Origin of the sequence: Clostridium sp. LS (assembly GCF_002760435.1) — a bacterium.
Taxonomy (GTDB): domain Bacteria; phylum Bacillota; class Clostridia; order Clostridiales; family Clostridiaceae; genus Clostridium.
The window spans coordinates 1-57,671 of record NZ_AUUU01000121.1 but is presented as its reverse complement, the minus strand read 5'-3'; the positions used below and the strand labels follow the sequence as shown (position 1 = coordinate 57,671).

The following is a 57,671-nucleotide window of genomic DNA, read 5'->3' as shown; positions in this document are numbered from 1 at the left end:
ATTTACTTCACATGATTTAGCAAAAAACTTTAAATTAGAAAGAAAATTATCTAAATAAAGTTTACCATTCATAATAAATGTATTTCTATTTAATGTTATTCTAGATATTTCATCTTTTATTTTTACATAATCTTTTTCTATATCCTTAAAGAATAATTCAAAGTACTTACAGTATGTATTTACCTTTAAAAAATTGATATTTCCTTCATTTATATTTTTATCAAAATAATTTCTTATATCTTCTTGATTTCTTGATATAAACACTCTGTTATTATCTATTATTTTCTTAATTTCTTTATCATCTTTGCAATATTGTATTAATTCTTCATTTACTTCAATTATTAATATTTCACTCTCATTATTAATTACTTTTAATAATTCCCTTATATGTTCTCCAAAACTTAATCCAAAGATTATAAAATTATCTCTTTCACTAATTTCCCCTAAACTCTTTATAAATTCATCTATTTCTCTCTTTTGATTATATTTGCTGCCTAAATATTTCTTCTTTCCGTCTACTTCAACCCTTAGAATTTTATAACCATCTTTTGAAATATCAATCTCTAAAGCCATTTTTGCAACTCCATTTATATTGATATTCTTATTTTTTCATGAATTTCTTCTAGGATAGGAAGTAGCTCATAATTTAATAAATCTCCAAGCAAAATATAATCCTCGTTTTCAAATGCTTCAATCATTTCTCTAAGTTGGGCATTTAAATCTTCTAACTCTATTTCCTCTTCTTGAACTTCTCTAGTCAAGTTAATTGCTTGACTTATATATTCAATTCCTTCAAATACAGGTATAATGTTTTTAATTCCTTCTATTTCATTACCTTCTTGGATTAAATTTACTGCATCTTCAATTCCTTTTTTTAATTTATCTAAATATTCATCTGTTGTTCTTAATACCTCTATTTTTTCCTTACTCACTGTTCTCTCTCCTATCATAAACATCTTTTACAAGTTTTACTTTATACAGATTCCTATTACTGTATAAACTTATAATTTTATGTAACTTTCTATATTTTTTTCACCTATCTATATATTATTTATCGTAAAAAATGCAGTATACTTGAATTATTAATTGCATTTACGTATCAATTTAAAATAACTTAAACTTTCTCATAAAAAAAGACAATGCCTTATCTAGCATTATCTTTCTTTTCTGCTTAAAATCATAATATTTTTAAACTCAAATAATTAAGCATTTTTTTCTTACTTCTGTCTACTTAATTCTGCTATTAATTCACATATAGGTTTTAGCGCATAATTTAATGTATCAATAAATCCACTATATAACTGGTAACTTTGATAATAAATCATTTCTATTTCACTTTTATACTCAGCATCATCTATATTATTGTTTTTCTCTAGTATATTAAAGGATACTGGTATTAATAAACTCTCTATTAACTCTATTTTCTCATAATTCTTCTCTATGTACTCGTCGCTTTTCTGTAATACCCCTAAAATATTACTAACTTTTTCATTATTTTTATCTTCATGAGCTTCCTTCAATTGCTCTAAATTAGTTAAACATGAATTGCACAAATTAATTATTTCTTTACTAATTGTTTTTGCAATTTTTAATTGCTCTAATGTGTTTTTCTTAATATCTATGTTGCAATTTATTTTTTTAATTGGATCTAATTTAACATTATTATAATGCTTTATTACTTCCTTTAGCGTCATTTCTTTAGTACCTTTTATTCTTGCCCCACCTTCAGTTGCATTAATAAAATCTATTTCTGGATTATCTTCAATTAATTTTTCAATATTTAATCTAAACCCATTTAATATGATGCTTGTCTTAATCTTCTCATTATTAATCCCATCAACATATATATCTTCTTTTAATAGTTTATTTTTACCTTTATCAATTTTGTTTTCAGCTATCATAGCATGCTCATTATTTCCTGTATAAGCCAAATCTTGACCAATAAAAATAATAGGATTACAGCCAGACAGAATGGCAAAATCCATCATAATTATTGCTACAGTTCCATCATCTACTATTTCAGGCATCCTATTTTCCATAATATTATTAATAAATTTAGATTTTGTGTAGAAAATTTTATCGCCATTGTGATTTGATACAACAAGCTTATTTGTACCTTCATAAAACAAAAGAGGCCCATTATAAATATCAACACTCTTCTTCATAATATTAAATGTATTATCTCTAGGATCTAAAGCTACTAGCAAATTAGGTTGTATTCCTAAATCCATAATTCCATTTAGGGTTCTTGTACTTGATAAAATTAGCATCTTTCCATCTGCATTTATTAATTCTTTAATGTTTTTATCCAAAGAAGGTCCTGCTGAAACTATTATTGCAGGTTTATTTTTATACATATTTTTATATTCATAAATCGGAGTACCATCAAACACATAACGCAAGTTATGCAGTAAAGAATCAAAATGCAGCTTACTATATAATAATGCTGTAAATTTATTACTAATTAAATTTTTAATCAAAAATTCAAATGCTTTTAAAAATTCTTTGTATTCTTCTTTATATATAACTGAATAATTTGAAAAGCAATCTAGCTCTATCATATTTATATTAGATTCAGAAATACCAAAACAGAACTCATCTATAAATCTACTTTGTTCACAGCATATAATCTTAATATTTTCATCATTCCTTACATACTCCAAATTTGATGCAAAATTCAATAAATTAATGTTAGGTTCAAATACTATAATTTTATTTTTCTTAAATTCACTTCTTAACGCCTTTATATGTTCACCATTTCCAAATCCATAAATAACAAAAACACTTTTATCAGCATTTTTTACTTTTTCTTTTAACTTATCTAAGAATTTATCTATTTCATTTTGCATATTATACTTACTTCCAATATATATACTCTTAGATTCTTTTTTCAGTTTAATAACTTTATATCCATCCTTAGTTTTCTCTACATCAAAATCCCAAACACATGTAAGCATAAATTCACCTCTATTAATTTTCGCAACTCAATATCCCTCTTACGCGTTCCAAATCTTCTTTTGTATCAACTGCAATAGTATCATAATCTGTTTCAATATACTTGACTTTATATCCTGCTTCAATAAATCTTAATATTTCTATATCCTCTACTGACTCAATATATCCTCTTTCTGAGTTACAGTAAAATTCTAATGCTTTTGGAGTAAATCCATATACGCATACCTGTTTATAATATTTGCAATCATTCCCTTTTGGATAAGGTATAGGTAATCTTGATAAAAAAATTCCGTACCCTTCTCTATTTACAACTACTTTAGGAACCGTATTATCTATTATTTCATAGCTCTTCTTAATTTCTGTCATCATATTAGTAACTAATATGTCATTATTATTATTATAGAATGGTTGAATTGCCATTCTTATAGATTCAGGGTTTATTGTTGGTTCATCACCTTGAATATTAATGTACACATCAGCTTTTATTTTTCTTGCTACTTCTCCAACTCTATCCGTTCCAGTTGGATGTATACTACTAGTCATAATTACATTTAAATTTAATTGCTTACACACGTTTTCTATACGTTCATCATCTGTAGCTACATATATGCTTGAAAATTCTTTCACCTTCCTTGCTTGGTTATACACCCACCATATCATTGGCTTTCCATGAATATCGGCAAGAGGCTTACCTTCAAATCTAGACGATTTATATCTTGCTGGTATTATTCCTATTATATTCATATAATCACATCTCCTAATTTTCTCAACAATTCATTATTGCATATTAAAAAACATCTTTTTTATAATGATTTTATTTAATTGAATAAGTCTAGTTCTAAATTTTTATTGATCGTATATGCTTTCAGTAATAAAGTACATCTCTATATTTTGTCTTAATTTCTGAATTTGCTCTAAAATTGCAATATTTCGCCTATTTATTTCATTGGCTTTAAAATTAAAATCCATATCTTTTTCAATATAATTTCCGTTTCCAGTATATCCATCTAACCCACAAATAAATACGTTATTTATATTAAGCTTTATCAATAAGTTTAACAACATAATTACTGAATTATCCTTAGCATCCTCATACTCTCCTAAAAGTTCATTGTAAGATACAACAGTGGCCTCTCTTTCTATAAAAATAATGTTTGAGGTAAAAATAAATTTATTCCTATCATCAAAAATATTATCGTTCTTTGTCTTTTCCTTATACTCCTCATATCTTTTTTGATTACTAAAAAAGCAGTAATCTGCAGATATAAATTGCGGAACATAATTTAATGAAATTACAATTTTATTTTTATCCTTTATTATCTTTTCAGCACCCTCTCTAGCACTTTTACCAGATGCAAGTATGTAGATATCCTTAGAAACTATATCTTTTTTAAATTCAATCAGGTCTGTATAATTACTTATATTTTTTGAATTAAATTCTATATAAAGTTTTTCTATGTATTCCTTGTCAAATTCTTCTTTTTTATTCTCTGGTAAATCTCTTAAAATTTCTAAAATATTTTTAACTGATAATGTATTTTTATTAACCAAGTATGTAGAATAATTTGGGTGACAATTACATTCACCAGATATATAATACGATATTGAATATCCCCAGTATTTATTGGCATATATTCTATTTATATATTTATCTATAATATCTAATATAGGACCTATCTGATATTCTTTACAATAATTTTTATTTAAATATTCAGTTATTAATTCAGTAGGTAAATTACCTGCTCCTCTTCCCATTCCAAAAATCGATGAATCTATTATTATTGATCTATTATTAAACATGCTAATAATTTCTAAGGCATTAGTATAAGCTAGCTGTAAATTGTTATGTGCATGAAAGCCTATATTGATATCTTTCCTTAAATTATGATTAAAAAGGTATGCAAATCTTTTTATATCATATGTATGCATAGCACCAAAACTATCTACTATATATAAAGCATATATATCTAGCTTATTACATTCTGAAATTAATTGTAGAATCTCCATATCTGTATAACTTAATGTCACCATTGGCTGAATAAATACTTTATACCCTTTAGTTATAAGAACATCTATATCATTAAATATGTTATTTAATTGATTTTTCTTAAAGGCTATTCTAACACCTCTAATTTTACTTTTACTAGTTACATTAGGTAAATTATTAAAATCATATTCACCGTAGTTGATCATCATGACATAGTCTTTACTTATACTGAATTCTTTTATTCTATTTTCTAAATCTTCGATGCTATTAACTATAGTTTTTTCTTTTCCCTTGGCCGACTCATTTAAATATCCACATTCAATAATATCAATATAAGCTTCATCTAATGCTCTTATTATTCTGTTCATGTTAAATGAATCAAAATCCCAGTCGTTTATATATCCACCATCTCTTAAAGTACAATCTAATATTTTTATATTTTCCATAATTATCACCTTTATCTTATATATAATAATTATAATCGATATTTAATCTTATTAAAATATAAATTTAGACCAAATCTACTATGCTATTTAGATATTTTTTCATAGCTTAGTCTATTAATAATTAAATTATAAAAAAAGAAGATAAAGCGTAGCTTATACACTTTATCTTCTTAATTATAACTTCAAACTTATTATTGTAATAATTGAAGTACTCCTTGAGGAGCTTGGTTAGCTTGAGCTAACATTGATTGAGCTGCTTGAGTAAGGATCTTAGACTTAGTATAGTTCATCATTTCCTTAGCCATATCAGTATCTCTTATTCTAGATTCTGCAGCTTGGATATTTTCAGAAGTATTATCTACAGATTTAATTGTATGTTCTAATCTGTTTTGAACAGCTCCAAGTGTAGCTCTGTGTCCTGAAACTGCTGTAATAGCTGCATCAATTGTTGTAATAGAAGATGAAGCTTGAGTTTGAGAAACTAAAGTTATACTATTTAAAGAACCTGGATTTGTCATAGCAACTAAGCTAACTTGAATAGTTTGTCCTTGCTTATCTCCTACTTGGATATTTAATGTAGTTACAGCGCTTAATACTTTTGTTCCATTAAAGTCAGTTTGAGAACCTATTCTTGAAATTTCAGATTTTAATTGAGTAACTTCTTTTTCAATTAAAGATCTGTCTCCAGCAGAATATGTGTCATTTGAAGCTTGTACTGCTAATGTTTTTAATCTTTGAAGCATTGCGTGAGTTTCAGTTAACGCACCTTCAGTAGTTTGTACTAATGAAATACCATCTTGAGCATTTCTTGATGCTTGATCTAAACCATTGATTTGAGATCTCATTTTTTCAGAGATTGCAAGACCTGCTGCGTCATCTCCAGCTCTGTTAATTCTGTAACCAGAACTTAACTTTTCAATTGATTTACCTTCATCTCCAGTAGAAATTTTCATTTGTCTGTGTGCGTTCATCGCATTAAGATTGTGTGATATTACCATAATAAATTCCTCCTTGATTTTACATCTGGACATCCATGTCCTAAATTTTTATTTTATAAGACCTTAAGAGTTAATAACTTTTAAGCCTTACATTTCTATTTTCGTTGCCCTTATAATTAACTTTAGTACTTTTTGAAAAATTTTTTTGCTTTTTTGTTATAAACTAGATTGTTTTGTTAAAAAAGGTTGGTTTAAATTGAGCACTTTCATATTTTACCCTTGCTTCTCTAGTTATTTTAATATAGTTAATCTTCTTTTTTATCTTTACTTTTTCTTCTGATATAGTTTTTTTTAGCAAATCTTCCATATTTAAAATATCTAGCTCTGTTGCAATTTGTTTAAATTCATCCTTTAAAAAACTTAAAGTTTCTATATTTCTTATTATATTTTGTCTTTTTTCAAATAAGTTACTATAATCATCCTCACATTTAATTTTATCAATTAATTCTAACGTAATACTCCTATAAAATTCTAAGGATTCTTTTAAATTCATAATTTTTCCTCAATTCTTCACTAATTATAACTAGCTTGAAAACCAAGATGACATTTGTTGTTGCTGCGCCTCTGCTTCTGACATAGCACTTTCCAATTTTGAATATTTTGAATATAAATCATCTTGCCTAGTATTTAAGTCATCATTCATATCACTTATTAACTGTTTTTTATCACTAATTTGCTTTGCCATTTCACTTGTATATGCATATACACCACTATATGCAGATTTTTTATTAAATACGGAATCAAATTTAATAAAGTTATCATTAATTAATGATTTTAACTTAGGCATTAAGCCAGAGTCCGTTGTAGTGTCATCTCCATAGCCCTTCATAAATAAATCTTTAATATCAGCAAAATTACTTTGAAGAGCCTCAGTTAATTTATCCTGATCTACTGTATAAGTTCCATTTAACTCTTTATAATCATCAACTGGGGTTATACCAATTCTCTCCAAGTCTAATCCTGTTGATTTCATAATAGTATTCATTACATCCTTCATGTTGTCTGAAAGTGTAGTCAAATCATCATCATTTCTAAGTAATCCAGTTTTAGCCTTTGTTTCCCACTTGTCAATTTGATCAGTACTCATAGCACTTTTTTGATCATCTGTTAATGGTTGATAATCCTTATCATATTCTTCCCATAGTTTTCCATTGATAGTTCCAAGTAAATCATTGTAATCATTCATAAAATTTACAATTTTATCTTTAAGTCCTGATACATCTTGTGAACCTGTTACAGTTATATCTGATGTAGTGTTCGCTTTAAATGTAAATGTAACTCCATCAATTGTTTTAGTGTTGCTTGATCCTGTAACAGTCATTGAACCGCCATAAGAATCTTTTACTGTTGCATTAAGATCATATCCTTTTGTAGGTGCTTGCGATGTACCATTTATTGTTAAAGTTTTATCTCCTGCATCTCTAGCTTCAAATACTAAGCCTGCGCTAACACTACTATACTTAAGTGTGATATTTGATGCTCCTGTCTGCTTGTTATAATTGCTTATTGTAGCATTAGTATCAACAGTTCCATCTAATTTAACATATAGCTTTGATGTAATATTATTTGTACCATCACTTGCTGTTATAGCAGTATTGGTTGCAACACTTAAACTATTCATAGTATTGGTTAGATTAGTATCTGTATATCCTGCTGTAGCCGAAGTTGACCAAGTGCCATTTGAAGCTCTAGTATAATCTTGCCCTATAGTACTCCATAAAGTTTTTATATTTGCATCAATAGTTGCCTTTTTGCTTGAATCTGTTTCAGTACTATAAGCAGTTTGTAGATTATTTATTGTAGTTTGAATGCTATTCTTAAAATTGGTTAAGTTAGTAGATTGATTAGCAGTTCCAACTTGTGCAGAAAAACTTATAGTTTGATCTGCTATTGTTGTGCTTGCAGTATAACTTGTTCCAGCAGCAACTTCAGCTGCTGCCATGCTGCTTAAATCTGAATTCGAAATTTTACCTGTAGCTTTAGTTGCTATTTGAGTTACACTTACTGTGTAATTTTGAATACTTGCGTTGCTGGATCCTACAGCTGATACATAAGCATCATTACTAGAAGTGAATTTAGATTGATTATAAGCGCTCATTGAATATAAGCTTGTTGAACTTAATGGGTCTAAATACTTATTATAAAAAGTATTTGCTTTCTTCATTATTGCTTGATATTGTTCAGTCTTCCATTCCAATAACTGTTCTTGTTGTTGTTCTGTTTGAACTTTCATCTTATAAGGTTTTAATGTCTCTGTTACAAGTGAATCAATATCTAATCCTGAACCACTTAATCCAGTTATTCTTGTTGTCATATTCATCACTCCTTGCTTTTTTAATATTTTTTTATTTACTATCTTGACTTTAATGATTGCTTATATGCATCCTGCCACATTGAATTTACATCTTCTATTAAAGGAATTATTTCATCTAAAACTTCTAAATTTTTAGTTAGATTTATGTCTACAAGTTTTCTCTTAATAAAATCATATACGCTAAATAAATCTTCTGTCCAATCGCCCTGAGTTCTATCTAAACTAATCATTAATTCTGTAAATATATCTTGTAACCTAATTAAAGTATTATGGGCTTTTTGTATATCTTTATCCGTTATAGCTTGTCTAGCTATTTTTGCAAATTTAACAGCTCCCTCTGTAAGCATTAATAATAATTGCTCCTTTGATGCATAGTTTACACTATTATTTTTATATACATTATAGCCATTTGGATACATAATACATCCTCCTATTTCTTTGCGTCCAAAATTCTGCCTTTAGAATTTATTTCACTTATTTTTTCCAATTTTTCCGCTTCAATTTCTATACTATGTTCACCATGTTTAATACCTTCAACAATAACATATTTTTTACTGTTTTCAGTATCATCATTTTTATCCTTATTTTTTTTATTTCTATCTTCAAATTTTTTTTCTTCCACTACATCTTTATTTTCGCTTATTTTTTTTGTTGAGTGTACTTTGTCATCTTTAATAGTTTCCTGCATTTTTCTTCTAATATCAGTATCAATTTTGTTTAGTTTAAATTCCACAATTACACCTCAATTGCTTTGTAGATATTTTAAGCTTTTTTATCTAATAATCCATCTTGCTTACATATAAATGCAATCATATTCAATATTTTCTCAGGTGGAAGCTCCATTACAACTTTTTTTGTGTCATCATCTACTATTTTTATCATCAATGTTCCTAAATCCTTATGAATCGAATATTCAGCATGTACTTTTTCATCCTCTAAAGATTTATTTAATTTATTTATGGCCTTATCTAAGTCTTCTTTTTTCAAATTTTTCGGATCTTGATTTAAGAATTCTTGATTTGTATTATCTTTTTCAATCACTGTGCTTTTCACTTGATCTTCATCATTAGGTATTGGATTTGAATATTTAGTTGTATCAATAGCATTATTATATACATCTGAATATTCCTGCCGTCTATTTATACCGTTAACATCCATGTTTTGCACTCCTCCTTGGAAAACTAAATTTTGATTTATTTTTTCTTTATACCCTTTAACAAATCCATATTAATATTCATAGCAACCTTATTTTCTTTTTCTACCTGTTCATAAAGTTCTTTTCTCAAAATATTCACACTCTTTGGCGCTTCTATTCCTATCTTTACACTGCCATCATCGATCTTACTTATAGTAATCTCTATATCATCACCAATCATGAGTGATTCGCCTTTTTTTCTTGTTATTATTAACATTTAAATCACTCCTTTATTAGAGGTTCTTTTACATTGTACTTGTCGCTATCTATAATAATTTGTTCTCCCATGCTATTGCTAGTATTTATGATAAGCGGGCCTTGTAAATTTGTAGTTATTTTTTTAGGATCTGAATTTAAAGTCACTGTTGTAATTATCATTACCTCTTCTGGTGATTTTATACTTAAGTGATTTATTGTTTCATCATTTAACTTAACTTCATATTTTTGATAAAATTCATAAGGCGAAACTACTATCATTCCAATTTCATCATCTTCTATAGAATGAAACAATTTAAAAGGCTTATACTCTTCCAAGTCTAGCAGAATAAATTTTTTTAAATCTGCAAATCCTAATATCCCTTTATTAAAAGTTAAAACTTCATTTTCTTTATATTCAATTTCACCATGAATTTTAGAAACAAATTTCATAGTCATTCTCCCTTCATTACTATATAATAAGATGCTTTACCTTAAGTAATCTAGTATTGTATTTGTAAGAACTTTTGCACTAGTTTGAAGAGATGCTGTATAAACAGTTTGCATTACAGAATACTCCATAGTTTTTTCTGTAAAATCTATATCTTCTGTACTTGACAATATGCTTGTCATATTGTATGTTTGATCTTCATTTATTTTTTGAGAAGATTCCATTCTATTTTGCATAGCGCCAACATTTGATCTAAGTTTTGATATATTTAATGATATATCAGTACAATATCCTAATAAATTTCCATTAATTTGCGACAATGCTGTTTGTGAATCAGTTGCTGCAATTGTTGTTCCATCTGAAAGAGTTATTGGTGACGTTGCACTTCCTGACGCTACATTAAGGCAATTTACAATATCAGCTAATTTATCTGATACATTTACACTTACCCCACTTTTATTAGTGAATTCTAAAATATCAGTCGCTGTTTTATTATAATCTACCACTATTCCATCAGATATTTCCGTCTGCAAAGATGTATCAATTTGTCTTATTGCTATTGGCTGCTTTTGTAAATCATTAATAGCATTTTGTGCTGCTGTATAATCTGCAGCTGGAGTTGTAGGCACAGTCTTTAACTGAGCAATCAAAGTATCAACACCAGTTTTACTATCTATATTCTTTACATCCCCAGCAGAAATTGACAAAGATGATATATTAGCTGTAAATGTATAGTTATAGCTAACAGGATTTCCGTCCTTATCAGCATAACAAATTTTTCCGCTTGCATCTTGCGTTACTGGTTTTGAAGTACTTTTAGTTCCACCAAATATAAAGTTTCCATCAAAAGATGTATTTAATACGCTAGTAAGCTCATTAACCTTTTCCTTAACTTCATCATTTATTGCTGATATTTCATCTGGGGAATAAGCCCCATCACCTGCTTTTACCATTAATGTATTTATTCTTTTCATTATGTTATTTGCTTCACCTAGTGCTGTATCAGTTGTATCCAGCCAGTTCGTCGTAGATTGTATATTAGTATCAAATTGATTATTAGCATCAATTTCCGAATTTAACTGCATGCTTCTTACAGCTACGTGAGGATTATCAGAACCCCTTTGTATTTCTTTACCAGAAGCTAATTGATTTTGAACATGACTCATATTATTTAAATTTCTTCTCATGTTATTTAAATAATTTGTAGCCAGCATTGAATTTGTAATTCTCATTTATACACCTCCTAAGACTTCAATCCATTTATTACTACATCAAGTAATTGATCTATGGTATTTATCATTTTTGCATTTGCTTGATAAGCATGTTGAAATTGTACTAGATCAGTCATTTCTTCATCAAGGGAAACTCCTGATACTGACTGTCTCTGAGTATTAAATGTATCCAATAAGGTCTTTGAATCAGATACATCTTGAGTTGCTTTTTTATTGTCTGAATATATATCACTTAATACTGTTCCGTAATAATCTCCTACTGTACTTCCATCTTTATTAGCTACTAAATCCTCATTATCGCTATTAAAGGTTAGACCCGTATCTTGGAAGAATTTTTGTCTAGTGCTTATATCGCCGCCAGCAATATCTAAATTTCCTATATCAATTTTTAACTTAGCTACATCTGCTATAGCAAGTGCTCTTGATCCATCAGCTTCACCACTATAATCATCTACGCTATATTTACCACAATTTAATTTTTCAGGGTGATCTTCTAAAACTGTATTAAAAATAATATTTTTTGCTGTTATTCCATCATCTGTAGTTGAAATTGTTCCATTTAAATTTTTGGTTACAAAAATATTTACAGCAGAAATTTTATTACCATTCTTATCAAGTATCCCTTGATCTCCTGCTATTCCTCTATCTCCAGTTTGAATTGCGTTAACCGCATAAGCAAAAGATGCTGCAAACTTATCTAGCTTACTCATATAATCTTGCATGCTATCTTCAACTTGCTGAGCTCCTGCTATTTCTCCTTTAGTAATGTTATTAAATATTTTTGCATCCATATCTGTGGCATTAGCTGTAGTTATAGGAGTTCCAGATGCATCTACTATAATTCCATCTTTATTTCCAACTAGCATTCTATCTTGTATAAGATTATTTTGAAGATCTTTCATTTTATTTACATCGGTATCAGAAATAGTTATAGTTTTCTGATTGTTTGTATCTCCTAAAACAGCATATTTTACTGTTAACTGTGTATAATCATATATTGGACTTCCATCTGGATTCGTTCCTGTTTGGGCAAAATCTGCACTTTCTACATAAGAAAATCTAGTATAATTAGTATCCGTTGGATCTGAATTAACTAAATTTCCAACAGTTGGATCCTCAGTTGCACTTAAATCCATAGTTTCCCTAGGACCTTTATCAATTTTAACACCGAATTTTGTACTTAATTGGTCAATTAATAAATCTCTTGAATCCATTAAATCATTTGGTGTCATTCCTACTGCACAAACTCCTGATATTTCCTTACCTAAATTATTAATTTGATCTAACATACTATTAATACTAGTTGTTTGGTCTCTTAGTTCTTTTTGTGCATCGGATTCTTTATTTTCAATTTGTGAGTATTTACTTCTAATTAGATCAGATAATTGTTCTGCTGCTTTAAAAGCTGTTGTTCTATTACTTTCCTTTGCTGCACCACCACTGGCACTTAAATTTTGGAAAGCATCATAAAACTTTGATAAATATGTTTGTATACCATTATCTGATGTTTCATTAAGTATATCTTCAACTTGGGTTAAATAATCATTTTTTACATTTGCTGTTCCATAGTTTGTGTTTTCAGTTCTAACTTGATAATCCAAGAAAGAATCTCTTATTCTCATTATTTGAGTTATTTCTGCTCCGGTTCCAACTTGTCCTACAGTACATGTATCAAATCTAGACATTCCTCCAAAGGGTCTTGTAGTATGTGCTACTGATCTTTGTCTTGAATATCCATCAGTACTTGCGTTAGCTATATTATGAGATGATGTGTTAATATTTGATTGTTGTACCGACAACCCTCTTTTTGCTATGGTAAAAGTATCAAATAGTCCTGCCATTTATTTATCCTACCTTTCATAAATTGCAACTTCCATGTTTACATATTTTACATCCCTATCTATTCAAAATACATTCTTATTAAAATGTATAAATTCAACTTATATTCTTACTGATTTCATATTTATTTCATTTATATAATTTACAAATAATCATTTATGTTGCCCTATCTTGATAAATTCCCATAAGAATTATATACCTTTGTTTCCCTGTTTGGATTCATAATACTTAACATTTTATTTGTAAATAACAATTGCTGCTTTAATAAAATATCATTTGTATCCTTTTGCTGTTTTACTCTTTCTAGTACTTGTTGCATATTTTCATACGCTCCGCTTAGCTTTTCATTATTAGCTGCATTTACAAATGCAGAAATGCTTTGTTCACCGATCAAATTTCTTCTTTCTAGTTCTTGTTTTGCAATTATCTTAGCACATCCATTAACCTTATCAACTAATCCTTCTAAACCAAATACATCCTTATTCATTATCATGTTATATTGAGTTATTAATAGTTCTAAAAGTTCTTTTAAGTATTTATCTTGGCTCTGCATTAATTTAATAAGTTCATTCACCATGTTTACTCTTTAGTCTCCTTCATTACGTTTAATAAACTTTTTGCTGTTAACCTAGCATCTACATTGTATGTCCCACTATCTACTTTACTTTTGATGTCTACTACTCTTTTTGCATCAGCTAAGCTGCTGCTTAAAGAATAATCTTTAAGACTCTTTCCTAAATCTGATATTTCAATTGTGTCTACATTAGAAGCCTTACTTGTTTTTTCTACAGATTTATTGCAATTTGAATTATATGCATTTATATATGCTAATCGATTTATTCTCTCTATACTCATAACACATTACTCCATTCCTTACTTCATTACTATAGTTATCGGACAATGTTCAAATAAGTTTATAGTTAATTTTTAAACATTGTAATTTACGAATAGAAAAAACTCCCTTTCGGGAGTTTCTTATTTTAATCTCTTTATTCTTTCAACACTACTTACTATATTAGTTATTCTTATACCAAAGTTTTCATCAACAACAACAACTTCTCCAAGTGCTATTTGCTTTCCATTAACTAATATTTCAACAGGTTCTTCTGCAAGTTTATCTAATTCTATTAAGGAACCAGTACCTAAATTTAAGATATCTTGAATGCTCTTTTTAGTTCTACCTAAAACAACAGATATATCTAGAGGAACATCTAGTATTAAATCTATATTTTTTATTGGTGGAACATTGCTTTGAGGTGCTAATGGCTCAAAGGCTGCAGCATGAACTTCTACTGGCTGCTGCATTCTTTGCGGTGGTGCCTCATATTGATATTGTGGCTGAGGACTATATTGTGGTTCCATAGTATATGCACTGTTAACTGGATCTTGACTTATTTCTTTATTCATAATCTGCTCCTTTGGTACAGCTTTAGCAGGTTGTGCCTCAGCTTTTGCCTCTGCTTTATCTTCCCCAGTCATTATTGCAACAATATTCTTAGCTGTCTTTATCGGGAATATTTGCATTATATTACTATCAACAATATCTCCAATAGTCATTCTAAAAGATACTTTTACTATTGGTTCATCCTCTGGTATTGCATCTGAAATTGGTATATCTCCATCAGTTACTAATTTTGATGTTGGTGGTGATATATCAACTTTTCTTCCAAACATTGTAGCCATTGAAGTGGCTGCTGAACCAATCATTTGATTCATTGCTTCTGATACTGCACTAATTTCTATTTCTGATAATTCGTGATTTTCAGAAACTTGTCCATCTCCACCCATCATTAGATTTGATATTACTAATCCATCACTAATTTTTATTATTAATATATTTCTTCCTATTATACCTGCAACATATTCAATATCTAGCACTATGTTAGGTGTTTCGAATCCAGCTTTTATTTCTCTTAAAGTTGTAACACTTACTACAGGTGTAGTTATGTTAACTTGTTGATTAATAAGTTGATATAAAGCTGTTGAAGCTGAACCCATAGATATATTTCCAATTTCACCAAGTAAATCTTTATCAATTTCTGTTATAGCTTCTGCTTCAGATTCACCTTCATCCGATAATGTATTTCCACTTTCAGCAGAAGATGTATCTTCCCCTGCTAATAATGCATTTATCTCTTCTTGTGACAAAAAGTTATTACTCATACCCATTCACTTCCTTATCTGTTACATCTAATATCATAACTCCCATGTTTTTACCTGATATACCTGGCTTAGCATAGTAACATTCTTCATTTCCTACATATACTTTAATTGGGGATGAACTTTTGTTATCAAGTCTAATTACATCACCGATGGTTAATTTTAAGAAATCATCTACAGTTATACTCGCATGTCCAAGTTCTGCTATAATATCAACATCAACTTTATTAATCCCTTTTTCTAGTTTTTCTCTTGATTCAGCCATTAAAGATTCATCATCATTTCTAAATGCATATTGTACTACTAATTTATCTAAGATTTTCTCTATGCTTAAGTACGGAATACACATATTAATAAAAGTACTACGCTTATTCATTTCAACTGAAAATGTAATTAGAGCCACTGGATCATTTGGTGACATTGTTTGGTTTACTGCTGGGTTCGTTTCGATTGCTTCAACCTCAGGCTCAACCTCAATAATAGAATCCCATGCTAATTTTAAATTATTTATCATTCCAGTTGTAATTTGACGCATTATATTTTTATCTATATCTGTAAATTCTTTTGTTTGAGTCTTTCTATCGCCTTTTCCACCAAGCAAAACGTCAATTACTTGAAGTGAAAATTGAGGATTAGTTTCAAATAGTATTGTACCTGCTAATGGTGGCATTTTAAAAATTGTCATTATAGTAGGGTTTTGCACAGAATGAATAAATTCCTCATATGTTATCTGCTCTACAGTTTCAATTTTAACTTTAACATTTTGTCTTGTTTGACCAGTTAAGTAATTGGAAATAATTCTGGCATAATTATCATGTATTAATTCAAGTGTTCTTATATGCTCTTTTGAGAATTTTTGAGGACTTCTAAAGTCATAAAGCTTAATTTTATGTTTTTCTTCCTCTTTACCAACTTCTTCTGATTCTAATTCACCTGTAGACAGGGCAGATAACAAGGCATCTATTTCGCTTTGCGATAAGACGTCTGCCATATATTCTCCCTCATTTCAATAAATTAATTTAATAGTTTGTCTATATCTATTATTGTAAGAAGCTTTTCATCGTAATTTAATATACCCTTTATATAAGGTTGTACTTTATTTGTATCTTTATCAACCTTTTGAATACTTTTTTCGTCAATATCTAAAACTTCTTCCACTTCATCTACTGATATTCCTATTTCTTCATCCTGAACTGTTAAAATTATAATATTATTTTGTTCTTTACCAGGAGTTACATCCAATAACAGATTTATATCCACAAGAGATTTAATGCTTCCACGTAAATTTATTAGTCCTTTAATATAACTTGGGGCTTTAGGAACCTTTGTAATTCCCATTGTATCATTGATACTTTGGACTCTTTCTGTCTCAACTGCAAAATGTTCTTCCCCCAATTTGAATACTACTATCTGCATTTCTTAACCTCCTTTTGGTTAACCTACAACTTTCTTTATAGCTTCTAAAACTCTATCTGCTTGGAATGGTTTTACTATAAAGTCTTTTGCTCCTGCTCTTATTGCATCCATAACCATTGATTGTTGTCCCATTGCTGAACACATGATTACTTTTGCATCTGGATCAAATGCCTTGATTTGTTTAACTGCTTCAATTCCATCCATATCAGGCATTGTTATATCCATAGTTACAACATCTGGTTTTTCTTTTTTATACATGTCTACAGCAACTATTCCATTGTTTGCTTCTCCTACTATTTCAAAATCATTTTTTTCTAAAATATCCTTTATCATCATTCTCATAAAAGCTGCATCATCTACAATTAAAACTTTAGCCATTACTTTTTTACCTCCAAAATTTAATTTATTCCTATAGATTTCAATATTTTTTCTAATGATCCCGGCATAGGGATATAATAAAAGTGTCCACCTATATTTTCTGCTGTGTCATCATCTAAAAATACAGTTTCAATATCTAATATATATTCATCATATTGATTAGATTCTATAAATGTTGTTGTTAGTATTGCACCTAGCATATCATATGAAGTGGCTGGTACTGATGGTGCTATAGCGAGATTAGTAAGCTGTGATATAGAATTCATATAAGATGCTGATATTATATTAGCTATCTCACATAATACTGAACTCCCCATCTCACTTTCAGGTGACTGCTTACTTCCCACTAATTTCATTATTACATTTTCTGCTGTTGGTCTTTCGAATACTAAAAGAATATTTCCAGCAATATCTCCAAGAACTCTAACAACTGTACCAGCAACTTCAATTTCGCCATTTTCTTCAACAATATCTTCTAATCTTACGACATTTACTGCTGGTACTGTCATATCTACTTTTTTCCCTATCATCATGGAAAGGGCAGTTGCTGCATTTCCTGCACCTATGTTAGAGACTTCTTTAAGTGCATCTAATTGTAAAGCGCTTAAATTAGAATACTCCACTTCTAACCCTCCTTCAAAAATTATATCCTAAGTGAACACGCTGTATTAATGTCTAAAATTTCTTATTTGTTTATTAATTAATCAAAATAAGAATCTGACATTCCCCTAGACTACATGTTCCCTTAAAAGATAAGTTCAACTAAATTCAAGTAATATGTGCCTTTACTTAACAAGTTTCACTTTATAATAATGCTCCTATATCTAGTATTAATGTTACTAAACCATTTCCAAGTATAGTAGCACCAATATATTGATCTAGATTCTTTAGTGTTTTACCTAAAGGTTTAATTACAATTTCTTGTTGTCCAAGTAATGAATCGACTAATAAACCTATAGTTTTATCACCTACATTTACTATTATAACAAATTTCTTATCAGTTTCGCTAGCCTCTATATCTAAAGTTTGATTTAATCTTATTAATGGTATTACATCTTCTCTATAAACAATAACTTCTTTTCCATTGCTCTTCTTAATATTTTCTTCTTTATAATCAATTACCCTATCTATAAATCCTAAAGAAATAGCAAGTGTTTCTTCTCCAACTTTTACAAGTAAAGCTTGTATTATTTGTAATGTAAGTGGAAGCTTAATTACAAATGTTGAACCTTTTCCTTCTTCACTTAATAAATCTACTGTTCCTCCAAGAGCTGCAATTTTTGTCTTAACGACATCCATTCCAACGCCTCTTCCAGAAATATCTGTTACAACTTCGTTAGTGCTAAAGCCTTGTGCAAAAATTAAATTCTTAATATCATTATCTGACATTCCTTCAGTATTTATTCCTCTTTGCTCAGCCTTCGCCTTAACTCTTTCAATATTTATTCCTGCACCATCATCTATAACTTTAATTAATGCTTTTGTACCTTCTTGGTATGCTACTAATTTAATTGTTCCAACTGGTGGTTTTCCTTGAGCAATTCTCTTTTCTACCGATTCTATACCATGATCGGCTGCATTTCTTAGTAAATGTATTAATGGCTCTCCAATTTCATCTATAACTGTTCTATCAAGTTCTGTATCAGCACCTTCTATAATAAAGTTAATTTCCTTATTTAATTCTACTGATATATCCCTTATCATTCTTGGGAATCTGTTAAATACAGTATCTAATGGAAGCATTCTTATCTTCATAACTAAATCTTGAAGATCAGATGTTGTTCTTCCTACTTGCTCTAAAGTTTCATTTAATTCTTGTGATTTATGAACATTTACAATTTGTTCTAACCTTGTTCTATATATTACAAGCTCAGAAACCATGTTCATTAAATTATCTATTCTTTCTAAATCAACTCTTACAGATTGGTGAGCTTTTTTAACTTCCTTCTTTTGAGTTGTTTTCTTTGCTGGAGCTTGTTTATCTTCAGTTACGGGTGCTGCTGTATTTTCAATTGGAGCTTTTTCTTCTTTCTTTGGTTCTGGCTGCTTAACTATTTCTATTTTTTGCTCTATTTCTTTTTGCTCTATCCCTTTTAAATCTTCTTCGATGTTTTCAAATTCTATTAATGCTGCCTCAACCTTTGCTACTTCTGAAATTCCATTTACAACAGATACTATTTCATCAACTGTATTTTTAGTTACTAAAACAAATTTTAATTCAAAATCGAATTCTTCATTTTCAATATCTTGAGTTGATGGTTCTGATTTTAGAATTTCACCATGCTCTTCAAGATCTTTAACAATTAAAAATGCTCTTGCGGATTTTAATAATGTATTTTCGCTTAATGTCACCTTAATTTCAATAGAATTGTATCCTTTTTCTTTTGCTTGTTTAATAACAGATGTATCATATTGATTTAAATCTAAGTTCAAATCATCACTTGCTAATATAGCTGCATTATTTTGTGATGTAGCCGCTACTTCACTTTCTGTAGTATTTTTATTACCATTGTTTTTTATATCTGCCAAGGCTTTCATAATACCATCTATATCCACTTTTTCGTCTGAACCTTCTTGAACATTATCAACCATTTTTTCTAAAGTATCAAGGCAGTCAAATAAAACTGTTACTACATCTTGAGTTACTTTTAATTTTCCTTCTCTAAATTCAGCTAATACGTCCTCCATTTTATGTGTAAGTTCTGCAAGATCCGTGAATCCCATTGTTGCTGCCATTCCTTTAATTGTATGAGCAACTCTAAATATTTCATTTACCTTATCTGTATCATCTGGATTTTGTTCTAAATCTAATAATGACTCATTCAATGTTTGTAAATTTTCTAATGATTCCTCTAAAAACATTGACATATATTGAGATGTATCCATCTTTATTCCTCCCTTATATTTTTTTATAAATAAAGGTCGATGCTTTTTCAAATCCATAGTCTCTATAATTATAAATGCTTTCTGTAGCTCCTACAAATAAAAGCCCACCTTTTTTTAATGAATTGCTAAATCTTTTATAAATATCTTGCTTTATATCATTATTAAAATAAATAACAACGTTTCTACATACAATTAAATCAAAATTACTATCATACCTATCTAAAATCAAATCATGTTTCTTAAATGTTACCATATTCTTAATTTTTGATTCTATATAATACTTATCGTCCTTAACTTTAAAATATTTACCTAAATCTGAATTATTTACGCCTTTCATTTCATTTTGCGTATATTCTCCAATTTTAGCTTTTGAAAGTATTGTATCATCTATATCAGTAGCAATTATATTATGTCGTCCATTTGGTGATAATTTATCCAGTATTATTCCTAAAGTATATGGCTCACAGCCTATAGAACATGCTGCACTCCATATTTTCAAACTCGAGTTGTTAGGTAATAATTCTTTTGCAATTTGTTTTTCTAAGTCAGAAAACAATTCAGGATTTCTAAAAAATTCTGTTACATTTATAGTAATAAAATCTAAAAACTTTTGTCTTTGTTCTGGATTACTTTTTATTACTTTTGTATATTCATCTAATGATTTTATTCCGACTCTTGTCATCAGGCTGTTTATTCTTCTATTAAGCTGTTCTGGCTTATATGCTGATAAATTTATTCCCAATTCTCTATGAACCCATCTATGAAATTCATTAAAATCCATGTTTCCTCCTACACACCTTTTACTATTCTTATTATGTTTCGAGCAATTTCATCAAGTGGTAATACTAAATCTACCTTACCTGTTTCAAAAGCTGCTTTTGGCATACCATAAATTGTGCATGTTGATTTATCTTCAGATATTGTTATACCGCCATAATCTTTTATATTTGCAGTTCCATCAGCTCCATCTTTTCCCATTCCAGTTAAGATTGCAGAAACTAAATTTCCTTTATATACTTTTATAGCAGAATTAAATAGTTTATCTACTGCTGGCCTTACCCCCCAAATTGGAGGTTCATTATTTAAATGTATGGCACTACTCGAACCAACTGTCATATGCTGCCCGCCTTTTGCTATGTATATAGTATCATTATTTATTTTCATACCATCAGAAGCTTCAACTACTTTCATATTGCAAGCTTTATCCAATCTTTCAGAAAATACTTTAGTAAAGCCTTCTGGCATATGTTGGACTACAAATACTGGAACACCTAAATTTGCTGGAAATTTAGTCAATACTTCCTGGAGCGCTTTAGGACCTCCTGTAGATGCGCCAATGACAACAGCATCAATTTTTTTACTTTTAGGAATAACAACTGAAACATTTATGTTTGTTTTATTTTCCTTTACTTCTTTTACTATAGTTTCATTGGTAAACTTATTGCTTGTCTCACGATGTACATTGCTGCTTTTTCTTTTTAAATTCACGCTGCTAGTTATACTTTTAATCTGTTCTATTAAGTTTTTTTGAACTTTCGCTATATCTAATGAAATAGCACCTGACGGCTTAGTTATAAATGAAATTGCACCATTATCCAAGCACTCTAAAGTTAATTCTGAGCCTTCAGTTGTTGCACTGCTTAGCATAATTATTGGATAGTTCTTACCTAATCTTTTAAGTTCTTTAAGCGTTGCAAGTCCATCTAAGTCCTTCATATGTACATCCAATGTGATAAGGTCTGGACTATATTTATCTACCTTTTCAATTAATTCTCGTCCATCTCTTAATTTTGCTATAACTTCAAAATTGCTTTCTGACTCTATCATATCTGATATTGCTTTTCTCATAAATGCTGAGTCGTCTACAACTATGATTTTTATTTTCTCCACCTAATCACACCTCTTCTCTAAATTTTATAATTTTATATTTCTACGATTCCAAGACCTACAACTTTAAGCACTACTTTTCCATCATTTGTATAAAATATCATCGTTCTCCCTTTATTACCACCTATTTCCTCAGCGACTATAGGAATAGTTTCTTCTTTTAATGCTTTCTTTACTGCATCACTATTTCTTTTGCCAATATCACTAATTATGCTTTTATCAGAAAAATTAAACATTGAAGCACCTCCAGCAATTTTGGCTATAAGATTTCTCTTTCTACACCCTTGTTTCTCCATTTTTTCAATTAGCATTGGAACAGCTAAATCTGCAAATTTCATGGGGTTTGCATTACTTTTAAACTGAGTACTATCTGGAAGCATTATATGAGCTAATCCTGCCACCTTAAGTGTCTTGTCATATAATGCAATCCCAATACATGAGCCTAATCCTATTGTCATTATGGATCCTGGATCTAGTACCAAATTCAAATCGGCTATTCCAACTTTTATTTCTGTACTTACCATTTTTACCCCCTAAAAGATGTTTTTTTCATCCTCTGAAGATAATATCTTTTCTAAATCTAATAAAATAACTATATTATCTTCTAATTTAATTAATCCTGAAATATACTTTTTATCAATTGTCGCTGTAATAGGAGGTGCTACTTCTAGCAAATCGCTATTCACATCTCTTACTTCATAAACATTTTCTACAATAATACCAAATTTATTTTCATCTCTTTTAACAACAATTATCTTTCTATTTTCGCTTTGCTTGTCTTCACCAAAATTAAATTTTTTTGATAGACTTATTATTGGAAGTATGCTTTGCTCATGGTTAATTACTCCTTTTACAAAGTCAGGTGCATCTGGAAGAACAGTTGGCTCTTGATAACCTAATATTCTTTCAACTTCCTTTATATCTGTGGCATAATGTTCCCCATTTAATCCGAATATTAATATCTTAATTTCTTTACTAGCCATTATCTTAAAACCTCCTATAATATAAATTTATCAATTGTTATTTCACCATCTTTATCTACATATGCTTCTACATTTTTTGAGGAAACTTCTAACATTATTTGTTTTTCTCCAAAACAGAATATTGTATTATTATATACTATATCAGCTGTAATACGGCCCTTTTTCGGAACTTTTAAAATGGTACCAACCCCTGCAGTACTTCCAACTGTCTTTGCTTTTATCTCACAGCCTGCACTTAATGTTCCGCCTCTACAAACAGAATTTTCACCAATAAATTCTATATTATTTAGCGCTATTATATTGGATGTATACTGTCCCTTTCCAGTTATAAATACACTTCCAGATGCCTCTATAGTTGAACCTTGTGCATAACCTAAATAAATATTTGTTGGAACTACAATCAATGCCTCTATTTCATCAATTTCTTCATTTAGTATTTCAGCAAATTCTACTAATTCTTTATAATTTTTAATTTTAAGTGGACCAAGCCCTAACAATTTATTTATTATAAACGAAGTTAATTCACTATGTTGAATTCCTAAGGACATATTATAATTTAAAATACTTCTTGATATTTGTGGCAATGACTTAAATTTATTTTCAATTAATATTTTAATTATTTCTCCATCTTGTCTTTGTCCTAATAAATTATTTTCTTTTACTTGCTGTACTGAAGATGCCAAATCTTCAATAATACTTTTTAAATTTACTAAATGATCAAAATACTGCCTTCTTTCAACATTTTCACATCCAGCAGTTACCGTAGAATTTAATATATTACCGCTAATGATAACTTCCCCGGAGGCTCTTAATACAGCTGACTCTACATTTTTTCCAACATGTAACTCATTTCCAGCTTTAACTTCCATAGCCTCTAATACAGCACCAACAACCTCTACATTTCCCACAAAGTCTATGTTTCCGCTCTTTAGATCAACTTGGTCAACTTTATACAGCTTGTTCACAGTAAACGTATTAGCTTTAAAAGCCGGCTTGCCTTCAGTAGTTGCTATAACTTCATTATTTTCAAGCTTACATCCGTCTCCAACCTTTACCACAGTTTTTTTGGCTGGTTTCTTTTTAATTAACATACCAAGAACATCTTGTCCATCATTTCCAAGCTTTCCTGGTATTATTCTAGCAATAACATCACCTACATTCACATTTGAAATTAAAAACCTATTTCTGTAGTCTACTCTCTCATCGGTTTCCTTATAATTTAATTCTAGAGATTCGGTAAATTCAAGCTTAATTTCATCTGGTATATCATCTTGGACTGGTAATCCTTTTGCTATTAATACATTGTTAGCATTATGCTCAACGCATAATGCTTCTAGTTCTTCCTCAATAATTCCATATCGAATACCTTTATTTTTTAATAATTCTCTTAATTCACTTGAAGTATATTTTGCTGGATACTTATCTTCAACTTTTTTCTTTACTAGTGTTAAATTTTTGTGATATTCCTGATCAGCTAGCTTATATACGTGTGCTGGGATAGTTTCTATATTAATATAAGCTTCCATTCTATCAGTTGTAATCGATATATTAACATTTCTCACTGGTTCATTTTCTTCAAATTTATATTCTATTTTATCTTCTGCTGTTACTGGTGTTATTTGATCGCACTCCTGCCCATTAATTATTAATGTAACTCCTGGACATGACTTTATAGTAATAACATCTCCCTTTTCTTTAGGTTCTGTTATTATTATCTTCCCATTTTCTACCTTAGCTCCAAAGGTTTCTTTTTGTTTTTCCTCTTCTTCTAAATTACCAACTATTTCTTTTTCAGTAATTTCTGTTGTACTAACTTCCCCTTCTAGTACTTCTATTTCTACTATTTTTCTAAAAAGTTTTCTTTCTTCCTTAGTCACCCTATATTTTAGAGCTTCTTTAGAAATATTCAATTTAGAAGATGCTTTTTCAAGACATTCATCTAAGGATGTTGCAGAAAATTTTAAATTCATAAATATCTCCTCCATAAAAAATACTTCTTACATTAAAGTATACCACAGCATTATCTAATTTTATATCCATATTTTATATTAATCTATATTATTTTACACTTTAATACAAATTACCTTATAAATCATTTTCTTCCAAATACTTTTTTATTTGATTATTGTACTCTTTCATTAACTTTCTAATAATCCTATTGTTAGGATCTAAATCCATGTTATCTACTTTTTTTATTGGTAAGACTTTTGGAGACGTTCCTGATATAAACATGCCACCAAGTTTATCTATATCGGAATATTTATACTCTATTTCTTCAATTTCAATTCCAATATTTTTAGCCAAACTTATAATTTCACCTCTAGTAACTCCTGGCAAAACTGCTTTTGTAGGTGAAGTCATAAGTATATTATCCTTAACCATAAATATATTTGACCTGCTGCCTTCTGTTATATATCCATTTTTATCGACTAATATTGCCTCATAAGCGCCTTTATCTTTTATCTCTCTATTTACATTTTCTCTAAAAGCATCATTAATTATTTTCGCATTTGGATTTTTTCTCTCTCCAAAATATAAAATAGTGCTTACACCATCTTTATACATATCTTCAGTTGGATAAGAATGCTCTATGAAAAATATCCGTAATACTTTTTCATTTATCCCATAAGTTATTTTTATATTTCCATTAAGTTTATTTTCACTCTTTATTAAATTATTTATTTTATTTACAGTTTCTTCGTAACTTAATGTAAATTCTTCATTTATTAATTGAAATGAATTTTTCATTCTTTTCAAATGTGCCTCTAAAAAAATTGGAATTCCATTAATAACTCTCAATACCTCATATATGACCTTATCTTCCATAATTCCCCTCCCTTTTTCCTTACTCAAATAAAATATATTATTTCCATTTTAATATTTCTATATTATGATTTTTTTTATAATTTATTAAATATGGCTTTCCAACTAAATCCAGTAAAGGCTTATCAGATAACGAGTCCGAAAACATATATGATTCTTTGAAATCCACTTCTATATGTTCACTTTCAATAACCTCCATTAATCTTCTTACTTTTTCTTCGCCTTTGCAATTTTTACCTTCCATTTTTCTTGTGAAAATTCCTTCTTTAAAAGTAAATCTAGTTCCTATTATCTTATCGACTTCCTTAATCGCATAAAACTCATTAATATAAAATTCAGGTGATGCTGATATTAAGTAAATATCATATCCTTCACTTTTAAGTTTTTTCATCATTTTGAGTGCATCTTCATATAATATACTTGTTAATTTGTCATTATAAAAATTTTTAACAAGTTCCGCTAAGTCTTGTTCCTTAATTCCATCTATAAATTTTAAAAACTTTTCTTTTACTTCTCTCTCATCATATATTTTTAAAGTATACATAAGTCCGCAATAAGCTGCCCTTGGTAGGAATCGAATATTCTTTCTATCATTTTTTATTACATATTTAAACAACTCCATTAAAGTCTCTTTCTTAGTAATAGTATAATCAATATCAAATATAGCAAGTTTCTTCAAAGCCAATACCCACCCTTTGCCTTAATATTTAGTTCTTAATACTCAATTTTAATTAAACCTAATCTGTTTAATTAAGTACTTAGAACTAAATATTATTTATTACCTTAAATAATATTTCAAACGAATGCTTAAATTATTCAAACTATTTTCACAGTATTTTACCTCTAAGTCAAAATATAATTCTATTTTTGGAATTATATTTAAGATAAACTTTTTTAAATCTTATTTATAGTTACAAATATATATACAACATCTACTAGGCTTAGCTGCATATCTACACTAGAAATTAGAAACATTTTTGTGAAGTCGGCATTTGAAAATAAGATGTTGATGGTTCTTAATAGTTGGTTGTTCCTATTTAGCTTGTCACATTGAAAAATGGGAACATGCTAAATAGGGTACAACCAGCTATTTAGAACCTTCCAGCGAAATTTTCATAGTCCGACGGAACAACAATGTTTCTAATTTCGGTTGATTGCTGGTAAGTCTAGAATCATGTTGATTATATATATTTATACCAATTATTTAATTTTACTTAAGAATGTTGAAATTCTGTCTATTCCATTTTCTATTATATCTATAGATGTTGCATATGATAATCTTATATAACCATCTAATCCAAAACCTGCACCTGGTATTACTGCAACTTTTTCCTCTTCTAACAATACTTTTGCAAAATCTACTGAATCATTTATTACTTGATCTTTAAATGTAGTATTTAAATAAGAAGATATATTTACCATGATATAGAAGGCACCGCTTGGTCTTATAATAGATACCTCAAAAAGTTTTTCTAATTTAGATATCATAAAATTCCTTCTATTTTCGAATTCTTTAATCATATTATTCAAATCTTCCACAGGTCCATTTAAAGCTTCTATAGCCGCATACTGTGCTATCGTATTTACGTTAGATGTCATATGACTTTGAATACTAGTCATAAGCTTAGTTATTTTCTCGCTGGCTGCAACGTATCCTAATCTCCATCCTGTCATTGCATATGTCTTTGATACACCGTTTATTACTACAGTTCTCTCATATGCATCATCATTTAAAGATGCTATGCTTATATGCTTTTCTCCATCATAAATCAATTTTTCATAAATTTCATCTGAAATAATTAATAAATCATGCTCCTTAGCAAAATTTGCTATATCTAATAGTTCATCTTCATGGTAAATAGTTCCTGTTGGATTATTAGGGCTATTTAACACTATTGCTTTTGTTCTGCTAGTTAAAGCTTTTTCTAAATCAGCAACTGTATATTTATAATTTTTTTCTTCAGATGTCTCCACAATCACTGGCACACCATCCGCTAATTTAACTAACTCCGGATAACTAACCCAATATGGAACTGGAATTAATACTTCATCTCCCGGATTCAAAGCAGCCATAAAAACATTGGCTAAGCATTGTTTTGCACCCGTAGAAATTGTTATTTGACTTGGCTTATATTCTAATCCATTATCATTTTTAAATTTATTACATATAGTTTGTTTTAATTCTAATAATCCACCTGCTGGTGTATATTTAGTTTTTCCTTCATTCATAGCTTTTATAGCTGCCTGTATTATATTTTCTGGTGTATTAAAATCTGGTTCTCCTGCCCCAAAACTTATTACATCAACACCTTGACTCTTTAATTCATTGGCCTTTGCAGTAATTGCCAAAGTAATTGATGGACTGATATTCCCCGCTTTTTTAGATAAATTCATTGCTTTATTCCCTCCAGTTCAGGCATTTTTAAAATAACTTAGTGAAAAGATGCACTAATCTTTTTCAATCAACCAAAGAGATAAAGGTTATTTCTACAAAAAAATAGAATTAATCAACTTATCAGTATAGCTTGACTAAAAATTATAGCATATTAGTATAGTTATTTTTAAAGATGCATTAATACAATTGTATATTCTTGTCACATAATAAAAATATATCATTAATATATTGAATTGTAAACAACATTGGTAAATGAATAATTTATGATGAATGATGAATAAATGATGTTAAAATCACTTCGTAATTTCCTATAATGGTATTTACTTTTTGAAAAGCCGAAGGCTTTCCTTCCTTAATTATTCACTATTCATCACTTTATTGTACTAAACAAAAGACCTTGGTAAAAATACCAAAGTCCTTTATTTATTATTCTTCGCCTACTAACTCGTTTTGATAGTAAGCTGATACTCTATCAAATTCTTCCTCATCTGGAACTACAAGTTCATCTTCTTCTAATCTAAAAAGATAAACTGAATCTTCTTCGGGATTTTGAGCTAAGTAATATACATTATCTTCATATTCAAATTCATCAATTATTGGACATGTTACTACATTTCCATTTTCATCTTCTAAATCTATAACGAAATTCTCTTCTTCATCATGGCATCCGCATCCACATTCATTTTCATGATCATGCCCGCATCCGCATTCATGTTCTTCGCCATGATTATGTCCACCACAGCCACAAGTTTCTTCTTCACTATTACATCCGCATTTGTCTAAATCTTTATCCATTTTTCAACCTCCTTTTGGTTCTTAATTAATTTTACCCTTAAAACAATAAAATTAAAACCCTAAAATTACATTTTCAATAAATTTATTTACTAACTAATACTTTTTCATAATATGTCAAAAGTATATTTTATACACTTCATTAAATTCTAATAAAAATGAATTGTTACCACTAAATCTTTAAAAATATTAAACAAAAAAAATTATTATGCTATAATACTATTAAAATATATTATAATGAGGAAAAACTAATATGAATATTAAAGTTTCTATCATTGTCCCTGTTTATAATTCCGAGAAATATTTAAAGAGATGTTTAGATTCTCTTGTTAATCAATCTTTAAATGACATTGAAATAATATTAATTAACGATTTTTCAACTGATAATAGCTTAAATATATTAAATTCATATAAACAAGCTTATCCAAATAAAATTATTCTTGAAAGTCTTACTGAAAATAAAGGGCCTGGCGGCGCTCGAAACTTAGGGATTAAAAAAGCAAAGGGTCAATACATAGGTTTTGTTGATAGTGATGATGATGTGTCATTCGACATGTTCGAAAAGCTTTACAAAATTGCTGTAAGAGCTGATTATGATTTAGTTGATTGTAATTTCTATGAAGAATCATTAAACAAAAATTGTAAAACCACGCCAAAAGAAGCTCTTGGAGATTTAAATGCAGAAAAGAGAAAACTAATGATTATAAATTCTGGTTATATATGGAGCAAAATAGTAAAACGTGATATTATAATTAATCATAATATCAGATTTAGAGAAAACGTAGCTTTCGAGGACTTGGAATTTACATCATTAATTATTTTGTATTGCAAAAAGATATGTGCTACTAATATGGTATTATACAATTATAGGTGTAACGATATTTCAATCACTAGAAAGTATAATATCAAAGTTCATATCTATGAAAAAATAGATTCATCAAAAGCATTGATAGAAAAATTCAAGGAATTAAATGCCTTTGATAATTATAGAGATGAACTTACCTATAGGATCTATCATGTATATTCAAATATGGTTCAACTAGCCATGTCTTTAGATGAAGCTAGGTTATTAGGAGTTCAGGTCTTTAAAGATTTACATGATTTTTTCTTAGAAATAGTAGATTATGATTATAGTAATAATAAATATATTCTCGAAATGAATGAAAAAGATAAATTTTTCGCAGAGCTCAATAACAGTAATTATCAAAAATTATTTTCTGAATACTTAACTTAGCAAATATAATTTTCTCGATACATATTTTACACTTAAAATAAAGAAGTTACATTTTAGAATCTTTCCAAAATGTAACTTCTTTTATTTATGCGCAAATTTAGTTATTATATATTTTATTTAAATACTATTGTTGATTAGCTAATCTCTTGTATCCTTCTAATCTTTCCATAGCATCTTTCTTAGTCTTTTCAAATAAAGCATCTGCTTGTTCTGGGAATGCTTTAGCTAATGAAGAGTATCTAACTTCTCCCATTAAGAATTCTTTGAAATCTTCTGTTGGTTCTTTTGAATCTAATACAAATGGATTCTTTCCAGCTTCTTTTAATTCTGGGTTGAATCTGTACATTTGCCAGTATCCACATGCAGTAGCTCTCTTAGCTTCTTCTTGGCTGTTACCCATACCAATTCTTAATCCATGGTTGATACATGGTGCATAAGCTATTATTAATGATGGTCCTTTATAAGCTTCTGCTTCTGCAAGAGCTTTCATAACTTGGTTCTTATCAGCACCCATGTTAATTTGAGCTACATATACATAACCATAGCTCATAGCCATCATTCCAAGGTCTTTCTTCTTAGTCTTCTTACCACTTGCAGCAAACTTAGCGATTGCAGCTGTTGGAGTAGATTTAGATGATTGACCACCTGTGTTTGAGTAAACTTCTGTATCTACTACTAGTATATTTACGTCTTCTCCTGAAGCTAATACATGGTCAACTCCACCGTATCCGATATCGTAAGCCCATCCGTCTCCTCCGAAGATCCATTGTGATCTCTTAACGAAGTAGTCTTTTTCAGCTAATATTTCTTTAGCAAGTTCAGTGTTAGATGCTTCTAAAGCAGCTGTTAATTTATCAGCTCTTTCTCTAGTTCCTTCACCTTCATCTATGTTGTCTAACCATTCTTGTAATTCAGCACTTGCTGGATCATTTGCAGCTATAGCAGCTTGAGCTTTTTCAGCTAATCTTTCTCTTATAGCCTTAACTCCTAAGAACATACCTAATCCATATTCAGCATTATCTTCGAATAATGAGTTAGCCCAAGCTGGACCATGTCCACATTTATTCTTAGTATATGGAGTTGAAGGAGCAGATCCTCCCCAGATTGATGTACATCCAGTTGCATTAGCAACCATCATTCTATCACCAACTAATTGAGTTATAGCTTTAACATATGGAGTTTCTCCACAACCTGCGCAAGCTCCTGAGAATTCAAGTAATGGTTGCTCAAATTGGCTACCCTTAACTGTCTTCTTGTTCATTGGGTTCTTCTTAGGTGAAACTTCATAGAATAAGTAATCAAAAACTTCTATTTGATCATGTTGAGATTCTTGAGGTTTCATAACTAATGCTTTTCCTGGTGCTGGACAAATTTGAGCACAGTTTCCACAACCTGAACAATCAAGTGGTGTTACACCCATAGTGTATAATAATGGCTCTTCAGTCTTTAATCCCTTAGCAGCTACAATCTTAGCAGCAGCTGGAGCAGCATTCTTTTCTGCTTCAGTTAATAAGAATGGTCTTATAGCAGCATGTGGACATACCATTGAACATTGGTTACATTGAATACATTTTTCTGAATCCCATTCAGGAACATTTACTGCAATTCCTCTCTTTTCGAAAGCAGCAGTACCATTTTCGAAAGTACCATCTTCCATACCTGCAAATGCTGAAACTGGAAGTTGATCTCCTTCTTGTCTGTTCATTGGGATAACTATATCTTTAACAAATTTAGAAGCATGTTTAATTTCTACTGGTGCTTCGTCTTGAGCTGTCTTCCAAGCTTCTGGAATGTTTATTGCAACAATTGATTCAACACCTCTATCGATAGCTGCGTTGTTCATGTTAACAACTTTTTCACCCTTCTTACCATAAGAAGTTACAACTGAATCTTTTAAGTGCTTAATAGCATCTTCAACTGGGATAATGTTAGCTAACTTGAAGAAAGCTGATTGCATTATCATGTTGATTCTTCCACCAAGGCCGATTTCTTGAGCAATACCTACAGCATTGATAGTGTAGAACTTAATGTTGTTGTTTGCTAAGAATCTCTTATATGCAGCTGGTAATTTTTCTTCTAAATCTTCTGGAGACCAGATAGTATTTAATAAGAAAGTAGAACCTGGCTTTAATCCTTCAAGTACATTGTATTTGTGGATATATGATTGGTTAGAACATGAAACAAAGTCTGCTTTGTTTATTAAGTATGGTGACTTAATTGCTTTCTTACCAAATCTTAAGTGAGATACTGTTATTCCTCCTGATTTCTTTGAATCATAGAAGAAGTAAGCTTGAGCATACATGTCTGTATTATCTCCAATGATTTTGATTGCACTCTTGTTTGCTCCAACAGTACCATCTGATCCAAGTCCCCAGAACTTACAAGATGTAGTTCCTTCTGGAGTTGCATCTATATCTTCAGTTACTTCTAATGAAGTATTTGTAACGTCATCAACGATTCCTAATGTGAAGCCATTCTTTGGTGCATCTTGTGCTAAGTTAGCATAAACTGCAGCAATATGTCCTGGATTTGGATCCTTTGAACCTAAACCAAATCTTCCACCAACAATAAGTGGTGCATCAGCTTGTCCATAGAATGCATTTCTTACATCTAAGTATAATGGTTCTCCAGTTGATCCTGGTTCTTTAGTTCTATCTAAAACAGCAATTTTCTTAACTGTCTTTGGAATAGCAGCTAGTAATCTTTCATTTGAGAATGGTCTGAATAATCTTACTTTAACAACACCAACTTTTTGTCCGTTAGCATTTAAGTAATCTATAGTTTCTTCACAAACGTCTGTAGCAGAACCCATAGCTATGATTACTCTATCAGCATCTGGTGCTCCATAGTAATCGAAACAGTGATATTCTCTACCAGTTAATTTAGTGATTTCAGCCATGTAACTTTCAACTGTTTCTGGTAATTCATTATAGAATTTATTAACAGATTCTCTTTCTTGGAAATAGATATCTGCATTTTGAGCAGTTCCTCTAGTTACAGGATGATTTGGATTTAATGCTCTTTCTCTGAAAGCTTTAACTGAATCCCAATCAAGTAAGTTAGCTAATTCATCATATTCTAAAACTTCAATTTTTTGTACTTCATGAGAAGTTCTGAATCCATCAAAGAAGTTTAAGAATGGAATTCTTGTTTTAATAGCAGTTAAATGTGCTACTGCTGCTAAATCCATAACTTCTTGAACTGATCCTTCTGCAAGCATTGCAAAACCTGTTTGTCTTGCTGCCATAACATCTTGGTGATCTCCAAATATGTTTAAAGCAGATGTAGCTAATGCTCTAGCTGATACATGGAATACTCCTGGTAACATTTCACCAGCAATTTTGTACATATTTGGTATCATTAATAATAAACCTTGTGAAGCTGTATAAGTAGTTGTTAAAGCTCCAGCTTGTAAAGATCCGTGAACTGCACCAGCTGCTCCAGCTTCTGATTGCATTTCCATAACCTTAACAGGTTGTCCAAATATATTCTTTCTTCCTTGTGCTACCCACTCATCTACATGTTCTGCCATTGGTGATGATGGTGTAATTGGGAATATTGCAGAAACTTCTGTAAATGCATAAGATATATGAGCTGCTGCAGTATTACCGTCCATAGTTTTCATTTTTCTCATCGCGTTGACCCCTCTTTCTAATATTAAAACTTAAATTTATAATTTAAATTTTTTTATATAAGTAAGTCTATAAGACCACCTAATAAACATATTAAATTAGCGCGTTAAAAAATTTACACCAAACTTATTAATCTTAAATAAACAACTGTAATCATCAATTATTTTACTAATTCTTTTCCTAACTGTTTAATAAGATTCGATTGATTTTTTGTTGGTGAATCTTTAACTGCTAAGTCTCCAATTACATTAAAACCATAAGATGTTATTTCATCTTTCCATATCTTCATAAAAGTATCTTCAATCCATCCATAGGTAGCAAATAAAATGCAGTTCTTATTTTTATTTTCTTTACCATAAGTTTTTAACTGTTCTAGAAATGGCTTCATTTCTAGCTGTTCAATTTTAGTGGCATCTACTGCAGGGCTTCCAAACGCAATAGAATCAGCTTCTAAGACATCTTCTATTGTGGCGTCTGCAACATGTTTTACATTTACTTCCGCACCTTGTTCTCTAGCACCTTCTGCCATAGCATTTGCAAGGGCTTCTATATTTCCTCCACAACTCCAATAAATGATTGAAACTTTTTTCATTGAAACAGCACCTCATCTTCTTGTTAAATAATTAACTTTTGTTTTCACTAAATTGAACCTACCCTTTTATTATATCTCACATATTTTTTTTTGCAAGTTTAGATTGTACAATTTGTTCTATTTTAACTAATAAATATAGATTTTATCAATTTACCTTTTTATACTTTCTAATATTATATCTACTATTGCTTCTACCCCACTGGCAGCCTTGCTATTTTCCATATTCTTAATGAGAGTTTTACCTTTTTTCTTTAACTCTAATATTTGATTATAAAGGGCTTCTCCATTAATTTCCTCTTCCTCCATCATTAATGCATACCCTTCTTTAGCGAAAGATTTTGAGTTTAAAATTTGATCCCCTCTACTTGCCTTTTTAGAAAGTGGTATTAATAGGGTTGGTTTCTTTAATGCTAAAAACTCAAATATTGAATTTGCTCCTGCCCTTGAAATAATATAGTCAGCAGCCTTCATTAAGTGTGGTAATTCTTCACTTACATATTCAAATTGCTTATATCCATCTTTACTCTTATACTTTTCATCTATATTTCCTTTTCCGCAAATATGAATAATATTAAAGTCTAATAATAATTTATCTAAGTTTTTTCTTATTTCATCATTTATGAGTTTTGAACCTAAACTCCCGCCCATAATAAATAATATTTCTTTATTATCTTTAAACCCACATATTTTTTTACCTTGAACTTTATCCCCATGAAGTATCTCTTCTCTTATTGGACTTCCTGTAAGCACACCCTTATTACCCTTTATATAATTTAAGCTTTCTCTAAAAGTTACACACAGCTTATCACAAAAAGGTGCTGATAACTTATTTGCAAGACCAGGTGTCATATCTGATTCATGAGCGATTACTGGTATCTTCTTTAAAGAGGCTGCAATAACAACAGGTACTGCAACAAATCCTCCTTTTGAAAAAATAACATCAGGTTTTTCTTTTGATAATATCCTTGTAGCTTGAGCTATTCCCTTTAAAATCTTAAATGGATCTGTAAAATTCTTCACGTCAAAATATCTTCGCAATTTTCCGCAAGAAATTCCAAAGAACGGTATATTATTTTTTGTTATTATCTCTTTTTCAATACCATCATTACTTCCTATGTACTTTATTTCAAATCCTTTTTGCTTTAGTTTAGGTACCAATGCCAAGTTTGGAGTAACATGACCTGCTGTTCCTCCACCTGTCATTATTATTTTATATTTCAACAAAAACACCCCTTTAAATCAGTTAAAAGTTAGAAGTTAATAGTTAAGAGTTACGGATGAAATCCCCACGGGATTTCTTTAAATTAATGATTTTAATTTTATATATAATTTCGTTGTAGATCCAAATCCTTCGTCTATCACTAAAATAAATATTTTTTAATAAACTCTGAAAGAGTTTATTCCTTCAACTGTAAACTGCGAACTGTAAACTGTTCTAGCTTCTGTAATTTTGAATTACAACTTGAATAGTAGTATTACCATTATATTCATTAATAGATGGATAAAATACTAAATCCATTTTAACACCATTATATGTTCCATCATATAATTTCTCTAATTCTTCTTTTCCATATTTATCTCTTATTTCTTCTTCGAATTCATTAATATCTCCAAAATATATGGCATCTAGAGTTCTGTTTAGCTTAGTTTTTAGTTTTAACTTTAACACATTTCTATTCTTTCCAAGTATTACCGCTTTTATTACATTAATATCTTTCTCAGCAAACAATGGTTTCGTATTTGCCTTGCCAAATGGCTCAAGTCTTTCTAAATCATTTATCAATTCATAATTTATTGTATCAAGCGGTAAAACACAATCTATTGTAACTTTCCTTAACAAATCCTCATCACTTAAAGTAGTATTTTCATTTAATTTTTTTCTAAACTCATCTATATTTTCTTCTTTCAAGGAAAAGCCTGCAGCCATAGGATGACCTCCAAACTTTTCAAGCAAATCTTTGCATTTTACAAGTTCTTCAAACATATTATATTCTTCAATAGATCTTCCAGAACCCTTTACCCCGTGTTCCGCTTTTGTAATTATTAGAGTAGGAACATTATACTTCTCTTTTATTCTTCCCGCTATTATTCCAGCTAAACTTTCATGTATATCTGGAATATAAATAACAAATACCTTATCATTTATCATTCCATTCTTTTCTATGATTTCTATGGCGGTTTCAACGCCCTTCATAGTCATGTCTTTTCGTTCTTCATTTAGCCTTACTAATTCCTTAGCAAGTTTAACTGCTTCCTCCTCATCACTTGAAATCAAAAGCTTTAATCCTTTTTTTGCTGAATCTAGCCTTCCTGATGCATTTATACATGGACCTATTATAAAACCTAAATGATAAACTGATAAAGTTTTTTCAATAAGTTCACATTCCCTTATTAATTCTTGCAATCCTAAATTAGTTGTATTATTTATTAATTCCAACCCTTTTTTAACAAAAATTCTGTTCTCATCAACTAAATCAACAACATCACACACTGTTGCTATAGCTAAAAATTCTATGTACTTATAACATTCTTTTTTATCTATATTAAATGTTTCAAAAAGCACTTCTACAAGTTTAAATACTACTCCAGCTCCACATAACTGTTTAAATATATAATTACATTCACCTTGTTTTGGATTTACTATAGCATCTGCTTCTGAACTTATGAATTCTCTAACTTTATTTTCATTATCAACAAATGGTATATCATGATGATCTGTTACTATCACAGTAATGCCCAAATCTTTTGCATACTTTATCTGTTCTATAGCCGATATTCCATTATCACAAGTTAAAATTGTGTCTACTCCATCTTCCTTGGCCTGTTTTATTATGTCTATATTAATTCCATATCCATCTTTAATTCTATCTGGAATTTCATAATCCACATTGGCACTACACCTTTTTAGAGCTGAATATAAAATATAAATACTTATTACACCATCAACATCGTAATCTCCAACAATCCTTATTTTATTTTGAGATTTTATTTTTTCACCAAGAATCTCCACAGCTTTTTCTAAATCTTTCATTTCCCTTGGATTATGCAGCTTATCAAAATCTGGATTTATATAGCTTCTTATCATTTCATCATTTGTAATATTTCTATTTACTATAAGTCTGCTCATAAGCTCGGTAAGTGCATATTTTTTTGATATATATTTATAATCGGCTTTAATATTCTTTATAAACCATCTTTCTGACATCTTTTCCCCCTTTAAATTTTGCAAAACAAAATTGATGAATAATTAATAGTGAATGATGAATAATTTAGGATGAAATCTTTTTTAGAAGATTTCTATAATTTTCATACATAAAAAATCCTCAAACGGATTTCTCTCCTTAATCATTCATCATTCATTATTCATCATCAATTAACTAAACATTTTATATAACATACCAGATGAAATTCCTTCTACTTTCTGCTGGTATCCAAGAACTTCTAATAGTTTATATGCAAAAGTCATTGCTGTTGCTGGCCCTCTGCTGGTTATAATATTTTTATCAACTACAACAGCCTCTTCTAAATATTCACAATTTGGTAATTCATCTTCATATCCTGGGTAAGATGTTATATTTATACCTTCCGTAATTCCTGCTCTTCCAAGAACTATTGGTCCTGCACAAATTGCTCCTATTAACTTACCTTCTTTATTTTGCTTTTTAACAAACTTTATTACTCTTTCATCATCTCTTAAATTAGTTGCCCCTGGTATTCCCCCAGGAATTACTACTAAATCATACTCCATATTTTCATCAAAAATTTTATCAGCTTGAACCACTAGGCCATGGCTTGATTCCACCATTTTTTCTCCAGTTATTGATACTAAATCGCAAGCTACATCTGCTCTTCGCATTATATCAGATACAGTTAATGCCTCAATTTCTTCAAAGCCTGTTGCTAATAGAACACATACTTTCTTCATACCATTTCCTCCTTACATTTAAACAAAGAGGATATTCTAAACAGCATTTAGAACATCCTCATTCTATAATATCTCAATTTATATTTACATTATACCACCAACACTTACAAGTGAAAAGTTATAAGTTATAAGTGAAAAGTTTGAGTGAAAAGTTATGAGTTTAAGTAGTAATTTTATTTGATTGGTTTATATTGTACTGAGTTGTTTTGATAATTGCATTTAGTATCTTTGATATTTCTTCACAATCACCTAGCAATGTGTAACTCACTTCATCAATATACCCAGTATCATACAAAAGTTGTAACCGATATTTTGTTTCATCTGTTTCCTTTATAGAAACATACATCTTTGCTAAAAAGTCTTTCTTTGACTGTCCTCTTAACGCTTCTCTAATATTTGCGCCTATACTCGTTCCTGATTTCAATAATTGTTTTGACATAATAAATTCTTTCTTTATTTCAGTTAATTGCTTATATAACTCCACAATATTCTTAGCAAATTTATAACTTTTATCGGCCACCACACTCTGTTTCATATATTCAACTCCTAATAAACTAACAATTTATTAAGATACTATCCCAAAATAAAATAATTATTCATACCAATAGCAATTCATAACTTATAACTTATAACTTATAACTTATAACTAGTTAAGTGTTACTTCTTTTATTTCATCATCAAGGACAATCACCATTATATTTGTACCTCTGCCTGCTCTGTTTTGAAGCTTAATTTCATCTACTTTAATTATTGATTTTTCCTTTGCCTTTGAAACTAATACCACTTCAGTGTTATCTGATGATAGAGTTATACTATTTTCATTATTGCTTGTATATTTACTATGATACTTTCCAAAGATCACTTCATCTTCTTCTCTTAAGCTTATTCCTGTAACTCCTGAAGCTATCTTACCCATAGCACTTACATTTTCAACCGGGAATTTTATTGCCATTCCTTTCTTAGTTATCATAATTAAGTGGCCAAATTTAGCCTTATTTACCTCAACAGATACAACCTCATCATCTTCGAATTTGAATTTGTAGAATACCTGCTTAAAGAAATCACCATCAAATTCTGTTAATGAAGTCTTTTTAACCATACCCTTTTTGGTAAATGTATATACTCCATACTCATCATCATAAGATTCAATCGATACTAAACTTATTATTTTTTCTCCTTTTTCCAGTTTTCCGAGGAATGCTTCCACTGGCATTTCTCCATTTAAAATATTTTTCATTAAGAAAACAGGAATTTTATAGACATAACCTTTATTGCTGAACATTAATAATTCTCTTAGTGAGTTAGTCTTTACTTTTAACGAATCTTCCTTAATTCTTTCATAAGCTTTAAGTTTATTCTTATCTGTTATACCAAGGCTTAGTTCAAAATACTCTATCTCATCACTGTCTTCTACGTATTCTATTTCATCTTCCTCAGAGAAATTAAATAATTGGGTCGGCAAAATATTTCTAGACGTATCTTCAAGATTTTTAACTTCAAGAGTAAACTCTAATCCTAATTTACTTTTAATTCTTAAAAATTTATTTTCTTCTTCTAAATTTCTTATGGAAACATCTATTAATTCATCTTCATCTCTAAGCTTTAAAGCTTGAAGCTTAGTGTATGCAGTTTGGAATTTATCTACTGAACTTAATTTAATTCCTCCATGCTTGGTTATAAATCTAAATGCTTTACTTGGATTAAAATTATCTACAGATATAGCTGAAATTATTTTCTCATTTTCTAGATTTAGTGTTTTAATAATTTCATCTAATCTATCTCCTTTTTCTTTCCACTTCAATTCTGGGATGTTTATACCTTTTGTTTGATACATAAAGCCTTTATCAGTAAATATTAGTAATGTATCTTTTGTGTTTGAACTTATAAGGTATTTTAATGAATCCCCTTCTCTATATTCAATATCTTCTGGGTTAGAGCTAGACCTGTTATAATTTTTAAGAGGTATTCTCTTAACAAATCCATCTTTCGATATTGTAATCATAACATCTTCAACTACTATTAATTCTTCAATATCAATCTTACTTTCGCTATCATCATGGATTATTTTAGTTCTTCTTTCATTTCCATATTTATCGCTTATTTCTTTTAATTCAGTTTTTACTACTTTTAAAAGCTCTTTTTCACTAGATAATATCTTTTCAAGCTTTTTAATAAGCTTTTCAAGCTGTGCATATTCCTTTTCAAATATTTCTATTTCAAGTCCTGTCAATCTATATAACATAAGTTCTAATATTGCCTGTGCTTGTGCTTCTGAGAACTCAAATTTACTTATTAAGTTATCTGAAGCATCTTTTTTTGACTTTGAACTCCTAATCGTTGCAATTACTTCATCTAATATGCTTATTGCTTTAATAAACCCTTCAACAATATGATGTCTTTTTTTAGCTACATCAAGTTCCTTTTGAGTTCTTCTAGTTATGATTTCTTTTTGATGTTCAACATAGTATTTAATTATGGCCTTTAAACTCATCGTTTCAGGCTTACCATTTGCAAGTGCTACCATGTTAAAACTTATGTTACATTGTAAATCAGTCTTTTTAAATAAATACTTTAGTACTTTATCTGCAACATCTTCATCTGCATTTTTCTTTAACTCAATTACAGCTCTTATTCCATTTCTATCTGATTCATCTCTTATATCTGTTATTGACTCCAGAGCTTTTGCATGCCTTTTGTCTCCAGTCATTTCAGATATTGTTTGAAGAATCTTAGATTTATTTCTCCTGTAAGGGAACTCAGTTATTACTATTCCTATTCGTCCATTTTCTAATTTTTCAATATTAGTTTTAGCTCTATATGCAACCTTACCTTCTCCAGTTTCATATGCAGATAAAATTGATTTTTCTCCAATTAGAATTCCACCTGTAGGCAGATCTGGCCCTTTTATGTATTCCATTAATTCTGAAGTGCTAATTTCATTGTTATCAATATAAGCCAAAACTCCATTTGTTACTTCTTCTAGATTATGCGGTGGTATATTTGTTGCTAAACCAACTGCTATACCAAATGCACCATTTACCAAAAGATTTGGATATCTGCTTGGCAAAACCTTAGGTTCCATTTCACTATCTGAGTAATTAGGAATCATTTCTACAGTATCTTTTTCAATATCACGAAGCATTTCCATAGCTATTGGTGATAACCTAGCTTCTGTATACCTCATAGCCGCGGCTCCATCTCCATCAATTGATCCCCAATTTCCATGTCCTTCTATTAACGGCTCTCTTGTTGAAAAGTCTTGAGCTAAAATTACCATAGATTCATATACTGATGAATCTCCATGAGGGTGAAATTTACCTAATATATCCCCAACGATTCTTGCTGATTTGTAGTAGGGTCTATCTGGAAAAGCCTTAAGCATATACGACCCATATAAGATTCTTCTGTGTACAGGCTTAAGTCCATCTCTAACATCCGGAAGTGCTCTATCTTTAGCAACTTCTATAGCATACGGTAGATAATTTTCCGGCATTGCTTCTTCAAGTGGAATGCCAATTATATTATTATCCCTTGGAATAAGGGTATCATTCTTTTTTGCCATAATATACTCCTTTTTAATTCACAACTTATAGATTTTGCGAAACAAAATCTATGAATGATTAATGATTAATGATTAATGAGATTTTGCTTTGCAAAATTTAAATTTATTAGGTACAAGGTACTGTTAAATATCAAAATTCCGTAAGGAATTTTTTCCTTAATCTTTCATCGTTCACTATTCATTATTCATCCAAAAGTGCTTCGCACTTTTAAAATTCTCCATATTTATACATATAATTCTTTCTCGGTTCTACAATGTCACCCATAAGCAATGAAACCATTTTTTCAGCTTTTGCTGCGTCATCTATTGTAACTTGAAGCAGTGTTCTTGTTTCAGGATTTAATGTTGTATCCCACAATTGGTCTGGATTCATTTCCCCTAAACCTTTATATCTTTGAATTAATGCACCTTTACCTATTTGTTTCTTTACACTTTCTAAATCATCATCACTATACGCATATTTTGCTGTAGTTTTTCCTTTTGTTTCTTTATACACCTTATATAAAGGCGGTTGAGCTAAGTATAAATGTCCATTAGCAATTAATGGCCTCATATATCTATAAATATAAGTCATCCATAGGGTTCTAATGTGATACCCATCTACATCAGCATCACTCATTATTATTATCTTGTCATACTTCAAATCTTCTTCTTTATAGTTATCTAAAGTTCCAGTACCAATTGCAGTATTAAAGATTTTTAATTCTTCTGATGCAAGTACATTTTCAAGCTTCTGTTTTTCAGTATTCATTATTTTTCCCTTTGAAGGCATTATAGTTTGGAATCTTCTATCTCTAGCCTGCTTTGCAGAGCCTCCTGCCGAATCTCCCTCAACAACTATAAATTCATTGACAGATTTATCTTTTAATGTACAAACTGCAACCTTACCTGCAAGCGGCGCAGTCCCCTTACCGATTTTCTTCTTTTCCGCTTCATTTATTTTTTTAATTTTATCTCTTCTTTTTGCTGCTTCTAATGCATTATTTATTATACTTATTGCCAAAGTTTTATTATCTTCAATCCACTCAGAAAATTTGGTAAAAACCAAATCATTCATCATTGTATAGGCTTCATTATTCCCAAGCTTAGTTTTAGTCTGACCTTCAAAGACTGGATTTGTGATCTTTATTCTTACAATAGCTGTCATACCTTCCCTTAAATCGTCACCTTCGAATTCTTTATCTTTCTCCTTAACTAATCCAAGCTTCTTAGCCCACTCTTTAAAAGCTCTTGTCATTCCTGTTTTAAAACCTGTTTCATGCGTTCCTGCTTCAGTTGTTGGAATATTATTTACATAACTTGCAATAGTTTCAGTTGTTGAATCAGTAAATTGAATACAAACTTCACCATACATTTGAATATTTGAAACTGTTCTTTCTCCATCAAATATTATCGGTGTCTCATGAATTGGTGTCTTACTTTCATTCAAATAATTTATAAAATCCAATAACCCATTCTCAGAATAATACTCTTTTGTAATTTCTTGTCCTTTTCTTTTATCTATAAATTCCAAAGTAATTCCTTTATTTTGGAATGCAAGTTCTTGCAGTCTGCTATCTATTATGTCAAATTTAAATTCAGTAGTTGAGAATATTTCATCATCTGGCTTGAATGTGATTTTAGTTCCAACCTTATCTGTTTTTCCAATAACCTTTAAGCTCTCAATAGCTGTTCCTGGCATATCTCTTTTTAATTCTTTATCATAAGCATATTCGAACCTTTGTCTATATATATTTCCATTTTGATATACTTCAACTTCTAACCACTTTGATAAAGCATTTACAACAGCAGCTCCAACACCATGAAGACCTCCAGAAGTTTTATAATTCTTATTATCAAACTTTCCTCCCGTATGAAGCTCCGTAAATACCATTTCTACTCCAGATTTCTTTTTAATTGGGTGTATTCCTGTAGGAATACCTCTTCCGTTATCAACCACTGTAACACTTTTATCTTCATTTAAAATAATAGTAACCTTATTTCCATATCCATTAGCTATTTCATCTATGGAGTTATCAATTATTTCCCATATACAATGATGTAAGCCTTTGCTGCCTGTAGAACCTATATACATACCTGGTCTTATTCTTACAGGCTCCAACTTTTCAAGGGATGTTAAATCCGTTACATCATAAGCATTAGTATTTTTCAATTCCATAAAATTCCTCCATTTGAACACCAGTTCTTATTTGTTCTTGATTCTTCTACTCTATAAGAATATACTTCCTTTATCGTTCAATGTCAAAAAAAACTTAAGTAGAGAACCAAAATCTTTGATTTTGTGTGAATCACTTACTCAGCGAACGAACGTGAGTCGAGTTTCCTTGTGTTAATGTTATTTTATTCAAAATATTAAATAATATTAATTTTTTGCATTAATAAAGAGTGTACTATCAAAAATAATAACACACTCTAAAAAACAATTTTATAAAATTTTATAAGTTCTATACATCACATATTTCTATTTTTCTAACATGCTTAGTATGACTCCACTCTTTATTATTCTTATTCAAAATACCTTGAATTGAAATTGGCACCCATGTTATTGTATATAAACCATATAACCAAAATCTATAAAATAAAGCAAATTGTTTCTTTCCTAACAACACTCCAGTTAATGCTAAGAATGCCAAGTTATACCCAAAACTAATTCCTAATGCAATAAGCCAATTTGTAGTGTTAGTTGCTAAATACGGAACCACAAAAATATTACTTGAATATAGAATCATCATCGCCATAAAAGATCTTGTAATTTTTCTATCTATTAACAACGTTAATGGTGTAAGCAGGAATTGAATAATACAAAACGCTTTAAATCCAAAATCACTAAATAAATAATTTATAATAAATATATTTACCCCACTAGTGTTCGATTGTATCAATGTTAATACTGTTGATATCCCAATTAACACAGTTACAAATGGTTGTAATACATATAATGCACAATCAAAAACATAAAATTTTCTGTCCATGATTGCTTTCTTTATTAACTTAAAGAAGTATCTTGAAGCAACATCTGTAAAACCTTGCATCCATCTTTTTCTTTGTGACCAAGACTGATTTAATTTTAGTGGTTTCTCATCATATATTATGGCATCGTGAGCCCAACCTACTTTTTCTCCATTTAATACAAGCTTGCAAGTAAACTCCAAATCTTCTGTTAAACAAGTGGCACCCCAGCCTAGTTTCTTCAATGTATTTGTTTCTATCGCAAATCCTGTTCCACCAATTTGACTAGTTAATCCTAAATTTGCCTTAGCCAATTGGTTCATTCTATTTTGAGTCCAAAAACCAATAGAATAACTTGCTGCAATCCAAGAATCTTCAGGGTTTTTACTATCTATATATCCCTGCACAACCTTATATCCTTCTAGCATTTTAGAATTCATTTCTTTTAAAAAGTCTTTATGTACAAGATTATCCGCATCAAATATTGCAACAGCATCATATTGCTTTTCCATAGCAAATAATTTTGCAAACATCCACTCTAATGCATAACCTTTACCTCTTTTGTCTTTTGAAAATCTTTCACAAACATTAACGCCATAACCTTTAGCTATTTTCGCTGTATCATCTGTACAATTATCTGCAATTACAAAAACATCATACATTTCCTTAGGATAATCCAGTTTTAGCATACTCTCTATAAGACTGCCAACTACAACTTCTTCATTATGTGCTGCTATTAACAATGCAAATTTATTTTTAGGAGTATAGTTTTTAGTTTCTTTTCTCCTAAATAAACCTACAATCGATAAAAGTAAGTAGTAACATATTATTGCAAAAACAAAAATTTGAAAAAAAGCTGTTATGGTTAAAATGTATTCTCCCATTACGTTCACTCCTAATATTTAATGAGACTTATTCCCATTCATTATTTTATTTATTTCTTATCATACTATACCTATCTAATAATATTTCAAGAGAAATAAAAAATCAACCCTATTTTTCTTAAGATAAAATTAATATTTTCCAATTAATTATAATACCTTTTTAGGTATTCTGTAACTAATATATCCTATTAATCCCCCTCCAATCAATCCTCCTATATGAGCAAAATTATCGATATTCTTTATACTTAAACCTATAAATAAATTTATAGAAATCACTTGCATTATGCTAAACAAGAATCTTTTTTGTATCCTGTTCCTTTCTATGATAGCAAAGGCTAATAAAGCACCCATAAGACCAAATATTGCACCTGATGCTCCTACAGATATGCTGTTAGGACTCATATAATAACTTAGCAACGATGCAGTTAAGCAGGAACAAGCATAAATGATCAGGTATTTTACAGTTCCAAAAATTTGTTGAATTTGTGGTCCTATTATATATAAGGAATACATATTACATGCTATATGTATTAATCCAGAATGTAAAAATGCACAGGTGAACAATCTCCAAATTTGCCCTTGATTAATTAAAATATTTACCTTAGCACCAAAATCTATTAATATGCCAGTATTAATATCATAAATATCAAAAGACAAAAAAGCTGTTAGTAAGAATATAATTACATTTATTCCAATTAAAATATAAGTTAAAACTTGGTACTGAAAAAAATTTTTTTTAACATTAATCACTTTTTCTTTATTCCCTCGTATACTGATACTGCCTTCGAGGATATTCCTTAAAGGTATGCAGGCTCTATCACATGTTATAGTATTATAATTTTCTTTATTTATAACTAATCTATGCGCCATTGGAAAATCATTTATATATGTATATTCTTCTTTATTAGATAAAATTATCATATTTAATGAAAATGCTTTATTTAAAGTTTTTATATATCGTATTACTTCTGTATAATCAATAATTTCATTCTCTTCATCACTAATTAGGACACAGTATATTCCATCCTGTAACTCTTTTATTGCAAGAAATATTTCTTTTTTATGAAAATTACTATAATATTGCTTCATATAAAAATTTTCTTTATTTAATAAAACTTTATAAAATTGCTCTTTAAAGTCCTTCATTTTTCCTACCCATTCTTTATGAATTATAAGTTATAAGATATAAGTGATAAGTTAAGGAGGAAAAGCCTTCGGCTTTTCTTAAATAATTTTTTTAGAAATCCCTTTAGGGATTTCATCCTTAAACTTTTCACTTCTCACTTATAACTTATAACTAATTTTTTATTCTTCTATCATATCCAAAAGTTCATTAAATCTCTTTATAGTAGCTTCTATAGGTGCATTTGTTGTCATGTCTACGCCTGCATTTTTCAAAATATTTATTGGATAGTCACTGCCCCCAGCTTTTAAGAAGCCTTTATATTTTTCTACAGCGCCTTGTTTTCCTTCTAGAATTGATTTTGCAAATGCTGATGCTGCTGCATAACCTGTAGCATATTGGTAAACATAAAAATCTGAATAGAAATGAGGAATTCGTGACCATTCAACATCTATTTCCTTATCTATTACAATTTCATCTCCAAAATATTTTACATTTAAATCATGCCATGCCTTATTATAATCTTCAGCAGTTAACGGAATTCCCTGTTCTAAAGTTTCATGAGTATAAAGTTCAAATTCTGCAAACATTAGCTGCCTAAATACTGTAGTTCTAATTTGCTCTAATTCCTGATTAATTAAATAAAGTTTTTTCTTTCTATCAGTTTCTTTTTCAATTAAGTAATGAATAAGTAACGATTCATTTGTTGTTGATGCAACTTCGGCACAGAATAAAGTGTAATTAGCATAATAATATGGCTGCTCTTTTCTTGAATAATATGAATGAATTGAGTGCCCCATTTCATGAGCTAAAGTTGATACATCTCCTAACTCATTATTATAATTTAATAGCACATAAGGCATAGTGTCATATCCTCCCCAAGAATATGCCCCGCCTCTTTTACCCTTGTTTTCATATATATCTATCCAGCCGTCATTTATCCCACTTTTAAATATATTTAAATATTCTTCTCCTAGAGGTTTTAATGCATCCAACACTATATTTACACCATCATTAAATTCTATTTTTTCTTTTGGTATTTCAATAACAGGAACATATAAATCATACATATGAAGTTCATTTAAGCCTAATAACTTTTTCTTAATTTGCACATATCTATGAAGACAACTTAAATTATCATTTATTACTTTTACTGCGTTTCTATAAACTTCTAACGGAATATTATTAGGTTTCAATGAAGCTTCTAAGGCACTATTATATTTTCTTACTTTGCTGCCAAAATTAAAAGTTTTTATTGATGCAGTTAGGGAAGTTGCTAAAGTATTCTTTAGTTTTTCATATTCTCCGAATAGTCTTTCAAATGCAGCTTTTCTTACATTTTCATTTTTGCTTCTTATAAATGAAGAATAATTTCCTTCTGTTAATTCAACTTCATTTCCATCTTCATCTTCTATTTTTCCAAAAGTCATATCTGCGTTTGTCAAAATACTGTGAATTGCTGAAGGCGCATCCAAGCAGTCAGAAGCTGCTGCTAATAACTCCTCCATTTCTTTTGATAATATATGTGGCTTTTCTTTTAATATATCTTCTATTAAAAATTTAAATGGTTTTAATTCATCAATTCTGTTTATCTCTTCTTGAATAAATTTATCATCTAAACTTAAAATTTCTGGTACAAAGAAAGCTGTGTAGCTTGAAAACTCCGCCATATAAATATCTATTTTGCTCATCAAACTTTGATAAGTAGAATTTGCAGTATCCTCATCATATTTTAAGTGAGCATAAATATATAATATTTCAGCTTTCCTAGAAATTTTTTCATTTACCTTAAAATATTCTAATATTTTTTCTCCATTCGTAAGTTTTCCTGAGAAATCCTTTAATCGAATTGCTTCCTTTTTCAACTCTTCAAAATCTTTTTCCCAGTCCTCTATACTATTATATATTTTGTCTACCTTCCATTTGTACTTATCTTCTATTTCTTCTCTTTTTCTTAATTCACTCATCTCTTAACACACCCTTCTTTCGGTTAACAGTTAACAATTTATGCCCTTTAGGGTACCCTGTGGGCAATTAACAGTTATGGATGAAATTGCTTCGCAATTTCTTTATTTTTATATACACTCTTTACCTTTTTGAAATTCAAGAAGAGTTTTTTCCACAACTGTTAACTTTCCATTGTTAACTGTTAACTGAATCTTATTCTTGATATTCAGATTCTTTACCTTGTATTGCCTCAAATACTATATTCATTTCTCTTTCTATTATTGATACAGCTTCCTGTATCTTTTCCTTCATTACATCATAATCTTCTTCATATTTAAATTTTATTATATATGTAGGATTATATTCCTCTAAATCTTCCTCTATCTCGTAGTCCTTCTCGCTAAATGCTTCAGTATTAAATAAATCATATATAGCTGAGTATTCCCATTCTTCTACATTTTTATTTGTATCAAAATACATATATACAGTTTCATCCAATACATATAATTTTCTTACATATAGAGCACCTTCATTTACTTCAAAACTTCCTAACTCTTTTTTTATAAATCCTGTTTCCTTGTCTTTTTCTATTAATACTAAACTTGAAAAATCCATAGCTTCACCATCCTGTAATTTTCTTCTCAATAAGTTTAATCATTGAGATTTTAATTCATAACAAATATTTATTACTTCTGTCACATAAAATTATATCAAAAAAGGCATTTTATAACCATACAAATAAAACTTGGTAAATAAATATCCATAAACATCTTTTTAAAGAGAATTTAATCAAATAATAATATTTCTGCCTTTACTTTGTCTATGAATTTTAATTCTACTTTATGTAAATATATGGTAATATCATCTTGTGATTATTTTTATATAAATATTCTGGCATATTATATAATCTTTCCAAAAAACTCTTTAATAATTCTATCAATAAAGGAGACATAATATAATGTTAAGTAATTCACTACTTGAAAGAGAAACTTTTGAAAGAGAAGCATTTACTTATAAAAGAAAACGACGTCTTGAAAGGCATGTCAAAGCAAGAACTAAAAAAAGAAACGAGTTACTTTCAATAATATCTTTAGGACTTATAATTTTAGTTACATTTCATATAGTCTACAGCATGTATATATCAAGTAATTCAAAAGATTTAGGCTTTTCTGTAGAGCATAATTTCACTACTGGTTTTTCATCCAATAATAAACTTCTTAGAGTTCAAAAAATGTCTTTGATTTACTTTGATGGTGAAACTGCCATAGTAGAAGCTTCAGGCCTAGCTAAAAACCCACCCCATAAAACAACCACCGTTAAAGGCAGCTTTAAGAAAAACCAAGATAACAGCTGGTATCTTGAAAAATATTTATCAATGAATTAAAGTGGCTGCGATACTATTTAGTTGAAAGTTATAAGTAAAAGGTTAAGGTAGAAATCCTCCTTAGAGGATTTCTTAAACTATTAATTTATCTCCAATAGTCTTAATTTCTACACCTTGGTTACAGCCTTTAATGATGCTCTAAAAGATATTCTACCTTTTCCTCCAGTCCTACCTCTCATTATTATTGTATCATTTCCTACGGTATCCTTGTGTAACAAAGTACATAGTTTGAACCTTTTTTACTTTAGATATCATAATATATTTTTTCCCCCTTAATTGATAATTCAAACTAAATATAAACAATATGAATTTTGTAAATTAATATAGATTCATATCATTTTCGCTGTAGTATCAATAAAAATTATAAATTATTGACCTGTTCGAAACAATAATATATACTAATCTATAATTGATATATCCAAAGATTAGGAGTGTTACCATGACAAATATTTTTTATGTAGGATGTGATTCTACCCATACAAATGATTTTATTTTTGATATCCCTCAAGGCCATGATTGCTGGCTTCTAATTCTCACTCAAACTCCTGCTCTTTTTTGGGTTAACGACGAACTCAAGGAATATCCATCTCATAGTGCAGTATTATATGAGCCACATCAAAAAATATATTATCGCGCCTGTACTGAAAAATACATAAATGATTGGATACGTTTTGATTCTACTGAATCTTATGTGAATGATACAACACTTCCACATGGCATTCCTTTTTCTTTAGATAATCCAGAATATTGCCACAAACTATTTCAATTGTTGGTTACTGAAAACTCATTTAATAAGGATTATAAAGAATCATCAATTGATTATTTATTACGAACTTTGTTCAATAAACTTTTAGAGTCTTGTTCACATACTAGCATTACTCCTCAGTATTATAATCTTTTAGAGCTTCGTGCAGCAGTTCACAATAATCCTGGCAATAATTGGACTGTTCATACCATGGCAGATTTCCTTCATTTAAGCCAAGGCTATCTACAGACAATCTACAAAAATACTTTTGGTATATCTTGTATGGATGACGTAATCAATAATCGAATCAAACTTGCTAAGGAATACCTGATTCATTGTAATCATACAATTACTGAAGTAGCAGTTTTATGCGGATATAATAATGTTGAGCACTTCTGCAGGCAATTCAAACAAGTTACAGGACACACTCCAAGAGAATTCCGAAATCATGCTGCAAGTTCATTTTCTGAATAGGTACATATATTATTTAGCTAAAGGAAATTTTTTCATAGGAGAAGGCTTCCAATTTGATTGTTGGAAATTTGACAAATAGTATTGTTTATAAGTTAGGCTTTGCTAGACTAAATTGTTGATATACAAACTAAAACCAGGTAGTTAATTGTGACTACCTGGTTTCCTCTTTGAATTCAAAGTATTTAGTGTTATTTATATAGATTATATAATTCTTCAGTATTAGAATATATCAATTATATCTTAGTATATATCATTGTTTCAAACAGTTAGGCATCTTATAATTTTATTATAAAAACCATTGAGAATTAAATAATATTCTATAAATAAGCTCTCATTATATCAGAGTGCTTGTAAAAGGAGTGAAAGCAATGATAATGAAAAAGCAAGGACTAAATCCTTATCTCCCATCGTGGGAGTATATCCCTGATGGTGAACCTCATGTTTTCAATAATAGAGTTTATGTTTATGGCTCTCATGACCGTTTTAACGGGCATGTATTTTGTTTGAATGATTATGTATGCTATTCAGCACCCATTGATAATATTGGTGACTGGCGTTATGAAGGTGTGATTTACAAAAAATCAGATGATCCTCTTAATCCTGACAACAGAATGTGCCTTTATGCACCTGATGTAACTGTTGGACCAGATGGAAGATATTATTTGTACTATGCTCTTGACAAAGTTTCACTTATATCAGTTGCAGTATGCGATACCCCTGCTGGTAAGTACGAATTCTATGGCTATGTGCATTATTCTGATGGAACACGTTTGGGTGAAAGAGAAGGTGACCCTTATCAGTTTGATCCTGGAGTACTTACAGAAGGAAATACCACTTATCTTTATACTGGCTTTTGTGCATTTGGCGATAAATCACGAAAAGGTGCCACTGTAACAATCATCGGTCCCGATATGCTAACTATTCTGGAAGAACCAGTATTGGTAGTACCTAGCCAACCTTACAGTAATGGCAGTGGATTTGAAGGTCATGAGTTTTTTGAGGCATCTTCCATAAGGAAGAAAGGAGATACCTATTATTTTATATATTCCTCAATTGTTATGCATGAACTTTGTTATGCTACCAGTAAAAATCCAACAAAAGGTTTTACGTACCAAGGAGTTATTGTGAGTAATAATGATATTCATATTGATTCTTACAAGCCAGCAGAAAAACCTATGAATTATTGCACTAATAATCATGGCAGCATTGTTGAAATTAATGGCAATTGGTATATTTTTTATCATAGGCATACTAATGGATCCTGGTTCAGTCGCCAGGGTTGTATTGAACAGATTGAATTTTTAGATGACGGTACCATTCCTCAGGTAGAGATGACATCCTGTGGTTCAAACGGTGGACCTCTGGTCGGAAGAGGAGAATATCAGGCATATCTGGCATGCAATCTTTTCATTGATGAAGAATCATTACAAAAAAATTTCACTGGAACGTGGATAATCGATCCATTTCCTAAGATAACACAGGACGGAAAGGACGGAGATGAAGAAATCGGCTATATTTCTAATATGAAAGATTCTGCTACAGCCGGTTTTAAATATTTTGATTGTAAGGGAATTAAGAAAGTCAAAATTAAAGTACGTGGATATTGTAACGGTGCCTTTGAAGTAAAAACAGCCTGGAATTGTGCAGCACTTGGAAGAATACCTGTTGATTTTACGAATATATGGACGGAATATTCTGCTAATATAGAAATTCCAGATGGAATTCAGGCATTATATTTTACATATACGGGTGATGGAACTGCAAGTCTAGCCTCTTTCACATTGGAATAGCGAATATCTAAGATTAATTAGTGTTAATACTCTCCTAATCCAAAATTCAAAATGCCTCTGAAGGTTTTTATTCAAAGTCTTCAGAGGCATTAACTATTATATTTATACAAATAAGTCTTATGTGTATCATTTTTTACGAAATATCATAAAATTTACTCTTAATCATTTCATCAATTTACCATACGTCACTTTGCAAGGTAAGTCTATTACTCGCTTTCAACGTCAAAAAATTCTATAATTTCTTGTACAAGAACAAAGGACTGCCCCCTTTAATTTACAATTGACAATATACTATTTTCTATTTTCTAAAAATTCACTTAGTTTGTTAACTGTTGCCATATCTTCTCTTTCTAGATCAGTTGGTTGTAATTTTATGCCTAACTTTTCTTCTATTTTAAGTAATATTTCAATTATTGCCAAAGAATCTAAAAGCCCTGCTTCAAAAAGATCTAAATCTAAATCTTCTGCAATTTCATCGTTTCCTATAACTTCAATAAATATTTCTAATATTTTCTCTTTCATAATATACCCTACTCCTTTTATTTAATTAATTATCCTAAAAATAAGAATGCTTCATTAATACTTTTGCACCTAAACACTAATATAAAACTTGTCTAATTAAAGCCATGTTTTCAATAATCTATATAGGTTGCACTACTTAATATGTTAACCTCTTTTACTGTATTTAGCAACAAATATGTATCAATCAAATAAGTAAAACTAAACTTTTACTTTAGTAACTAATACATATACGCAGAATATTATTTTCAACCTATTCATACTTCTTCCAATAGTTTTTTTCTATCAATTTTCCCGTTTACATTCGTTGGAAATTGAGTAACTATCTTTATATTTCTAGGAACCATATATGAAGGAATCAATTCTCCCAATTCTTTTTTTATCATTATTCCATTTTTTAATCCACTTAGTCCGTTATCCTCTTTCAACTCAACAAATGCTGTTAAATATGCAATTTTTCCATCCTTGTTTACTGGAACTACCGCTGCATTCTTAACATTATTAACCTTTACTAAGTTATTCTCTATATCCTCTATTTCAATTCTATAACCATTAAGCTTTATTTGAAAATCTTTTCTTCCACAGTAATACAGATTACCATCAATATAATATCCTAAATCTCCAGTTCTATATGCCCTTGTCTTTACTTCATTATAATCATCATAAAAAAATGCTTTCTCTGTCATTTCTTCATTATTATAATATCCTTTGCTTACACTTGGGCCGACAATTATAATCTCACCTTTTTCTCCATCTTTTAAAGTATTACCTTCATCGTCAACAATTTTTATAATTGACGTCTTCATAGGATATCCAATAGGCAGACTTCCTTCCTCTTGTAACAATTCCTTATTCATATCATTAGCACTAACTGCTACCGTAGCTTCTGTAGGCCCATAGCCATTAATTATTCTTGTTCCAGGAAACCTATTTAAAAGCTCTTCGCATAATGGTTTTGGAAGTACTTCACCTACAAAAACCATTGCTTTTAAATTAGGTAACATTTTTGAATTAAAATTTTCTTCTACAATGCACATTCCTGCAAATGATGGTGTTGACACCCAGATATTAATACCTGATTCACTCATATCATTAAACATGTTTTTTAAGTTTGAAAGAGTATCCTTTGAATATCCATGTAGTGTTTTTCCATAACATAATCCTGGGTAAATTGATGTAACTGACAAATCAAAGGAATACGCAGCTTGATTCATAAATACTTCTTCTTTTTCATCTAAATTTAAATATTCTGCTATCCATTCAACAAAATTATCTAGATTGTTACTGCTTATCTGCACTCCTTTTGGCTTCCCTGTACTTCCTGAAGTAAATAGAATATATGCATTTTCATCTTCTTTCACCCAATTAGCTCTGCTAACTTCAATGCCTTTGAATTCTTGTTCTATTTCATTAATATCTTTTTCTGTTAATACACGTACATTTTCAAAATTATTCTCTGCACTAAAGTCTACAAGTATTTTAGGATGAACTTCACTTATGATAGCCTCTACTCTTTCCTTCGGATAACTAATATCAATTGGTATGTATGCTCTTCCTGACTTTAAAGCAGCCATCATAACTGCCATCATTAAATTTTCTTTATTTCCATATATAATAATAGGTGTTCTATCACTACCCAATTCTTTTAGCAAAAAGGCGCCAATACACTCTGATATATTATCTAATTCTTCATATGTCATAAAATTTCCATCGCATTTTAGCGCTATTCTTTCGCTTTGTGAATATTTTTTTATTCCTTCTAAAATCTTCATTATTATATCTCCCTTGATACTAAAAATGGTTAATACTCTATTTTATTCTATAACAGAGCTTCATGTAATTCAATCTGAATAAATATTAAACTTTTCATTCCTCTTGCAAATGATTTGCAATAAAGTGTATAATAAAATAATGTTTTAAGGAGTTGATAATTTGATTACCATAAATAATCTATCATTTTCATATACAAAAGGAACCGACCTGCTAAAGAATATTAATCTTAATATTCCTAAAGGAGTTTATCTATCTATTCTTGGTGAGAATGGAAGTTGTAAAAGTACATTAGTAAAACTTATTCTCGGACTTTTGAAGCCTGATAACGGCTCAATAAATATAAATTCTAATAAAATTTCTTACGTTTCCCAAAGGCTGGATAATTTCAATTCTGATTTTCCAATAACAGTTAAAGAAGTATTGTCCTGCCATGCTAAGATAGTTGGAGCAAAGTCTTCAAAATGTGTTCACGATTCTTTAAAAAAAGTTAATATGTTGGAATTTAGCAATAACCTAATCGGGAATCTTTCAGGTGGACAACAACAAAGAATTTTTATTGCAAGAGCATTAATTGGAGATCCAGACTTAATAATATTAGATGAACCTTCAACTGGAATAGATGAAAAAAGTCAAAATGAGATTTATCCATTGCTCCAAAGTTTAAATAAGGATCTGGGAAAAACTATTATTTCTGTTGAACATAATACAAATGTTGCATTAAAATATTCAACACATATTTTAAAAATAGAAAATTGTACTATGAAATTATATACAAAAGAAAACTTTAAAAAGCGCTTAGAAGCTGACGATTCGTTTTCTAACATAATTTAAGATTTAAACTTTGATTTAGGAAGGTAGTAACTTATGTTCGAATTAGGTTTTATGCAAAATGCATTTATTGCAGGATTTATTGTCTCTATTCTTTGTCCCTTTATAGGGCTTTTTATTGTGCTTAGACGTTATTCAATGATTGGTGATACATTATCTCACTCTTCTTTTGCTGGAGTTGCTATAGGCTTGTTAATTGGTACAAATCCAATTTTAACTGCATTTCTCTTTACTAGTGTCTGCGCACTTATAATTGAACTTTTACGAACTTATTATAAAAAATACGCTGAACTTGTAATGTCTATTGTTTTGACATTAAGCTTAGGTATAGCAATTATTTTAATAAGCAGTGGTAAAGCATCTGCAAAAGTAGATTCGTTTTTATTTGGAAGTATCCTAACTGTTACAGGCTCTGATATCTTATTAATATCTATAGTAGGCGGAATTTGCCTTATAGCTCTTATATTTCTTTATAACAAATTAATATATGTGACTTTTGATGAGAATGCTGCAAAAACAGCAGGTATTAATATTAAGTTAGTGAATTATGTCTTTACATTGCTTGTGGGAGCTACAATTACTATTTCAATTCAAGTAATGGGGATTCTTGTTGTTTCTTCAATAATAGTAGTTCCTGTAGCCACAGCTATGCAATTAAAAAAAGGGTTTGCTAAAACCCTGATTTTTGCTATGATATTTGGATTTTTGGATGTAATGATAGGACTTGTACTCTCATACTATATAAATAGTGCTCCAGGAGGTACAATAGCATTAACATCCGTTATAATTCTTATTCTCACTTTAATCTTCAATAGATTCTTCAATTACGAAACCTAGAAAACCAGTTATAACTTATACTAACATCAGGTATTTCTTTTATTCATATAGAACAAAAATCGCTGTACCACGTTTTATTAGTGATGAATAATGAATGGTGAATAATTAATGATTAAGGTTGAAATTGCTTCGTAATTTCTT

Annotated in this window: 52 protein-coding genes (1 of these 52 running past the window's edge); 6 read left to right on the top strand and 46 right to left on the bottom strand. The window is 29.7% G+C overall.

From position 1 onward, the window contains the following. The 32 genes from COL3_RS22595 to COL3_RS22440 all read right to left on the bottom strand — a co-directional run. Positions 1–573, bottom strand: the beginning of a protein-coding gene (locus COL3_RS22595) for a 6-hydroxymethylpterin diphosphokinase MptE-like protein (RefSeq protein ID WP_008428362.1). 1,158 nt of this gene lie to the left of the window's left edge; the window shows 573 of its 1,731 coding nt (coding positions 1–573); its start codon is at positions 571–573; its stop codon lies beyond the left edge, outside the window. A gap of 14 nt (positions 574–587) precedes the next feature. After that, complete coding sequence (locus tag COL3_RS22590; RefSeq protein WP_008428364.1) at positions 588–932, bottom strand: hypothetical protein; 345 nt, start codon at positions 930–932, stop codon at positions 588–590. 285 nt (positions 933–1,217) lie between these two features. Next, positions 1,218–2,957, bottom strand: a complete 1,740-nt coding sequence (locus tag COL3_RS22585) for a 6-hydroxymethylpterin diphosphokinase MptE-like protein (RefSeq protein ID WP_008428365.1) — start codon at positions 2,955–2,957, stop codon at positions 1,218–1,220. Positions 2,958–2,970: 13 nt separating this feature from the next. Next, a complete protein-coding gene (gene kdsB / locus COL3_RS22580) occupies positions 2,971–3,699 on the bottom strand; it encodes a 3-deoxy-manno-octulosonate cytidylyltransferase (RefSeq protein WP_008428367.1) in 729 nt (242 codons plus the stop codon). A 102-nt stretch (positions 3,700–3,801) separates the two neighbouring features. Then, the gene (locus tag COL3_RS22575) at positions 3,802–5,388 is read right to left on the bottom strand and encodes an aldolase catalytic domain-containing protein (RefSeq protein WP_008428370.1); all 1,587 of its coding nucleotides are present in this window, start codon (positions 5,386–5,388) and stop codon (positions 3,802–3,804) included. Positions 5,389–5,579: 191 nt separating this feature from the next. Further along, positions 5,580–6,386 (bottom strand): flagellin, encoded by an 807-nt coding sequence (locus COL3_RS22570; RefSeq protein ID WP_008428372.1) that lies wholly within the window; start codon positions 6,384–6,386, stop codon positions 5,580–5,582. Between the two features lie 163 nt (positions 6,387–6,549). After that, the gene (locus COL3_RS22565) at positions 6,550–6,879 is read right to left on the bottom strand and encodes a hypothetical protein (protein ID WP_008428375.1); all 330 of its coding nucleotides are present in this window, start codon (positions 6,877–6,879) and stop codon (positions 6,550–6,552) included. A 30-nt stretch (positions 6,880–6,909) separates the two neighbouring features. Beyond that, positions 6,910–8,700, bottom strand: coding sequence for a flagellar filament capping protein FliD (fliD, locus tag COL3_RS22560; protein WP_008428377.1), 1,791 nt, complete (start codon positions 8,698–8,700; stop codon positions 6,910–6,912). A 38-nt stretch (positions 8,701–8,738) separates the two neighbouring features. After that, positions 8,739–9,119: a flagellar export chaperone FliS gene (gene fliS, locus COL3_RS22555; RefSeq protein WP_008428379.1), complete on the bottom strand. Its 381-nt coding sequence runs from the start codon at positions 9,117–9,119 to the stop codon at positions 8,739–8,741. A gap of 11 nt (positions 9,120–9,130) precedes the next feature. Next, positions 9,131–9,433 (bottom strand): hypothetical protein, encoded by a 303-nt coding sequence (locus COL3_RS22550; protein WP_008428380.1) that lies wholly within the window; start codon positions 9,431–9,433, stop codon positions 9,131–9,133. A 29-nt stretch (positions 9,434–9,462) separates the two neighbouring features. After that, positions 9,463–9,858 (bottom strand): flagellar protein FlaG, encoded by a 396-nt coding sequence (locus tag COL3_RS22545; RefSeq protein WP_008428382.1) that lies wholly within the window; start codon positions 9,856–9,858, stop codon positions 9,463–9,465. 35 nt (positions 9,859–9,893) lie between these two features. Further along, positions 9,894–10,112, bottom strand: coding sequence for a carbon storage regulator CsrA (gene csrA / locus COL3_RS22540; protein ID WP_008428383.1), 219 nt, complete (start codon positions 10,110–10,112; stop codon positions 9,894–9,896). Between the two features lie 5 nt (positions 10,113–10,117). Then, the gene (gene fliW / locus COL3_RS22535) at positions 10,118–10,543 is read right to left on the bottom strand and encodes a flagellar assembly protein FliW (protein WP_008428385.1); all 426 of its coding nucleotides are present in this window, start codon (positions 10,541–10,543) and stop codon (positions 10,118–10,120) included. Between the two features lie 36 nt (positions 10,544–10,579). Continuing rightward, positions 10,580–11,773, bottom strand: coding sequence for a flagellar hook-associated protein FlgL (flgL, locus tag COL3_RS22530; protein WP_008428388.1), 1,194 nt, complete (start codon positions 11,771–11,773; stop codon positions 10,580–10,582). A gap of 11 nt (positions 11,774–11,784) precedes the next feature. Beyond that, positions 11,785–13,614 (bottom strand): flagellar hook-associated protein FlgK, encoded by a 1,830-nt coding sequence (gene flgK, locus COL3_RS22525; RefSeq protein WP_008428390.1) that lies wholly within the window; start codon positions 13,612–13,614, stop codon positions 11,785–11,787. Positions 13,615–13,778: 164 nt separating this feature from the next. Beyond that, positions 13,779–14,189 carry a flagellar protein FlgN gene (locus COL3_RS22520; RefSeq protein ID WP_008428391.1) on the bottom strand — a complete coding sequence of 137 codons (411 nt, stop codon included), beginning with the start codon at positions 14,187–14,189 and terminating at the stop codon, positions 13,779–13,781. A 2-nt stretch (positions 14,190–14,191) separates the two neighbouring features. Further along, positions 14,192–14,467 (bottom strand): flagellar biosynthesis anti-sigma factor FlgM, encoded by a 276-nt coding sequence (locus COL3_RS22515; protein WP_008428392.1) that lies wholly within the window; start codon positions 14,465–14,467, stop codon positions 14,192–14,194. A 120-nt stretch (positions 14,468–14,587) separates the two neighbouring features. Beyond that, entirely contained in the window at positions 14,588–15,775 is a 1,188-nt protein-coding gene (gene fliY, locus COL3_RS22510) for a flagellar motor switch phosphatase FliY (RefSeq protein WP_035284341.1), read from the bottom strand. Beyond that, entirely contained in the window at positions 15,768–16,763 is a 996-nt protein-coding gene (gene fliM, locus COL3_RS22505; RefSeq protein WP_008428394.1) for a flagellar motor switch protein FliM, read from the bottom strand. Before fliM ends, fliY begins: the two co-directional genes overlap by 8 nt. Positions 16,764–16,786: 23 nt before the next feature. Continuing rightward, complete coding sequence (locus COL3_RS22500; RefSeq protein WP_008428395.1) at positions 16,787–17,188, bottom strand: chemotaxis protein CheW; 402 nt, start codon at positions 17,186–17,188, stop codon at positions 16,787–16,789. A gap of 18 nt (positions 17,189–17,206) precedes the next feature. Beyond that, a complete protein-coding gene (locus tag COL3_RS22495; protein WP_008428396.1) occupies positions 17,207–17,566 on the bottom strand; it encodes a response regulator in 360 nt (119 codons plus the stop codon). Positions 17,567–17,586: 20 nt separating this feature from the next. Beyond that, entirely contained in the window at positions 17,587–18,189 is a 603-nt protein-coding gene (locus tag COL3_RS22490) for a chemotaxis protein CheC (RefSeq protein WP_008428397.1), read from the bottom strand. A 181-nt stretch (positions 18,190–18,370) separates the two neighbouring features. Beyond that, the gene (locus COL3_RS22485) at positions 18,371–20,452 is read right to left on the bottom strand and encodes a chemotaxis protein CheA (RefSeq protein WP_008428398.1); all 2,082 of its coding nucleotides are present in this window, start codon (positions 20,450–20,452) and stop codon (positions 18,371–18,373) included. A 13-nt stretch (positions 20,453–20,465) separates the two neighbouring features. After that, complete coding sequence (locus COL3_RS22480; protein WP_008428399.1) at positions 20,466–21,233, bottom strand: protein-glutamate O-methyltransferase CheR; 768 nt, start codon at positions 21,231–21,233, stop codon at positions 20,466–20,468. An 8-nt stretch (positions 21,234–21,241) separates the two neighbouring features. After that, on the bottom strand, positions 21,242–22,342 hold the full coding sequence (locus COL3_RS22475; protein WP_008428401.1) for a chemotaxis response regulator protein-glutamate methylesterase: 1,101 nt from the start codon (positions 22,340–22,342) through the stop codon (positions 21,242–21,244). A gap of 32 nt (positions 22,343–22,374) precedes the next feature. Further along, complete coding sequence (locus COL3_RS22470; RefSeq protein WP_008428403.1) at positions 22,375–22,863, bottom strand: chemotaxis protein; 489 nt, start codon at positions 22,861–22,863, stop codon at positions 22,375–22,377. A 9-nt stretch (positions 22,864–22,872) separates the two neighbouring features. Next, positions 22,873–23,322, bottom strand: a complete 450-nt coding sequence (locus COL3_RS22465) for a chemotaxis protein CheW (protein ID WP_008428405.1) — start codon at positions 23,320–23,322, stop codon at positions 22,873–22,875. A 14-nt stretch (positions 23,323–23,336) separates the two neighbouring features. Next, entirely contained in the window at positions 23,337–25,292 is a 1,956-nt protein-coding gene (locus COL3_RS22460) for a FapA family protein (protein ID WP_008428406.1), read from the bottom strand. Between the two features lie 115 nt (positions 25,293–25,407). Continuing rightward, a complete protein-coding gene (locus COL3_RS22455; protein WP_008428408.1) occupies positions 25,408–26,148 on the bottom strand; it encodes an aminotransferase class IV in 741 nt (246 codons plus the stop codon). A gap of 37 nt (positions 26,149–26,185) precedes the next feature. Then, positions 26,186–26,824 (bottom strand): HAD-IB family hydrolase, encoded by a 639-nt coding sequence (locus COL3_RS22450; RefSeq protein WP_008428410.1) that lies wholly within the window; start codon positions 26,822–26,824, stop codon positions 26,186–26,188. A 521-nt stretch (positions 26,825–27,345) separates the two neighbouring features. Continuing rightward, positions 27,346–28,539 carry a pyridoxal phosphate-dependent aminotransferase gene (locus COL3_RS22445; RefSeq protein ID WP_008428412.1) on the bottom strand — a complete coding sequence of 398 codons (1,194 nt, stop codon included), beginning with the start codon at positions 28,537–28,539 and terminating at the stop codon, positions 27,346–27,348. Positions 28,540–28,966: 427 nt separating this feature from the next. Then, positions 28,967–29,335 carry a DUF1292 domain-containing protein gene (locus COL3_RS22440; RefSeq protein ID WP_008428413.1) on the bottom strand — a complete coding sequence of 123 codons (369 nt, stop codon included), beginning with the start codon at positions 29,333–29,335 and terminating at the stop codon, positions 28,967–28,969. A 250-nt stretch (positions 29,336–29,585) separates the two neighbouring features. Between COL3_RS22440 and COL3_RS22435 the strand changes: the two genes are divergently transcribed. Beyond that, positions 29,586–30,566 carry a glycosyltransferase gene (locus COL3_RS22435; RefSeq protein ID WP_008428415.1) on the top strand — a complete coding sequence of 327 codons (981 nt, stop codon included), beginning with the start codon at positions 29,586–29,588 and terminating at the stop codon, positions 30,564–30,566. 124 nt (positions 30,567–30,690) lie between these two features. On the opposite strand, the gene nifJ is transcribed toward COL3_RS22435, so the two are convergent. From nifJ to COL3_RS22375, 12 genes are all read right to left on the bottom strand, one after another. After that, positions 30,691–34,200, bottom strand: coding sequence for a pyruvate:ferredoxin (flavodoxin) oxidoreductase (gene nifJ, locus COL3_RS22430; RefSeq protein WP_008428418.1), 3,510 nt, complete (start codon positions 34,198–34,200; stop codon positions 30,691–30,693). 158 nt (positions 34,201–34,358) lie between these two features. Continuing rightward, a complete protein-coding gene (locus COL3_RS22425; protein ID WP_008428420.1) occupies positions 34,359–34,790 on the bottom strand; it encodes a flavodoxin domain-containing protein in 432 nt (143 codons plus the stop codon). A 150-nt stretch (positions 34,791–34,940) separates the two neighbouring features. Next, the gene (locus COL3_RS22420) at positions 34,941–36,014 is read right to left on the bottom strand and encodes an undecaprenyldiphospho-muramoylpentapeptide beta-N-acetylglucosaminyltransferase (protein WP_008428422.1); all 1,074 of its coding nucleotides are present in this window, start codon (positions 36,012–36,014) and stop codon (positions 34,941–34,943) included. 211 nt (positions 36,015–36,225) lie between these two features. Then, positions 36,226–37,995: a single-stranded-DNA-specific exonuclease RecJ gene (recJ, locus tag COL3_RS22415; protein ID WP_008428424.1), complete on the bottom strand. Its 1,770-nt coding sequence runs from the start codon at positions 37,993–37,995 to the stop codon at positions 36,226–36,228. A 168-nt stretch (positions 37,996–38,163) separates the two neighbouring features. Next, positions 38,164–38,715, bottom strand: coding sequence for a DJ-1 family glyoxalase III (locus COL3_RS22410; protein ID WP_008428425.1), 552 nt, complete (start codon positions 38,713–38,715; stop codon positions 38,164–38,166). Between the two features lie 160 nt (positions 38,716–38,875). Further along, on the bottom strand, positions 38,876–39,250 hold the full coding sequence (locus tag COL3_RS22405; RefSeq protein WP_008428427.1) for a four helix bundle protein: 375 nt from the start codon (positions 39,248–39,250) through the stop codon (positions 38,876–38,878). Positions 39,251–39,361: 111 nt separating this feature from the next. Beyond that, complete coding sequence (locus COL3_RS22400; RefSeq protein WP_008428430.1) at positions 39,362–42,277, bottom strand: DNA topoisomerase IV subunit A; 2,916 nt, start codon at positions 42,275–42,277, stop codon at positions 39,362–39,364. A gap of 208 nt (positions 42,278–42,485) precedes the next feature. Beyond that, positions 42,486–44,435, bottom strand: a complete 1,950-nt coding sequence (locus COL3_RS22395) for a DNA topoisomerase IV subunit B (RefSeq protein ID WP_008428432.1) — start codon at positions 44,433–44,435, stop codon at positions 42,486–42,488. A gap of 286 nt (positions 44,436–44,721) precedes the next feature. After that, a complete protein-coding gene (locus COL3_RS22390) occupies positions 44,722–46,110 on the bottom strand; it encodes a glycosyltransferase family 2 protein (protein ID WP_008428434.1) in 1,389 nt (462 codons plus the stop codon). Between the two features lie 147 nt (positions 46,111–46,257). Beyond that, positions 46,258–47,256: a rhomboid family intramembrane serine protease gene (locus COL3_RS22385; protein WP_008428436.1), complete on the bottom strand. Its 999-nt coding sequence runs from the start codon at positions 47,254–47,256 to the stop codon at positions 46,258–46,260. A 159-nt stretch (positions 47,257–47,415) separates the two neighbouring features. After that, entirely contained in the window at positions 47,416–49,200 is a 1,785-nt protein-coding gene (gene pepF, locus COL3_RS22380; RefSeq protein WP_008428438.1) for an oligoendopeptidase F, read from the bottom strand. A gap of 193 nt (positions 49,201–49,393) precedes the next feature. Further along, positions 49,394–49,795 (bottom strand): DUF6762 family protein, encoded by a 402-nt coding sequence (locus tag COL3_RS22375; protein WP_008428439.1) that lies wholly within the window; start codon positions 49,793–49,795, stop codon positions 49,394–49,396. A 343-nt stretch (positions 49,796–50,138) separates the two neighbouring features. Here COL3_RS22375 and COL3_RS22370 point away from each other — a divergent pair, with 343 nt between their 5' ends. The 3 genes from COL3_RS22370 (at position 50,139) to COL3_RS22360 (ending at position 53,573) form a co-directional block, all read left to right on the top strand. Continuing rightward, entirely contained in the window at positions 50,139–50,564 is a 426-nt protein-coding gene (locus COL3_RS22370) for a hypothetical protein (RefSeq protein WP_008428441.1), read from the top strand. Positions 50,565–50,973: 409 nt separating this feature from the next. After that, positions 50,974–51,783: an AraC family transcriptional regulator gene (locus COL3_RS22365; protein ID WP_242982170.1), complete on the top strand. Its 810-nt coding sequence runs from the start codon at positions 50,974–50,976 to the stop codon at positions 51,781–51,783. 374 nt (positions 51,784–52,157) lie between these two features. Next, complete coding sequence (locus COL3_RS22360) at positions 52,158–53,573, top strand: family 43 glycosylhydrolase (RefSeq protein ID WP_035284357.1); 1,416 nt, start codon at positions 52,158–52,160, stop codon at positions 53,571–53,573. A 291-nt stretch (positions 53,574–53,864) separates the two neighbouring features. Here COL3_RS22360 and dltC read toward each other — a convergent pair whose 3' ends face one another. Continuing rightward, complete coding sequence (dltC, locus tag COL3_RS22355; protein ID WP_008428447.1) at positions 53,865–54,095, bottom strand: D-alanine--poly(phosphoribitol) ligase subunit DltC; 231 nt, start codon at positions 54,093–54,095, stop codon at positions 53,865–53,867. Between the two features lie 254 nt (positions 54,096–54,349). After that, entirely contained in the window at positions 54,350–55,864 is a 1,515-nt protein-coding gene (dltA, locus tag COL3_RS22350) for a D-alanine--poly(phosphoribitol) ligase subunit DltA (protein ID WP_008428449.1), read from the bottom strand. Positions 55,865–56,024: 160 nt separating this feature from the next. On the opposite strand from dltA, the gene COL3_RS22345 reads away from it, so the two are divergent. Both COL3_RS22345 and COL3_RS22340 read left to right on the top strand, forming a co-directional pair. Then, the gene (locus COL3_RS22345; protein ID WP_008428452.1) at positions 56,025–56,696 is read left to right on the top strand and encodes a metal ABC transporter ATP-binding protein; all 672 of its coding nucleotides are present in this window, start codon (positions 56,025–56,027) and stop codon (positions 56,694–56,696) included. Positions 56,697–56,729: 33 nt separating this feature from the next. Continuing rightward, positions 56,730–57,530 carry a metal ABC transporter permease gene (locus COL3_RS22340; protein ID WP_008428455.1) on the top strand — a complete coding sequence of 267 codons (801 nt, stop codon included), beginning with the start codon at positions 56,730–56,732 and terminating at the stop codon, positions 57,528–57,530. Positions 57,531–57,671 lie beyond the last annotated feature (141 nt).

Coding starts and splice junctions, on each gene's coding strand:
- COL3_RS22405 (WP_008428427.1), bottom strand. CDS start 39,250: ATGAAACAGAGTGTGGTGGCCGATAAAAGTTATAAATTTGCTAAGAAT.
- kdsB (WP_008428367.1), bottom strand. CDS start 3,699: ATGAATATAATAGGAATAATACCAGCAAGATATAAATCGTCTAGATTT.
- COL3_RS22370 (WP_008428441.1), top strand. CDS start 50,139: ATGTTAAGTAATTCACTACTTGAAAGAGAAACTTTTGAAAGAGAAGCA.
- COL3_RS22465 (WP_008428405.1), bottom strand. CDS start 23,322: ATGGCTAGTAAAGAAATTAAGATATTAATATTCGGATTAAATGGGGAA.
- COL3_RS22470 (WP_008428403.1), bottom strand. CDS start 22,863: ATGGTAAGTACAGAAATAAAAGTTGGAATAGCCGATTTGAATTTGGTA.
- flgK (WP_008428390.1), bottom strand. CDS start 13,614: ATGGCAGGACTATTTGATACTTTTACCATAGCAAAAAGAGGGTTGTCG.
- COL3_RS22585 (WP_008428365.1), bottom strand. CDS start 2,957: ATGCTTACATGTGTTTGGGATTTTGATGTAGAGAAAACTAAGGATGGA.
- fliW (WP_008428385.1), bottom strand. CDS start 10,543: ATGAAATTTGTTTCTAAAATTCATGGTGAAATTGAATATAAAGAAAAT.
- COL3_RS22410 (WP_008428425.1), bottom strand. CDS start 38,715: ATGAAGAAAGTATGTGTTCTATTAGCAACAGGCTTTGAAGAAATTGAG.
- COL3_RS22480 (WP_008428399.1), bottom strand. CDS start 21,233: ATGGATTTTAATGAATTTCATAGATGGGTTCATAGAGAATTGGGAATA.
- csrA (WP_008428383.1), bottom strand. CDS start 10,112: ATGTTAATAATAACAAGAAAAAAAGGCGAATCACTCATGATTGGTGAT.
- fliY (WP_035284341.1), bottom strand. CDS start 15,775: ATGAGTAATAACTTTTTGTCACAAGAAGAGATAAATGCATTATTAGCA.
- fliM (WP_008428394.1), bottom strand. CDS start 16,763: ATGGCAGACGTCTTATCGCAAAGCGAAATAGATGCCTTGTTATCTGCC.
- flgL (WP_008428388.1), bottom strand. CDS start 11,773: ATGAGAATTACAAATTCAATGCTGGCTACAAATTATTTAAATAACATG.
- COL3_RS22575 (WP_008428370.1), bottom strand. CDS start 5,388: ATGGAAAATATAAAAATATTAGATTGTACTTTAAGAGATGGTGGATAT.
- COL3_RS22445 (WP_008428412.1), bottom strand. CDS start 28,539: ATGAATTTATCTAAAAAAGCGGGGAATATCAGTCCATCAATTACTTTG.
- COL3_RS22520 (WP_008428391.1), bottom strand. CDS start 14,189: ATGGTGAATGAACTTATTAAATTAATGCAGAGCCAAGATAAATACTTA.
- COL3_RS22455 (WP_008428408.1), bottom strand. CDS start 26,148: ATGGAAGATAAGGTCATATATGAGGTATTGAGAGTTATTAATGGAATT.
- COL3_RS22340 (WP_008428455.1), top strand. CDS start 56,730: ATGTTCGAATTAGGTTTTATGCAAAATGCATTTATTGCAGGATTTATT.
- COL3_RS22395 (WP_008428432.1), bottom strand. CDS start 44,435: ATGGAATTGAAAAATACTAATGCTTATGATGTAACGGATTTAACATCC.
- COL3_RS22500 (WP_008428395.1), bottom strand. CDS start 17,188: ATGCAGATAGTAGTATTCAAATTGGGGGAAGAACATTTTGCAGTTGAG.
- COL3_RS22485 (WP_008428398.1), bottom strand. CDS start 20,452: ATGGATACATCTCAATATATGTCAATGTTTTTAGAGGAATCATTAGAA.
- COL3_RS22425 (WP_008428420.1), bottom strand. CDS start 34,790: ATGAAAAAAGTTTCAATCATTTATTGGAGTTGTGGAGGAAATATAGAA.
- COL3_RS22385 (WP_008428436.1), bottom strand. CDS start 47,256: ATGAAGGACTTTAAAGAGCAATTTTATAAAGTTTTATTAAATAAAGAA.
- COL3_RS22570 (WP_008428372.1), bottom strand. CDS start 6,386: ATGGTAATATCACACAATCTTAATGCGATGAACGCACACAGACAAATG.
- recJ (WP_008428424.1), bottom strand. CDS start 37,995: ATGTCAGAAAGATGGTTTATAAAGAATATTAAAGCCGATTATAAATAT.
- COL3_RS22375 (WP_008428439.1), bottom strand. CDS start 49,795: ATGGATTTTTCAAGTTTAGTATTAATAGAAAAAGACAAGGAAACAGGA.
- COL3_RS22440 (WP_008428413.1), bottom strand. CDS start 29,335: ATGGATAAAGATTTAGACAAATGCGGATGTAATAGTGAAGAAGAAACT.
- COL3_RS22435 (WP_008428415.1), top strand. CDS start 29,586: ATGAATATTAAAGTTTCTATCATTGTCCCTGTTTATAATTCCGAGAAA.
- fliS (WP_008428379.1), bottom strand. CDS start 9,119: ATGTATCCAAATGGCTATAATGTATATAAAAATAATAGTGTAAACTAT.
- COL3_RS22545 (WP_008428382.1), bottom strand. CDS start 9,858: ATGGATGTTAACGGTATAAATAGACGGCAGGAATATTCAGATGTATAT.
- dltC (WP_008428447.1), bottom strand. CDS start 54,095: ATGAAAGAGAAAATATTAGAAATATTTATTGAAGTTATAGGAAACGAT.
- COL3_RS22390 (WP_008428434.1), bottom strand. CDS start 46,110: ATGGGAGAATACATTTTAACCATAACAGCTTTTTTTCAAATTTTTGTT.
- pepF (WP_008428438.1), bottom strand. CDS start 49,200: ATGAGTGAATTAAGAAAAAGAGAAGAAATAGAAGATAAGTACAAATGG.
- COL3_RS22400 (WP_008428430.1), bottom strand. CDS start 42,277: ATGGCAAAAAAGAATGATACCCTTATTCCAAGGGATAATAATATAATT.
- COL3_RS22460 (WP_008428406.1), bottom strand. CDS start 25,292: ATGAATTTAAAATTTTCTGCAACATCCTTAGATGAATGTCTTGAAAAA.
- fliD (WP_008428377.1), bottom strand. CDS start 8,700: ATGACAACAAGAATAACTGGATTAAGTGGTTCAGGATTAGATATTGAT.
- nifJ (WP_008428418.1), bottom strand. CDS start 34,200: ATGAGAAAAATGAAAACTATGGACGGTAATACTGCAGCAGCTCATATA.
- dltA (WP_008428449.1), bottom strand. CDS start 55,864: ATGAAGATTTTAGAAGGAATAAAAAAATATTCACAAAGCGAAAGAATA.
- COL3_RS22515 (WP_008428392.1), bottom strand. CDS start 14,467: ATGAGTATAGAGAGAATAAATCGATTAGCATATATAAATGCATATAAT.
- COL3_RS22495 (WP_008428396.1), bottom strand. CDS start 17,566: ATGGCTAAAGTTTTAATTGTAGATGATGCAGCTTTTATGAGAATGATG.
- COL3_RS22360 (WP_035284357.1), top strand. CDS start 52,158: ATGAAAAAGCAAGGACTAAATCCTTATCTCCCATCGTGGGAGTATATC.
- COL3_RS22565 (WP_008428375.1), bottom strand. CDS start 6,879: ATGAATTTAAAAGAATCCTTAGAATTTTATAGGAGTATTACGTTAGAA.